At 45.4% G+C, this 57,671-nt stretch carries 49 protein-coding genes and 2 tRNA genes (1 of these 51 only partly in view); 18 read left to right on the forward strand and 33 right to left on the reverse strand.

Annotation, left to right across the window (positions count from 1 at the left end):
* The 3 genes from DVY93_RS02395 to DVY93_RS02405 all read right to left on the reverse strand — a co-directional run.
* A protein-coding gene (locus DVY93_RS02395) for an RDD family protein (protein WP_193005920.1) crosses the window boundary here: on the reverse strand, positions 1–645 show its 5' portion. 15 nt of this gene lie to the left of the window's left edge; 645 of the gene's 660 nt are visible here — the first part of the coding sequence; the start codon lies at positions 643–645; the stop codon falls past the left edge of the window.
* A gap of 198 nt (positions 646–843) precedes the next feature.
* Positions 844–920, reverse strand: a tRNA-Arg gene (locus DVY93_RS02400).
* 184 nt (positions 921–1,104) lie between these two features.
* Positions 1,105–1,194, reverse strand: a tRNA-Ser gene (locus DVY93_RS02405).
* A 343-nt stretch (positions 1,195–1,537) separates the two neighbouring features.
* Here DVY93_RS02405 and DVY93_RS02410 point away from each other — a divergent pair.
* Positions 1,538–2,332, forward strand: a complete 795-nt coding sequence (locus DVY93_RS02410; RefSeq protein WP_230708798.1) for a hydroxymethylpyrimidine/phosphomethylpyrimidine kinase — start codon at positions 1,538–1,540, stop codon at positions 2,330–2,332.
* A gap of 177 nt (positions 2,333–2,509) precedes the next feature.
* On the opposite strand, the gene DVY93_RS02415 is transcribed toward DVY93_RS02410, so the two are convergent.
* The 5 genes from DVY93_RS02415 to ppx form a co-directional block, all read right to left on the reverse strand.
* A complete protein-coding gene (locus tag DVY93_RS02415; RefSeq protein WP_193005917.1) occupies positions 2,510–3,079 on the reverse strand; it encodes a YggT family protein in 570 nt (189 codons plus the stop codon).
* 123 nt (positions 3,080–3,202) lie between these two features.
* The gene (gene proC / locus DVY93_RS02420; RefSeq protein WP_193005915.1) at positions 3,203–4,036 is read right to left on the reverse strand and encodes a pyrroline-5-carboxylate reductase; all 834 of its coding nucleotides are present in this window, start codon (positions 4,034–4,036) and stop codon (positions 3,203–3,205) included.
* Positions 4,037–4,199: 163 nt separating this feature from the next.
* Positions 4,200–5,765 (reverse strand): tRNA lysidine(34) synthetase TilS, encoded by a 1,566-nt coding sequence (tilS, locus tag DVY93_RS02425; protein ID WP_230708804.1) that lies wholly within the window; start codon positions 5,763–5,765, stop codon positions 4,200–4,202.
* A 131-nt stretch (positions 5,766–5,896) separates the two neighbouring features.
* A complete protein-coding gene (locus tag DVY93_RS02430) occupies positions 5,897–6,700 on the reverse strand; it encodes an acetyl-CoA carboxylase carboxyltransferase subunit alpha (protein ID WP_198335120.1) in 804 nt (267 codons plus the stop codon).
* A gap of 192 nt (positions 6,701–6,892) precedes the next feature.
* On the reverse strand, positions 6,893–8,428 hold the full coding sequence (gene ppx / locus DVY93_RS02435; protein WP_193005910.1) for an exopolyphosphatase: 1,536 nt from the start codon (positions 8,426–8,428) through the stop codon (positions 6,893–6,895).
* A 390-nt stretch (positions 8,429–8,818) separates the two neighbouring features.
* Between ppx and DVY93_RS02440 the strand changes: the two genes are divergently transcribed.
* A complete protein-coding gene (locus DVY93_RS02440; RefSeq protein WP_230708806.1) occupies positions 8,819–9,235 on the forward strand; it encodes a DUF962 domain-containing protein in 417 nt (138 codons plus the stop codon).
* A 280-nt stretch (positions 9,236–9,515) separates the two neighbouring features.
* On the opposite strand, the gene hemL is transcribed toward DVY93_RS02440, so the two are convergent.
* Both hemL and DVY93_RS02450 read right to left on the reverse strand, forming a co-directional pair.
* Positions 9,516–10,817, reverse strand: coding sequence for a glutamate-1-semialdehyde 2,1-aminomutase (hemL, locus tag DVY93_RS02445; protein ID WP_193005908.1), 1,302 nt, complete (start codon positions 10,815–10,817; stop codon positions 9,516–9,518).
* 91 nt (positions 10,818–10,908) lie between these two features.
* Complete coding sequence (locus tag DVY93_RS02450) at positions 10,909–11,262, reverse strand: zinc ribbon domain-containing protein YjdM (protein ID WP_286741306.1); 354 nt, start codon at positions 11,260–11,262, stop codon at positions 10,909–10,911.
* A 257-nt stretch (positions 11,263–11,519) separates the two neighbouring features.
* Between DVY93_RS02450 and ygfZ the strand changes: the two genes are divergently transcribed.
* Together ygfZ and DVY93_RS02460 are read left to right on the forward strand one after the other, a co-directional pair.
* The gene (gene ygfZ, locus DVY93_RS02455; RefSeq protein ID WP_198335116.1) at positions 11,520–12,272 is read left to right on the forward strand and encodes a CAF17-like 4Fe-4S cluster assembly/insertion protein YgfZ; all 753 of its coding nucleotides are present in this window, start codon (positions 11,520–11,522) and stop codon (positions 12,270–12,272) included.
* 107 nt (positions 12,273–12,379) lie between these two features.
* Positions 12,380–13,705: a D-amino acid dehydrogenase gene (locus tag DVY93_RS02460; protein WP_193005906.1), complete on the forward strand. Its 1,326-nt coding sequence runs from the start codon at positions 12,380–12,382 to the stop codon at positions 13,703–13,705.
* Between the two features lie 66 nt (positions 13,706–13,771).
* On the opposite strand, the gene DVY93_RS02465 is transcribed toward DVY93_RS02460, so the two are convergent.
* A complete protein-coding gene (locus tag DVY93_RS02465; RefSeq protein ID WP_230708808.1) occupies positions 13,772–15,982 on the reverse strand; it encodes a molybdopterin oxidoreductase family protein in 2,211 nt (736 codons plus the stop codon).
* A gap of 25 nt (positions 15,983–16,007) precedes the next feature.
* Positions 16,008–16,760: a TetR/AcrR family transcriptional regulator gene (locus DVY93_RS02470; protein WP_230708810.1), complete on the reverse strand. Its 753-nt coding sequence runs from the start codon at positions 16,758–16,760 to the stop codon at positions 16,008–16,010.
* Between the two features lie 410 nt (positions 16,761–17,170).
* Here DVY93_RS02470 and DVY93_RS02475 point away from each other — a divergent pair, with 410 nt between their 5' ends.
* Positions 17,171–17,374, forward strand: coding sequence for a CsbD family protein (locus DVY93_RS02475; protein ID WP_193005902.1), 204 nt, complete (start codon positions 17,171–17,173; stop codon positions 17,372–17,374).
* 853 nt (positions 17,375–18,227) lie between these two features.
* Positions 18,228–18,674, forward strand: coding sequence for a hypothetical protein (locus DVY93_RS02480; RefSeq protein WP_230708812.1), 447 nt, complete (start codon positions 18,228–18,230; stop codon positions 18,672–18,674).
* Between the two features lie 129 nt (positions 18,675–18,803).
* Here DVY93_RS02480 and DVY93_RS02485 read toward each other — a convergent pair whose 3' ends face one another.
* The 6 genes from DVY93_RS02485 to DVY93_RS02510 form a co-directional block, all read right to left on the reverse strand.
* A complete protein-coding gene (locus DVY93_RS02485) occupies positions 18,804–19,115 on the reverse strand; it encodes a Nif3-like dinuclear metal center hexameric protein (RefSeq protein ID WP_230708814.1) in 312 nt (103 codons plus the stop codon).
* 51 nt (positions 19,116–19,166) lie between these two features.
* Positions 19,167–19,817, reverse strand: coding sequence for a DNA-3-methyladenine glycosylase (locus tag DVY93_RS02490; RefSeq protein ID WP_230708816.1), 651 nt, complete (start codon positions 19,815–19,817; stop codon positions 19,167–19,169).
* A gap of 161 nt (positions 19,818–19,978) precedes the next feature.
* Entirely contained in the window at positions 19,979–20,692 is a 714-nt protein-coding gene (gene purC / locus DVY93_RS02495) for a phosphoribosylaminoimidazolesuccinocarboxamide synthase (RefSeq protein WP_230708819.1), read from the reverse strand.
* 131 nt (positions 20,693–20,823) lie between these two features.
* Positions 20,824–21,159 (reverse strand): hypothetical protein, encoded by a 336-nt coding sequence (locus tag DVY93_RS02500; RefSeq protein ID WP_404671895.1) that lies wholly within the window; start codon positions 21,157–21,159, stop codon positions 20,824–20,826.
* Positions 21,160–21,262: 103 nt separating this feature from the next.
* On the reverse strand, positions 21,263–22,168 hold the full coding sequence (gene dapA / locus DVY93_RS02505) for a 4-hydroxy-tetrahydrodipicolinate synthase (RefSeq protein WP_193005889.1): 906 nt from the start codon (positions 22,166–22,168) through the stop codon (positions 21,263–21,265).
* 628 nt (positions 22,169–22,796) lie between these two features.
* A complete protein-coding gene (locus DVY93_RS02510) occupies positions 22,797–24,161 on the reverse strand; it encodes a Do family serine endopeptidase (RefSeq protein ID WP_230708992.1) in 1,365 nt (454 codons plus the stop codon).
* An 816-nt stretch (positions 24,162–24,977) separates the two neighbouring features.
* On the opposite strand from DVY93_RS02510, the gene DVY93_RS02515 reads away from it, so the two are divergent.
* Positions 24,978–27,269, forward strand: coding sequence for a cation:proton antiporter (locus DVY93_RS02515; protein ID WP_230708823.1), 2,292 nt, complete (start codon positions 24,978–24,980; stop codon positions 27,267–27,269).
* Positions 27,270–27,377: 108 nt separating this feature from the next.
* Here the strand turns inward: DVY93_RS02515 and tmk are convergent, their stop codons facing one another.
* The 4 genes from tmk to DVY93_RS02535 form a co-directional block, all read right to left on the reverse strand.
* On the reverse strand, positions 27,378–28,079 hold the full coding sequence (tmk, locus tag DVY93_RS02520; RefSeq protein ID WP_230708825.1) for a dTMP kinase: 702 nt from the start codon (positions 28,077–28,079) through the stop codon (positions 27,378–27,380).
* Positions 28,080–28,167: 88 nt separating this feature from the next.
* Complete coding sequence (gene mltG, locus DVY93_RS02525; protein WP_230708827.1) at positions 28,168–29,424, reverse strand: endolytic transglycosylase MltG; 1,257 nt, start codon at positions 29,422–29,424, stop codon at positions 28,168–28,170.
* 184 nt (positions 29,425–29,608) lie between these two features.
* The gene (locus tag DVY93_RS02530) at positions 29,609–30,553 is read right to left on the reverse strand and encodes an aminotransferase class IV (protein ID WP_230708829.1); all 945 of its coding nucleotides are present in this window, start codon (positions 30,551–30,553) and stop codon (positions 29,609–29,611) included.
* 15 nt (positions 30,554–30,568) lie between these two features.
* Positions 30,569–31,243, reverse strand: coding sequence for a hypothetical protein (locus DVY93_RS02535; RefSeq protein ID WP_230708831.1), 675 nt, complete (start codon positions 31,241–31,243; stop codon positions 30,569–30,571).
* Positions 31,244–31,830: 587 nt separating this feature from the next.
* Between DVY93_RS02535 and aroE the strand changes: the two genes are divergently transcribed.
* On the forward strand, positions 31,831–32,691 hold the full coding sequence (gene aroE / locus DVY93_RS02540) for a shikimate dehydrogenase (protein WP_230708833.1): 861 nt from the start codon (positions 31,831–31,833) through the stop codon (positions 32,689–32,691).
* Between the two features lie 96 nt (positions 32,692–32,787).
* On the opposite strand, the gene DVY93_RS02545 is transcribed toward aroE, so the two are convergent.
* Positions 32,788–33,915, reverse strand: coding sequence for an FUSC family protein (locus DVY93_RS02545; RefSeq protein WP_193005875.1), 1,128 nt, complete (start codon positions 33,913–33,915; stop codon positions 32,788–32,790).
* A gap of 398 nt (positions 33,916–34,313) precedes the next feature.
* On the opposite strand from DVY93_RS02545, the gene DVY93_RS02550 reads away from it, so the two are divergent.
* Together DVY93_RS02550 and DVY93_RS02555 are read left to right on the forward strand one after the other, a co-directional pair.
* Positions 34,314–36,134 carry an acyl-CoA dehydrogenase C-terminal domain-containing protein gene (locus DVY93_RS02550; protein ID WP_230708835.1) on the forward strand — a complete coding sequence of 607 codons (1,821 nt, stop codon included), beginning with the start codon at positions 34,314–34,316 and terminating at the stop codon, positions 36,132–36,134.
* Positions 36,135–36,328: 194 nt separating this feature from the next.
* Positions 36,329–36,805 carry a hypothetical protein gene (locus tag DVY93_RS02555; RefSeq protein WP_230708837.1) on the forward strand — a complete coding sequence of 159 codons (477 nt, stop codon included), beginning with the start codon at positions 36,329–36,331 and terminating at the stop codon, positions 36,803–36,805.
* A gap of 37 nt (positions 36,806–36,842) precedes the next feature.
* On the opposite strand, the gene DVY93_RS02560 is transcribed toward DVY93_RS02555, so the two are convergent.
* Both DVY93_RS02560 and ybaK read right to left on the reverse strand, forming a co-directional pair.
* Positions 36,843–37,217, reverse strand: coding sequence for a 5-carboxymethyl-2-hydroxymuconate Delta-isomerase (locus tag DVY93_RS02560; protein WP_193005868.1), 375 nt, complete (start codon positions 37,215–37,217; stop codon positions 36,843–36,845).
* Between the two features lie 44 nt (positions 37,218–37,261).
* Positions 37,262–37,750 carry a Cys-tRNA(Pro) deacylase gene (gene ybaK, locus DVY93_RS02565; RefSeq protein WP_230708844.1) on the reverse strand — a complete coding sequence of 163 codons (489 nt, stop codon included), beginning with the start codon at positions 37,748–37,750 and terminating at the stop codon, positions 37,262–37,264.
* A 247-nt stretch (positions 37,751–37,997) separates the two neighbouring features.
* On the opposite strand from ybaK, the gene plsB reads away from it, so the two are divergent.
* Positions 37,998–40,757 carry a glycerol-3-phosphate 1-O-acyltransferase PlsB gene (plsB, locus tag DVY93_RS02570; RefSeq protein WP_230708851.1) on the forward strand — a complete coding sequence of 920 codons (2,760 nt, stop codon included), beginning with the start codon at positions 37,998–38,000 and terminating at the stop codon, positions 40,755–40,757.
* Positions 40,758–40,869: 112 nt separating this feature from the next.
* Here the strand turns inward: plsB and ettA are convergent, their stop codons facing one another.
* The gene (ettA, locus tag DVY93_RS02575; RefSeq protein ID WP_193005863.1) at positions 40,870–42,531 is read right to left on the reverse strand and encodes an energy-dependent translational throttle protein EttA; all 1,662 of its coding nucleotides are present in this window, start codon (positions 42,529–42,531) and stop codon (positions 40,870–40,872) included.
* Positions 42,532–43,036: 505 nt separating this feature from the next.
* On the opposite strand from ettA, the gene DVY93_RS02580 reads away from it, so the two are divergent.
* Complete coding sequence (locus DVY93_RS02580; protein ID WP_230708853.1) at positions 43,037–43,330, forward strand: GNAT family N-acetyltransferase; 294 nt, start codon at positions 43,037–43,039, stop codon at positions 43,328–43,330.
* A 276-nt stretch (positions 43,331–43,606) separates the two neighbouring features.
* The gene (locus DVY93_RS02585; RefSeq protein ID WP_193005859.1) at positions 43,607–43,900 is read left to right on the forward strand and encodes a 4a-hydroxytetrahydrobiopterin dehydratase; all 294 of its coding nucleotides are present in this window, start codon (positions 43,607–43,609) and stop codon (positions 43,898–43,900) included.
* A gap of 150 nt (positions 43,901–44,050) precedes the next feature.
* On the opposite strand, the gene DVY93_RS02590 is transcribed toward DVY93_RS02585, so the two are convergent.
* On the reverse strand, positions 44,051–44,206 hold the full coding sequence (locus DVY93_RS02590) for a DUF1328 domain-containing protein (RefSeq protein WP_193005858.1): 156 nt from the start codon (positions 44,204–44,206) through the stop codon (positions 44,051–44,053).
* 610 nt (positions 44,207–44,816) lie between these two features.
* Between DVY93_RS02590 and DVY93_RS02595 the strand changes: the two genes are divergently transcribed.
* The 3 genes from DVY93_RS02595 to DVY93_RS02605 all read left to right on the forward strand — a co-directional run bounded on the left by DVY93_RS02595 (position 44,817) and on the right by DVY93_RS02605 (position 48,073).
* Positions 44,817–46,118, forward strand: coding sequence for a saccharopine dehydrogenase family protein (locus DVY93_RS02595; RefSeq protein WP_230708855.1), 1,302 nt, complete (start codon positions 44,817–44,819; stop codon positions 46,116–46,118).
* A 495-nt stretch (positions 46,119–46,613) separates the two neighbouring features.
* On the forward strand, positions 46,614–47,441 hold the full coding sequence (locus DVY93_RS02600) for a hypothetical protein (protein WP_230708857.1): 828 nt from the start codon (positions 46,614–46,616) through the stop codon (positions 47,439–47,441).
* Positions 47,442–47,677: 236 nt separating this feature from the next.
* Positions 47,678–48,073, forward strand: a complete 396-nt coding sequence (locus DVY93_RS02605; protein ID WP_230708858.1) for a hypothetical protein — start codon at positions 47,678–47,680, stop codon at positions 48,071–48,073.
* Between the two features lie 154 nt (positions 48,074–48,227).
* Here DVY93_RS02605 and DVY93_RS02610 read toward each other — a convergent pair whose 3' ends face one another.
* Positions 48,228–50,744, reverse strand: coding sequence for a Tex family protein (locus tag DVY93_RS02610; protein WP_230708860.1), 2,517 nt, complete (start codon positions 50,742–50,744; stop codon positions 48,228–48,230).
* A gap of 406 nt (positions 50,745–51,150) precedes the next feature.
* Between DVY93_RS02610 and ompR the strand changes: the two genes are divergently transcribed.
* Positions 51,151–51,909, forward strand: coding sequence for an osmolarity response regulator transcription factor OmpR (ompR, locus tag DVY93_RS02615; protein WP_193005849.1), 759 nt, complete (start codon positions 51,151–51,153; stop codon positions 51,907–51,909).
* A gap of 87 nt (positions 51,910–51,996) precedes the next feature.
* Entirely contained in the window at positions 51,997–53,223 is a 1,227-nt protein-coding gene (locus DVY93_RS02620; protein ID WP_230708863.1) for a CobW family GTP-binding protein, read from the forward strand.
* Positions 53,224–53,331: 108 nt separating this feature from the next.
* Here the strand turns inward: DVY93_RS02620 and DVY93_RS02625 are convergent, their stop codons facing one another.
* The 5 genes from DVY93_RS02625 to ubiG form a co-directional block, all read right to left on the reverse strand.
* Positions 53,332–53,598, reverse strand: coding sequence for a DksA/TraR family C4-type zinc finger protein (locus tag DVY93_RS02625; protein ID WP_230708864.1), 267 nt, complete (start codon positions 53,596–53,598; stop codon positions 53,332–53,334).
* A 177-nt stretch (positions 53,599–53,775) separates the two neighbouring features.
* Positions 53,776–54,570, reverse strand: coding sequence for a substrate-binding domain-containing protein (locus DVY93_RS02630; RefSeq protein WP_025651116.1), 795 nt, complete (start codon positions 54,568–54,570; stop codon positions 53,776–53,778).
* Positions 54,571–54,812: 242 nt separating this feature from the next.
* On the reverse strand, positions 54,813–55,649 hold the full coding sequence (locus DVY93_RS02635; protein ID WP_227670204.1) for a YciK family oxidoreductase: 837 nt from the start codon (positions 55,647–55,649) through the stop codon (positions 54,813–54,815).
* A gap of 99 nt (positions 55,650–55,748) precedes the next feature.
* Complete coding sequence (locus DVY93_RS02640) at positions 55,749–56,459, reverse strand: HAD family hydrolase (RefSeq protein WP_230708867.1); 711 nt, start codon at positions 56,457–56,459, stop codon at positions 55,749–55,751.
* Between the two features lie 69 nt (positions 56,460–56,528).
* On the reverse strand, positions 56,529–57,374 hold the full coding sequence (gene ubiG, locus DVY93_RS02645) for a bifunctional 2-polyprenyl-6-hydroxyphenol methylase/3-demethylubiquinol 3-O-methyltransferase UbiG (RefSeq protein WP_230708869.1): 846 nt from the start codon (positions 57,372–57,374) through the stop codon (positions 56,529–56,531).
* Positions 57,375–57,671 lie beyond the last annotated feature (297 nt).

The following is a 57,671-nucleotide window of genomic DNA, read 5'->3' on the forward strand; positions in this document are numbered from 1 at the left end:
GCGGTTTTTAAAGCCACGCCATAACCCTTCATGCGCTACTTTTGGCATTTTTAGGGTAATGGTGTTGGACAGCATGTCTTGCACCGCTAAGCCGCGACGATTAAACAAGCAAAACACGTAATTGAACATCAGGCCAAAAAAAGCACCGGTTAATAGTACAGCCCGTGACCCACCAATTAAGCTGCCAATAATGCCAAACAGTAACGGCATCAAACAAGCGGCCAAAATACGTTTAAAAGACTGTCCCCACGTCAGCAGATGGCCGGCGTTATTAACCGTTTTTAAACGCCATGTTTGCATACCTAGCGTCTGCCCACCGCGGCGCCAAAATATCCCATAAAACGCCACCAGCGTCAGTACAAAAGAGGGCGTCATAACGACGTTTTGATACCAGGTTGGCAGAGACTGTGCTTGCGATGACTGCGACCCTGTCTCCATGGTCATCAAGGTCCCAAGCACCGTGAGCACGGTGCCCACTAAAAACAGCAACGCTAAAATCAACATGCCATCATAAAGAATGGCCACGACACGCGTCATGGGCTTTGCAATGGTAGGTTCTTCAGCGGAATTTTGCTGCACAGAGGCGTTTTGAGACTTTGCTTTAACAGCAGCTTTTGACGGGCGTTTAGATAAACTCTTTGACATGGTACCAGCTCATAGCAAGCAGTGAATAGTGGCTCTATTGTACCGTAATTCCCGCTCTTATCGTACATTATCCTAAGACGCTACTGAGCCAAAGCATAAGGCTTAAAAAAATTGCGGACATAAAAAAATCGCCAAATTGTCATAAGACAGGCGATTGATTTAGTGTTTCTTCAGCTTATAAACAAGCTATTATGCAAATGGTGCGCCTGGAGAGATTCGAACTCCCGACCCCTTAGTTCGTAGCCAAGTGCTCTATCCAACTGAGCTACAGGCGCGTATTTTGCACATTATCCACTGCCTTGTTAAAAACAATTGCAGTAAATTAGGTTGGTCATTATATAGATAATATCGCTTGTGTCAACATTTTTATTCATTAAAACAAGATATTTTTTGATTTAATAGCTAAAAAATATTTAACGCCAATATGTGGCGACACCACTCTCATAACAACTGAATAAATGGCGGTGAAGGAGGGATTCGAACCCTCGATACGCTTACACGTATGGTTCCTTAGCAGGGAACTGGTTTCAGCCACTCACCCACTTCACCGAACGATATAAAACGCTTATAAGGCCATAATAAAAAAGCAGTATAAACAGAGTATCAATGCTAATGATACGTCTTATGTCGTGGGCGAGTATTATAACAAAGCCAAAACGAATTGCAAGCGTTGTCTACAGATTTAATGAAGCTTTTGGCATAATTAGTCCTTTATCTCAGCTTATCCCCTTTTAAAGCAGTAATTTTCTCATACAAATAACCTCTACTCTGTGTAAAAGTGCCTGTAGTTGTGACTTAGCCCGCTAAGTGGCACAAGACGGTGATGGCTTTTTTAGCGGCAGGTGGCTATAGTATTTACTATTTACTTCACCCTACATCAATAGGAGCTGTCATGCGACCAGTGGTACTGTGTTTTTCAGGATTGGACCCATCAGGCGGTGCTGGATTACAAGCGGACATCGAGGCCATCGGACACGCAGGCGCCCATGCCACCATCGCGTGTACGGCGATCACGGTACAGGACTCACAGCAAGTCTTTGGTTTTGAAGCCTGTGCCGCAAGCTTGGTAAAGGCGCAAGCAACCGCGGTGCTTGATGATCTACCTGTTGCTGTGATCAAGTCAGGGATGCTTGGTACCACGGACAATATTACGATGCTGACCCGCTTGTTTGCCGAGCGTGTTATCACTGACCAAACCCCTTTTGTATTAGACCCAGTGTTGGTCGCCAATAGTGGCGGCAGCTTAGGCGATGAGAAAACCTTAGTTGCGGCCTTTAGAGAACTGTTGCCTTACGCTACCTTAGTCACGCCAAACAGTCATGAGCTGCGCGCGTTAAGCGGTGAACAAGACTTGCATACTGGCGCGCAAAAATTATGCGCACAGGGTACCTATGCCGTACTGGTGAAGACCTCACATGACTTTGATAGCGGTGATATCGAGCAGTATTTGTATATAGAAGGTAAGATGGTGCATCAAAGCACTTTGCCGCGTTTAGACGGCGAATTTCACGGTTCGGGCTGCTCGCTGGCCAGCTTTATCGCTGGACGGTTAGCGATGGGAGATGGACTTGTCGATGCCGTCAAAGCGGCAGACAGCTGGATTACTCAAACCTTACGCGCAGCTGATGTCCCCCACCCAAGCAACGCCACGGCCCAATTAATACCCAACCGCTTTGTTAGCTTTTAATTTACTTTTCCCGTCCACTATCGTAAGAGTCGTTTAAAAGACGATAGGGCTACTGGGATTGGCTTGTCTCAATCTCTGGAGTACCCAGCATAAAAAAAGGCGCTCTATATCAATAGAGCGCCTTTTGCATAAGTATTTTATTGTGGCGCAAGTTTTATTTAAACTGACGCGACGCGCTTAGCCCAACATTGGCATAAAGTTCGCTGCAATCCCACCAATAAATATCTCAAGTAAATAAAAAGCCAGAAAAGCGACCATTGGCGATAAATCGAGCATGCCTAAGTTTGGCGTGATACGGCGAAACGGTGCCAAGATAGGTTCAGCCAAATTAATGATAATACCGATAATGGGATGCTCAGATCTGGTAAATACCACAATCCAGCTGACAATAATTGAACCAATCACCAAGTAGCGGCACATGCGTAAAAAGTCTAGAAGTAAGCTGGTTGTGCCAGTGAAAAATAACGGTACAGGCGCAATGCCTTTATGCGTTAACGCCGCTTTGCCAGAGATATCAATCAGACGAATTAAAAACATCAGCACGATAGCAGCAAGACTGATACGGCCTTGTGCCACAGTTGGAAAAATACGCCCAAACACGTCGACAATATGGGTTGCTTTGTAAGCAGGTGCAATCATCGGGTTTCTTGCGTCCATGCCTGCAAACTGTAGCATAAAGCGGATAAACACCAACATCATGGCGACGGTGGTGACCAAATCAAAGATTTGAAATAACATGTTGTTCATGAAGTGCTACTCAATATGACATTAATAACAGGTTCTAGGATGACAAATGTCATGATTAGATGCTTAACGTTACCACTCAGGTGCGCCATTCCTTGTAGAAAGTGCCACACCTGACGTGGCTGACTACTTACCCATTTCTTCACTTAAAGCTTGACTGCGATCGTAGCACGCTTGCATGGCTTCACCGATTTGGCGACCGATCTCATTGCCTTGCATCGACTCAATCGCGGCTTGGGTGGTACCATTCGGCGACGTCACTTTTCGGCGCAGCTCAGCAGGCGCATCGTCACTACCCATCGCCATTTTTGCCGCCCCTAGCATGGTTTGCATGGCGAGCGCTGATGCTTGTTCTTGATCCAATCCCAACGCGATTGCTCCATCGACCATCGATTCAATGAAGTAAAACATGTACGCTGGCGCTGAACCTGATACGGCCGTGACCGCATGCATGTGCTCTTCGTTATCAACCCACATGACCAACCCTGAGGCTTCCATCACCGCAGTTGCCAGTTCCTTTTGTTCGGCTGAGATATCGTCCGTACCATAGAGACCCGTGGCGCCCATCTGAATCATAGCTGGTGTATTTGGCATCGCGCGCACGATATTGCGATAACCGTTTAACATACCAGATAAGATCTCAGTTGATAGTCCTGCCGCTACCGAAATGACCAATTGATTGTCCAAAGCATCAGCAAAGGCACCAACGACCGCTTTCATAACTTGCGGCTTCACAGCCAGGACGACAATGTCAGCATCGACAATAGCAGCGGTTGAATCAGCCGTAGGATCTACCGTATTCAATCCTTTAGCAGCAAGTTGTTCACGCGCATCACTACTCGGATCAGCCACCGTAATGAGATTCGGTTGGATACCGCAGCTGACCAGTCCGCTAATCAAAGCCTGCGCCATGTTTCCGCCGCCGATAAAGCTGATTTTTTTATTATCTAATACTGACATACTTGTCTCCTACTCACAAAATTCAAAAGTATTCAAACTAACATAATGCTAGGTAAAATGACACTCAGTTTACCATACTGCTACTGTCACCGTTTGCTAAATTCAAGACGCTAACGACTGCCCTACTCTTCGAAAAACTTCTCAAATAAGAATGAATAAATTGTTAGCGTGTATGATTTGAGCATAAATGACTGTCAATAAAGACAGCAAGCGTTTGCGCTTCGGTACGCATGGCCAAATCATCAGTACTTAATATCCATCTATCAAAAGGTGAGAGTAACAAGATAGGTATCTCATTTTCTACCGTTTCTGCATTTAAAAACGTCATACTGACCACAATCAAACTCTCGCGTAACCAAATGGGAATACCCAGTGTTTGATACAGCTTTTTGCCCGATTGCGGGCGTGTAGACAATGCCGTTTTGAGGCGCTGCTGTCGATCTAATGGCCGTATTTTCAATGCTGTCTGATGCCCTACCTCACCCGCAGGATTGTCTAGCAGTCGCACCAACGCATTTGGCGCAACCTGCAATTGCCAAATAACGTCCTCGCTCGTGCGTAAATTGATGGATAAGGGCGAACTGTCCACTGAGCTCACATCAGGCAAAACAATGTGAGCCAATGTCCGCTCTTGCGCTGTTATGGGTATGTTAAGCCACGCTAGCCAGTCACTACTCAACCGATAAAGCTGCTGGCGATAGCGGCGGATGGTATACGCGTGTTTCCGGCCTTGCCAAAACAGCTCGGTTTGATGGTTGTGATCACTGCGTTGACTTAGATTTAATACATCATCTACCAGCTGCTTGGCAGGCGGCAGCGGCTCATCTTGGCCTAACCAATGATGCAATAATTGCCGCTGACGATAAAGCGGTAGTTTGGCTAATTTATCAACATTTAACACCCGCTGTAGCGGTGGCTGTTGTAGTGAGCCAATCGTCGTCTGCTGCAAATCTTGAGCCGCTTGTGCTCGGACAGTGGTGTCTGCATCGCTTAGTAGCTGAGCGCTACGAGTAATATTATCTATAACGTTTGGATTGTATTTTGCCAATACAGGCATGATGTCACGCCGCAGGCCACTACGCACATTATCACCAGTCGCATTGGTTGGGTCATCGATATAAGGGAGCTTTAAACGTCTGGCATAGGCGCTAATATCGGCACGACGTATCGTGAGCCAAGGTCGCCATAGCACCATCCGATGCGCGCCCTGCGACTGTACACGCCAAGGCTGCATACCCGACAAACCGCTGACGCCTGCCCCTTGGATCAGTCGCATTAATACCGTTTCTGCTTGGTCATCGGCATGATGGGCTAGTAATAAAACATCCTCTTGATTCATATACGCGCGCATGACGTCATAGCGTGCTTGGCGTGCGGCTTGCTCATCACTTCCAGTGACTTGCGCTGGTAGAATATGACAAGGCATCTGCTGCGCTTTTGCCCAGTGGGCGACGTGCGCCGCCCAATGCTGACTATCGGCTTGCAGACCATGATCGACATGTAACATCTGCGGTAAAAGTGACAACTTACCTTGACGGTAGAGCTGCACACACAGCGCCGCAAGCGCCAATGAATCACGCCCCCCACTACATGCCAGCCAAATACGCCGAGCATGCAGCTGTGTGCCATACTCCGCCATACTATTCAAGAAAGCCGCTGCCAAGTGTTCATCGCTTGGCAGCGCTGCTATTGGCTCAATAGGATAGGGTATAATTGCGCTGCTGGTCATAATCCGCCTTATTATTTTGATAATGATATAAGTGAGTGAACATATAAGTGAATGAACATATAAGTAAATGGCATAAAAAAACGCGCCATTAAAAGGCACGTTTTTATTTTAACACTAAGGATAACCCTCTATTAGCAAGGTAACATCACTTCTGAATTAAAAGACTTGAGTTTTTCGTAGCGTAACTCGCAGCGTTCCTGCGCATCCAGAACTTTAATCTCATCTAATTGTTCGGTAATAAGCGCTTTTAAGGCATCCATGACGGGCTGCGGCTGGAGATGAGCACCCTCACCTTCATCAATGACGGCATCAATCAAGCCCATTTGATACAGATTGATCGCATTTAACTTCAGTGCTTCACTGGCATCTTGGGCTTTTTCGGCCGTTTTCCACAAGATAGACGCACAGCCTTCTGGCGAGATGACCGAATAGATGCTGTTTTGGAGCATGTTAACTTTATCACCAACCCCAATGGCGAGCGCGCCACCTGAACCACCTTCACCGATAATCGTGACGATCACAGGCACTTTCAGGCTAGAAAAAACCGCGATACTCTCGGCGATGGCTTGCGCCTGACCGCGCTCTTCTGCCCCAATACCAGGGTATGCGCCTTGGGTATCGACAAAGGTCATCACAGGGATATTAAAGCGCTCAGCCATTTTGACCAACCGGATTACTTTGCGATAACCTTCAGGATTGGCCATACCAAAGTTGTGAGCGATACGCTCACGGGTGCTGCGACCACGATGTTGACCGATGACCATCACCGGCTGGCCATCAAAGCGGGCAAGGCCGCCAAGAATGGCTTTATCATCGGCATAGGCACGGTCGCCATGTAACTCATCAAATTCGGTAAATAGCTGGTTAACATAGTCCATAAATAATGGACGCTTGGCGTGTCGTGCAAGCTGCACACTATCCCAGACAGTGCTCATAGACGCTTCCCTTTAATCATTATACTTAATGTATGTATGTTTAAGAACAATATCGTTATCGGTATTCAGATAATGAAAGTACAGTTGTAAACTCAATAGAAGCTATAGTAGCACATCTTATATAGCATGACATTACTGACAAAGCAGGTTTTGTTACGTTAATCTTTAACGCAATAATCGCAATCGTAACGGCTAAAAGCTGTCAGCCTCGACCACACTCAGCTTCACACCCCACTTAGCAAACTGATCAATCTCAGTACGCAGATCGGACAACAAGAAAGCATAATGCTCACTACTGTCAGTCACGGTGATTTGCCAACTGTTATTCTCAACAACGTGTAACTGTAATTCTGGTAACCCATGATCGCTACGGCTGTGATGCGCCAATACTGCAAGGCGCAGTAGCAAACACAGATAAACCAGCTGATCACCGCCGACATTACAAGTCTGCTCTAACATATCGGCTTTGAGCTTGCGACGATGATTGAGCATCAGCTGCGCCATACGCTTTTGATCGACTTGTGAAAACCCAGGAATGTCTGAGTATTCGAGCAGATAAGCACTGTGCTTATGATAGCTGCTATGACTAATCGCCAGCCCTATTTCATGTAAAAATGCCGCACGCCTGAGCAAATCACCGTCTTCATTACTGAGGGCAAGCTTACTCTTTACTTGCTCGAACAAATGGCGACTGGTCTTTACCACTTGTTTGGCTTGCTTTTTGTCCCCTGAGTAACGCTTGATCAGTGCCAACACACTACGGTCACGCACATCTTCACTCGCAAAACGCCCAAGCATGTCATACATGACGCCTTCACGTAATGCCCCATCCGAGTACGTAATAGTGGCTATACCCAGTACTTTCATCACCGCGCGTAGCACCGCGACGCCTGCTGGGAATACCGCTTTACGATGCTCTTTGACACCTTCTAAATCAATGTCATTCACATTACCAATTTTGGTGAGGAGTTTCTCTAGTTTTTTGACCCCTTTGTAAGTGATGCGTTCTTGCTCATCGGCCCAGCCTTTGGAGACAAGGACATTGCGCACCGCTTTAATCGTACCACTGGAGCCGATCACACTACTCCAACCCGTTTTTTGATAACGGCCACTAATCGCTAGCACTTCTTTGCGCGCGCCTGTAATCGCATTATTAAACGCCTCTTTGGTAATCAGGCCATCAGCAAAATACTTTTGGGTAAAAGCAACGCAGCCCATCTGTAAGCTCTCGGTCAATAACGGATCGAACTCTTGACCAATGATAAACTCTGTCGAACCACCACCGATATCAATGACCAAGCGTTTGTCGCTACTGGCATTGGTGTGGGACACGCCCAAATAAATCAATCGCGCCTCTTCACGTCCCGCGATAATCTCAATCGGTTTGGGCAAAATTTTATTGGCACGAGCGATAAAGTCGTTGGCGTTTTTGGCTTGGCGCAACGCATTGGTTGCCACCACACGAATACGCTCTGGTGGCACCGAATCCAAGCGCGCGACAAAACGACTGAGACAGTCAAGTCCGCGTGTTTCTGCTGCGGCACTTAGGATATTGTTTTCGTCCAATCCAGCGGCAAGCTGCACCTTTTCAGACATAGAGACTACTTTTCGCACCTCACCATGGTCAAGACGCGCAATGGCCAAATGAAAACTGTTGGAACCAATGTCAATGGCTGCCATCATTTCATCATCAGTGAGTGGTGGGTTTGTAAGATAATCAATAGGCATAGGAGAGATCATTACCGTGTTGGATAAATGAGAAAAGACAGGAGTTAAAAATCAGACGTTTGCTACTCACAACCATCATCAAAAATAAATATGTGTGAGCATCGACGCAATTTTCGCCATTAAAGCATTTATGTTATAAGCTGGCAAGTGACACCCAACCCTAGCACAAAGGTAAGTCACGTATACACCGAATAATAGAGGCACGCGCGCCATCTATTACTTGTGTTAACTATATGGGTTTGCTACATTGAAAGCCATCAGTATTACACTAAATAACAGCAACTTACTGATGACTAAGCCCAATAACTTAACGACAGTAAACCTCACTTTATGTACTAAAACCTCTCTTTGATTGATATTTGATAAACGACCAGCAAGGAAGCTCGCACCATGAATCAAATCGTCACACAAAACTCGCCGAAAACAGCGGACGCCCAGACTACTGCTCACGCTAAAAATGCCGTCGTAACAACCGAGCAACCAACAGAACAGGCGTTTTATGACTTCTATTTAGAGGAACATCAAAACATGGCTTGCCGCCGACTGCATTTCGCTGGTAGTAGCTTTGGGTTGTTAGGATTGGCAAAATCTATCAAAAACCGTTCACCCAAACCCTTACTTAAAGGCATCGCGGCAGGATACGCTTGCGCGTGGGTAGGCCATTTCTTCTTTGAAAAAAACAAACCTGCTTCTTTTAAGTTTCCACTAAAAAGCTTTGCCAGCGATTTTCGCATGTATGGCGATGTGCTACGCGGCAACTTAAGTTTAAAAGATCGCAAATACGACAGAACCAGAAAAACCCAATAAGCCTTGTCATATAGCTAGCTCACTTTAAAATAGTTAACTTACTTTAAAATAGGGACAGTGCTACTGGTATTGATTTTGCGTAGCATCTGTCGGCGTAGGCACAGCACGCAAGGGAAATGAATACCAGTAGCACGGGGTATAGTGTGCCAATTTTATTTAGGATTAACTATAGCCACAAAAAAACCAGCACCGTAATTCTTTACGTGTGCTGGTTTTTTTAAGTGTTTAAATATAAGTACTTAAATGTAAGTATTTAAAATCTGATAGTTTGAACAATGAATTAGTTCTTTGCCATTTCTGCAAAAATTTCATCGGCCGCTTTAATCGAGGCGTCAATATCTTCAGCACTGTGCTTGATAGACATAAAGCCTGCTTCATAAGCAGACGGTGCCAGATAAATACCGCGATCGAGCATGCCATGGAAGAAAGTGTTGAACACGTCCATGTCGCACTGTGTGACGTCATCGAAGTTTTTTGGCGTCTCGGTTGTGGCGTCTTTGACAAAAAACATACCAAACATACCGCCCAATTTATTGGTACGAAGGTTGATGCCATGCTTGTCAGCAGCGGCTTGAAAACCCTCAATCAGTTTGTCTACTTTTGCAGCAAGCTCATCGTAAAAACCCTCAACCGTTAAATCCTCAAACATTGCAATACCAGCACGCATCGCTAGTGGGTTGCCTGATAATGTACCGGCTTGATAGACACCGCCAAGTGGTGCGATACAAGACATGATCTCTTCTTTACCGCCGAACGCCCCCACCGGCAAGCCTGCTCCGATGATTTTACCAAAACAAGTCAAGTCAGGCGTGATACCAAAATGCGCTTGCGCACCGCCAAGCCCAACACGAAAGCCTGTCATCACTTCATCAAAAATCAGCACAGCGCCGTGAGCGGTACACTGGGCACGCAGCGTGTCATGAAACGTTTGCGTCGGCATGACCATGTTCATGTTACCAGCGATAGGCTCCAAGATAACGCAAGCAATCTCGTCACCCCATTTTTCAAAACAGTCTTTGATCGCTTGTGGATCATTATAAGGAATGGTGATGGTGTGTTTGGCAAAGTCTGCGGGCACACCTTTTGACGTTGGCTCACCAATATCAAGCATGCCTGATCCTGCTTTTACCAGCAGGCTGTCTGAGTGCCCATGGTAGCAGCCTTCGAATTTGACGATTTTATCACGCTGGGTGTAACCGCGTGCCAAACGAATCGCGCTCATGGTCGCCTCTGTGCCTGAGCTGGTCATGCGAATCATCTCAACACTCGGCACGATGTCACAAATCTTATCAGCCACAGTGGTTTCAAACGGCGTTGGCGTCCCAAAGCTTAGGCCATCATCGGCGGCTTTTTTGACCGCGTCGATCACTTTTGGATGCGCATGACCCAAAATCATGGGCCCCCATGAGCCAACATAATCAATATAAGCATTGTCTTCGGTGTCATAAATTTTGCTGCCATTGGCACGGTGCATGAATATGGGCGTACCACCAACCCCTGCAAAGGCACGGACGGGCGAATTGACGCCACCTGGGATATGCTTGCGGGCTTGCGCAAAGAGCTGTTCGTTTTTTGTACTCATAGTTATTCTCTACTTATAGGTTTTATATTTTCTAAACTGACATCAGTTTTGTCGTTGTTTATCATCAAATCTTTTAAGAAAATTTGAGGTTTTAAGCTTTTTTAACCACAGACGATTTCAGTTTCATCGGACCGTAACCATCCAGTTTACAATCGATATCATGTCCATCGGTCGCGTCCGGCAATAAACGGATACTTTTTGCTTTTGTACCGACTTTGATGATGGTAGAAGAGCCTTTGACTTTTAAGTCTTTAATCACGGTGACCGCATCACCGTCTTGTAGCTCGTTGCCGACAGCATCACGAATGACAGCATCCTGTTCTTCTGCCTGCGCCGCATTGGTCTCAGCCGCTGTCCACTCATGAGCACACATAGGACATACCAGTAACGCACCATCTTCGTACGTATATTCAGCATCACATTTAGGGCAATTTGGTAAGCTCATCATTTCCTCGGCAGCCATCATAAATTAGGGTGGTATAGAGTCAACATTGTACCGTAACTCAACATCTTTAACCAATTTGTACCGTTGAAAAATGGCCGCGATACCCAATTTATGGCGTAACGATGACATTTTTTATGACCCTATTTTTTGTGGTACTCTTCTTAGTCTCATTTAGTATTGTATTCGCTGTTTTTTATCGTATCAATTTAATACCCATAATCTTTAATGAATAAACTTCCATTAGAAGGATAATAATAATGACTCAAGCTTCACAGACACCCGCGTTACCACAGTTCGCTCAACTCACTATCCAAGGTGAGGATGCCGAAAAATTTCTTCAAGGTCAGTTAACATGTGATGTTACCAAGCTCGGACTCAGCTATCAGGCAGCCGCCATCGGTAACTTAAAGGGACGCATTGAATTTGGTATTTGGATTAAAAAACAAGCAGAAAAGCATTTTGATGTGGTCATCAGCGCCGATTGCGCTGATGCTTTAAAAGCTCATCTGAATAAATACGGCGCGTTTTCAAAGTTTGATACCAGTGCACCGACCGCGATTTATCCTTGTGTGCTGGCAGACGAGCCAACTTTTAGCCACAAAGATGACCATAATACGTTTGAGGATACTCAGGCGTGGATGGAATGTAGTATCGCCACCGGTAACTATTGGATAGTCGCAGCTACCCAAAGTGAGTTCCAGCCCCAAGAGCTGCGTCTGCATCAGCGCGGCGGTATGGACTACGATAAAGGCTGTTATTTGGGACAAGAAGTCATTGCCCGTATTTATTTTAAGTCAGCACCCAAGGCATTTTTGCACTATGTCCAAGGAAGTGGCGAGGTACCGGCAGCCGGTGACAAGCTCGATAAGATCCAAGTGGTCAATGCGATGGAAAAAGAAAACGGTTTTATTGCTCTCGTCGTCGCGCGTCCTGAACAGTTGGCAGAAAGCGCGCTGACGATATTGGATTTACCAGCCGCACTACAAATAGATGTCGCGCGTCCAAAATAACGGCCCAGAAGTAGCAGTCGTTAAAATTAGCGTCAACAAAAAGCAACCCTAGTCACCGGTCGCTGATGACAGGTTTAACAGTCACAAAAAACACAGCAGAGCGTCCTATGACACATATCGCGGTACTCGGAGCAGGCGTGGTGGGCGTGACCACCGCATGGTATCTACGTCAAGCAGGCTATGATGTGACCGTGATTGAGCGTGAGCCTGCCGCAGGCATGCAGACCTCGTTTGCGAATGGTGGTCAGATATCGGTCTCACACGCCACTCCTTGGGCCAATCCTGCCACCCCCATGAAAGCCCTCAAATGGCTGTTTAGAGAAGATGCGCCACTGCTCTACCGCTTGCGTGCTGATAAAGCGCAGCTTAAATGGGCCATGCAGTTTTTGCAAGAATGCCGTGCTGAACGAGCCGATGCCAATCTGGTACAAATGGTGCGTTTGGGACTGTATTCAAGAGATGCTTTGCAGCAGCTACGAGCGGATATCGGTATCAATTACGAGCAGCAAACACGCGGTATTATGCACTTTTACACCAGTCAGGCAGAGTTTGAGGCTGCTATTGCTCCCACTGAGCGCATGCAAGCACTCGGTTGTGAACGCCATGTGATTGACATCAATAACGCGGTCAACTTAGAGCCAGCGCTCTATCCGATAGCTCACAAGCTTACTGGTGCGACTTATACCAGCCGCGATGAGTCCGGCAATGCCCACTTATTTACGCAACGGCTCGCACAGCGCTGCATAGAGGCTGGCGTACATTTTTTGTATGACACTGAGATCTTAGCACTCAATACGGATGCGCATACTACGCGCCCGCACGTACACAGCGTTACCATTCGCCCAGCCGGTGAAAATGTGCAAACCTTTAGTGCTGACAGTCATGTCATTGCGCTTGGTAGCCATAGCGTGTCACTGCTAAAACCATTGGGGATTCACGTGCCTATTTTTCCTGCAAAGGGCTATTCCGCCACTTATGCTGTTAATCCTCGTGCCCCGCATTTAGCGCCTTTTGTTAGCTTGATTGATGATGAATTTAAGCTGGTCACCTCGCGGCTGGGAGATAAACTACGGGTGGCGGGAACAGCCGAGTTTAATGGCTACAATTTAGAGTTAAATCCGACGCGCTGTGCGGCCATTACACGCCGCGTACAGCAGTTATTTCCAAAAGGCATCATCGCAAGTTCGGTGCAATACTGGACAGGACTGCGTCCGATGACGCCATCGAACGTGCCGTTGATTGGTCGCGCGCACTGCGGTCAAATCAAACATGGTAGTCACAACGCTTCTGCCACCTTTGACAATCTATGGCTCAATACAGGACATGGTACGTTAGGTTGGACCCATGCTTGTGGCTCTGCCAAAGCCATCAGCCTGCTGATACAGGGTGAGACGCCCACCGTCGATTTTGATTTTGTTGGAGCCACAGCATAAAAAAGGCGCTTTATATAAACGCCCTGCTTATTCAAACTTATTCAAATTAAATAGCTCTCATGCAGTTTACGCCGCATTGCTGGATTCGGCATCAGACTTGGCTGTTTCTAAATGGTCCGTTGCTAAATCAAGCGCGGCTGGCGCGATTGCCTCTAGCTGTACTGGCACGCCATTGACTGCCGCGTTACCGCTTAATTGATCGATAAAAGCATCATCTGTCAGATCGTTGACGCTCACCCCCGCATGCGCTTGAGCAATCCTCTGCTGCACACCTTTACGGCCGTGACCAAATCCATGCGGGATACTAACTACGCCTGGCATCAGCTCATCGGTTACTTCTGCGGCAATGACCACGCTGCCCACTCGAGAAGTGACTCTGACGTTTTGACCGTCTTTAATACTGTGCTGCTCTGCCGTTTTCGGATGCAGCATTAGCGTACAACGGGACTTTCCTTTTACCAATCGGTGGCTGTTGTGCAACCATGAATTGTTGCTGCGCACATGGCGACGACCAATGAGTAAGATCTCATTATGATCATACTGCTGCATCATCTCTTTGACACGTGCCACATCTGCCTGATAAAAATCAACATTGAGATTGATTTGCTTGTCGGCGTGTTTGATGGCCTCCGGCAACATGCGGTGCAATGGCCCCAAATCCATGCCGTGTGGGTTGTCTATCAGCGTATCCAATGTGACTTCTTTATAAGGCCCATATTTAAGACCCTGCTCAAGCAAGAACTTCGGCCCAAACGCTTTTGTCGCGGCACGTTCTTTTTGTGTTGCTTCTGGCGCGTCTTTATCTAGGCGGTCTGCCAGTGCTAGATAAATCTCCCAATCGTGCTTTTCATTGTCCTTTTTGCTAAATAAGGCAGGCGAGTACTTAGCAACATTGTGCACGGCAAAGCCATTAAACGTGACGTCATAATGATCACGCTCGAGTGGTGATACGGGCGGTAAAATAATATGGGCATGACGACTGGTCTCAGTCACAAAGTAATCAAGCGACACCATGAACTCTAGCTCTGACAATGCGGCGTCTAGTTTCTCGCCGTTAGGGGTACTGAGGACAGGGTTACCGGCCACACTCATAAAACCTTTTAACTGCCCCTCCCCTTCTACCAACATCTCATCCGCCATCGCAACAACTGGATACTCGCCATTAAAATCAGGAAGATTGCTCACGCGGCTGTGGCGTTTGCCCAAATAGCCTGGGCCCGAGCTATTCACCACATCGACGGCAGGGTTGGGGAACATGAGTCCGCCCACTTCATCTAAACGTCCCGCCACGATGTTAATGACCATAGACAGATATTGACTTAACAAGCCAAACGCTTGCACCGATATACCCATGCGACCATAACAGACCGAGCTTTCGGCTTCACAAAACTCTTTAACCAGTCGTTTGATCTCGTTTGCAGTAATGCCCGTAATACCTGCCACGGACTCAGCATTATAGTCTTTGGCAAAGTCTGCGATGCGCCCAATCTCTGGTGCCAACATCGCCGCTCTACTGTCTACCTTGGCATAGCCTTGCGCATAAATCTCATTGAGCATGGCCAGTAACAGTAATACGTCTGTTGCAGGGCGAATAAAGTGATGCTCGCTTGCGATATTTGCCGTTTCGGTACGCCTTGGGTCAATCACAACCACTTTACCATCACGGGCTTTGATGTCTTTTAGCTTTTGGCGCATGTTTGGCGCGGTCATGATACTGCCGTTAGAGGCCAGTGGGTTACCACCAATGATGAGCATATATTGTGTGCGATTCACATCAGGGACGGGAATACGCAGCATATGGCCAAACAAGTGCATACTGACGATATGGTGCGGCAACTGATCAATCGAGGTCGCAGAAAAGCGACTACGCGTTTTTAAGCCAGTAAGTAGCTGCTTAACGGTCAACATACCGCCCATGTTGTGTACGTTAGGATTACCCAAATACACGCCAAACGCATTTTGGCCGTATTTTTGCTGTATAGACTGAATGCCTGTAGCAACTTTATCTAAGGCTTCTGACCAACTGATTGTTTTCCAACCATCCGCCGTTCTTTCGACAGGCTGGCGCAAACGGTCAGGATCTTCATGCAAATCCTGCAAGGCTGTCGCCTTGGGACAAATATAACCTTTGGAGAATGGGTCACCTTTATCCCCTTTGATCGATAAAACTTTGTCACCATCGTGTTTTATTTCGACACCGCACATCGCTTCGCATAAGGTACAAGTTCTAAAATGTGTCTGTTCATTGGCCGAGGTTGTAGCCGTTGTGATGGTCATAGTCATGCTCCCTTTTTTTAAAATCCTAGCTTTCACGATCTACGTCATGACTCACTAGGGTTGCGTCCTTGCAAAAATTGGCGAACAGCGTATCAAAACTTGTGCTCAATGTGGCAATCGCTTGTTGCCTTGAATAACGCTGCTGATGACAGCCCACAATCAATTCGTGAACTTGGGCAGCCGCGCTATCGACACAAAGATTGACAGCACTACGTTCAAAAGAGCGGTTGGACAACCGTAATCCCTGAATAAATATCTCTGTCCACTCTGCTTGTATCTCTATGATGAGATTGCCTAGGCCCGTGTTTGAGGAGGTCTGGTTTTCTGGATTGGTACTAAAACGGTTGGCACTAAATCGCGGACGATCTTCGAGCAAATGCTGGAACAGCGCGATATTTTGAAAAGCAGAATCAAAAATCATAGTAAGGCACTGCTGACAACGCTGGGTAAACTGCTCATTAGTAAGCGTTGCATAGTCCTTTAGCATGTTTATCCACGCCATCCGCATGGGCGATAGATAGCTGTCTTTTAACTGGGCACATAACTCGTTTTCCAGCGCCTCTACACTCTCAAAATGATTATAAAAACTTGGCTGAGCAATACCCGCCCCTTTCGCAATTTTGTTCATGCTCATGCCTTGAGCCCCTTCTAGGCTGTACAACTGCAACGCACTTTTTAGTAAGGCACGGCAAGTTCTGGCTTTTGCTTGCTCACGCTTGGTTTCTTTAGGTGCTTCGATCATAGTATCGGTCAAATCCATTGGGTTAAGGGCCTCCACTATCGATCTATCCTAGCTTTATAAAGCGACCATTAAAAATCATTATTATTTCAGCTATAAGCTTATAGCCATTTAACTGTTAAGTCTATGATTAAGTTTTTAGCGCTACTCCTCCCTCTAAAGGCCATGCGCTTAATGGCGCTCATGACAGCAGCGTTTCTGACGCAGTTCGTTTACGCTCTTTACCTACTTTATCTAGAAGAGCGCTACGGATTACATAAATAGGCGGCCCATAACACAGTCGTGCAGATTCCTATAATGGTGCAACACTCTAAACACTGGGTATACAGACAAGGCAATTAGGAGTGCCTATATTAGAGATCACCAGCTAGATTAAATCGATAGCTGCTGAACAAAGCGTTCGTGAAAAAATTCATACTAAATGACATAATAAAATAAGGATTACAATAATGAATGAACATACTCTAAAAGGCGAATGGAACCAAATGAAAGGCGCGGTTAAACAACAATGGGCTGATCTGACAGATGATGATATGACCCATATCGAAGGTAGCCGTGATAAGCTGGTCGGCCGCGTACAAGAGCGCTATGGTCATGCGAAAGAAGATGCTGAACGTGAAGTCGATGATTGGCGTCGTGAAAATAACTACTGATTACTAAGGTAGCGAATTGCTGACTCATAAATTTTGAGTGGTACCGTTTTATATATTGTTTAAACAGTTAACGTAAAAAAACCGCATGGAGCGCCATGCGGTTTTTTATTGGTGTCGACCCTCTCCTAAAGATTCCTTTCCTAGAGATAAAGAGAAGATACGCTTGGTGTAAAATATTTGCGTCATTGTGTTAGAAGACCAATGAGCACCTCCCAGACACGATAAAACCGCATAGCAACGAATGTTATGCGGTTTTATTGTTAACTATCCATGTTACCTATCACCACTGCGTCCTATGCATCCTTGCATAATATTCAGTACATTGTGATACTGGGCATCCTGCCCTTTTTACTACGTCTAGCAGTATTTACTACTGCTATCAGCACAGGTTATGTGTCTTTACTTCATTTACTTTTATCATCCTGATGCCAGTAAATGAATCATTATCCTTAATGCGGTCAACTCAATCCTTGAGTCACATTCCCTAATGCCGTGTAGCTATAATGCCTAATTCTTGTTCTGCTGTTAAGTCGCGTAAGCGTCATTGAATGTAAGCATATGCTTACAAGACTTACATTTTATCAATCAATTACAACTTATTAACGCAAACGACACTTACTATCAATCTTTGTCCCTTATCATAGATAATGTAAGAAAACGTTTCAAAGTTTCCAAGTACTCCATGATAGGTTTTGAAGAAAGGGCTGTCACTACTGTACGCTGTCAAATAAACAATAGCGTCGTCGTTCTACAAATCCTACCGTACCAGAAACTCACAAAGTGCCTTACGCTTTTCGCTGACACAAGAAACCATCATAGCGAGCAACTTGAAAACATAATAGGATATTGAATTATGGACATTCTAAAGTCTTTCTCATTTAAGACAGTGATATCTACTGGCCTTGTGGCCATATTATTAGGCACTACCGTCGGCTGTACCGTTGTAGGTCCAGGTTATGACAACCGACCTATATATCGTGATAACAATAACAGCACTGTGAATTACAATCGTGTCAGTCAGCAGCTGCGTCAGGACTTACGCCGTAAAGGCTATCAGGTTATGGATATCAAGTCTGATGACTATCGTGGTAATCGCGCCCTCATCGCCCATGCCAGAAAGAACAATCAAAACTATGAGCTTAGGTACACTTATCCTAGTCTCAGACTTATCAACTCAAATAGAACCTCTTGGTCTAATAATGGACAAAAAGATAGATATAAAAAAGACCACTACAAAAAAGACAAACATAAAAATAGTGGCAAACATAAAAGCAAGTATAAGCACAATAAGCATCATTGATTTAAAAAGAAGTTGAGATTTTGACATCACCAACCTAGTGATGACTTTTGGTCAAATATACCAGCCCCTGGTGTATTTGATCTTTTTTTACCTTATTAAAAAGGTAGATACTCAAAAGCGTCAGAACCCTTAAAAATCTAGGACGTTTATCACATCATAAGCGGGCGTCTCATAAGGATGTGCTTTTTTTAATGCAGTGATGACAGCATGAATCGCTGCTTTCTCAACAACCATCTCAACCCGCCATTCAGCGACGTTTTCGAGTCTATCATGCGCGCCGATATACGGTGTACTGCCCGCCAAGGGCTTAAACTGTCCTGTTCCCTGTACTTGCCAACAGCACTGCTCATAGTTGCCAATCGTGCCAGCACCAGCGGCAAACAGAGCCGACTTTACTGGCTCTAATGCCTCATGGGGGATAAAAACCGTCAGCTTATACATAGTCTGTCTCCTAAAATACGGCTAGCATAAAATTAACATAGATCGCGCTTACTACTTTTTAGATAAAGATGGGTGATCAGTCCATGTATAGCGTAATAGCCAATCTTTGGCGTCACCAGCATAGTCGATACCAATGCGTGGACGCAATGATATCGGCGGCGCACAGCCATCATCTTCTATCCACACTCCTGAAATAGGTGCGACAGGTTTGCCATATAACTGCCGATCAATCTGCAACCGCTTGGTCAGTTTTCCTGGACCGGCAAACTGCTTGAGATGAGTGAGCTGTTTGTCTAATCTTAGCAATTGCTCATCTAGCAGACGGTCACTGTCCTCTGTCAAAAACCCAGCTCGTATCAGCACGGACTCAGGAGATTCTGCGGTAGCAGTGATGACGTTGAGCATATGATGGATACCGTAAGTCAAATAGACATAAAACACGCCGCCTTGCTTATACATAATTTCAGTACGCGCTGTCCGGCTACCCGCATGCGAATGACAGGCAGGGTCACCCTCTCCAACATAAGCTTCGGTTTCTGAGATACGCATACGCAATACTTTAGGTACGCCATCGGTATCTACCAGCTTCCTACATAGCACTTTCCCCACCAAATCAGCAGCAACCACACAGGTGGGTCGAGTAAACCAGATCGGCTCAAGTACTGTTTTGGTTATAGATGTAGACAGTGTAGGGTTAGACATAAAAGCTGAGTCTCCTAGCTGAGTAATGAAGCTTTATTATAGAAACAGTGCGCCGCCTACATCGTGCGCATTTCATAACGATTCAGTAATTTTTTGCATAAAAAAACTGAGCACATGGCTCAGTCCTTTTATTTTATTGGCAAAAAGCTCAAATAAAACGCTTAGCTTAAGGGCACACCAATACGGTTAGCGACTTCTTCATAAGCTTCGATCACATCGCCCAACGACTGGCGGAAACGGTCTTTGTCTAACTTTTTCTTGGTAGTCTTATCCCAAATACGGCAGCCATCTGGTGAGAACTCATCGCCTAAAACAATACGATCATGGAATACCCCAAACTCGAGCTTAAAGTCTACCAAAATTAAATCGCCTGCATCAAACAGTGCTTTTAACACATCGTTGACTTGATAAGTCAGTTCTTCCATCTTTGCCAATTGCGCTTTTGTTGCCCAACCCAAAGAGACAGAAAGGGACTCATTCACCATCGGATCACCGAGCGCATCATCTTTATAGAACAGCTCGTAAGTAGACGGTGTCAACGCTTGCCCTTCTTCCAAGCCCAAACGACGAACCAAACTACCCGCCGCAAAGTTACGAACCACGCACTCAACGGGAATCATGTCTAAACGCTTGACCAACACTTCGTCTTCAGACAACTGCTTTTCGAAATGCGTTTCGATACCAGTATCAGCCAATTTTTGCATGATAAAGGCGTTAAAGCGATTGTTGACGACGCCTTTGCGGGCTAATTGTTCGATACGCTTACCATCAAGCGCTGAGGTATCATCACGAAAGTGTAAAATCAAAAGATCGTTGTCTTCTGTTTCATAGACAGACTTGGCTTTGCCTTTATACAGCAGTTGTTGCTTTTGCATTGTGGGGGTTCCTGTTCGTTCAAGCTTATGTGGTAAAAACGCGCAGCTACCACTAAGGTCTTATATTACTGCATCAATCACAGTGTAATGAATAACAGTAAAAAGGCAGTGGTATAAATAGAGAAATAGGTTTAATTTGAAGGATTACTGACAGCACGTTGAGGCTTTGGCAGTTGATACTGGCTACCTGACTCGTTTTGTAGTTTGAGCGTGTTCGCACCCGCATTAGGGGTTGGGTACAAAGGTACAAAAGGCGCGGTTTCTTGATCAGCCGGCAGCTCTACGGGTGCAAGCTTTTTGCTTTGCTGATACTCTAAGCTACCATTGTCACGTTTATCAAGTAAGTTTTTCGTTGCTTGGCAACCGCTCAACACTAAGGTGCTTCCCATGATTATGGTGAGCATGACAGGGAATATCTTTGTAGTCGTTGATGATGTCTTCATCATGTTATCTCTCTGAATTAGCAAGTATTGCTTATTTGGGCAATGGACTTATCGTTTGATAAAATCTTATAAGCGGTTGCTAAGCCTACGTCATCACTAACTGACTTAGCATTTATCAGCAAAATTTTTATAGTAAGTTTGCACGTACTAGGGCGTCATCGATGGTCGCATGATGTTGCTCAGCCAGCCAGACTAATGGCAGGCGAATACCCGTATCTATCATACCCATTTTATTGAGGGCATACTTTGCGGGAATAGGGCTTGATTCGATAAATAAGTCACGGTGTAAATGCTTGACCACATCATGTACTTTATTAGCCGTGTCAAAATCGCCGCGTAAGCCTGCACCAAAGGTCTCACTCATGGCTTTTGGCGCCACATTGGCTGTCACTGAGATATTCCCTTTGCCGCCAAACTTCATTAGCTCAAGTGCCGTGCCATCATCTCCAGATAACACCACCATTCTGTCACCAACGGCTTTGATCAATTGCTCACCGCGGACCACTGAACCTGTCGCATCTTTAATCGCTACGATATTGTCTATATCGGCTAAGCGCTCAACGGTTTCTTGAGCGATATCAACGACCGTACGACCAGGCACATTGTAAAGCATCTGCGGGATATTCACCGCTTTTGCGATTGCTTTATAATGCTGATATAAACCTTCTTGGGGCGGCTTATTATAATAAGGCGCGACCAATAACGCGCAGTCTGCACCAGCATCCGCCGCATCTTGAGTCAACTTAATGGCTTCCATCGTGTTGTTAGCACCTGTACCAGCGATGACCGGTACACGACCTTTGACATGCTGTACAAAATAGCGAATAACATCGCTATGCTCTTGCATAGACAATGTCGCCGACTCGCCAGTGGTACCGACCGCAACGAGACAATGGGTGCCTTGCTCAATCTGCCAATCTATGAGGTCTGCCAGACGTTTATAATCAACCGTGCCGTCAGGATGCATGGGCGTTACCAAAGCTACCATTGAGCCTTGTAGTCGGGTTTTGATCTCGTCGTATGCTGTGCTCATAACCGTGCCTTACTGTATTATCCTAGCTTTTTTCAAAGCTGTCACATGATAGGTCGTTTGCAAGTGCCAACCTCCGCGTGTTTATGTCGGCACTCATCATAGGTGCATTCATAAACAATATGGCCGTTATCTTGCTTGATAGTAATGCTAAATGTTTGCTTATTATTATGGCGTACGCTGCATAAATTTTATGCGCTCAAATCGGTATTGACGTTATTTCCGTCCGTTACTGATCATAGCGATTAAATAATAAACATATAATAATAAAAACGCCTGCTAGTGTAGCATATTTTGATTTGACCGCTATCAATCAATTAACGTTCAATATAATCAGTGAATAACAAATCAAGCGTCTTTTTTATTGTTTATAAATTATAGATACTGGGCTTTAACCTTGCAACGTAATAGATTAAACCCTTGGTCATTAGTAAGCCCAATGCAAATATACATCAGAATCTTGGACACGGTTAACGAATTTTCAACACATCGATCGTGGGACGATACAAACGAAAAGGCAATCCTCGCGTGCCGATTGCCACTATCGCTATGAATAATTCTATGGGCACACCTGTTTGAATACTGCCACGCTGTTTTTACCGGTCATCTTTATACCTGTACCATATCACTGTTACTCAATACGGAGGCCGATAATAGCAGGGATGCCTTGGCGAATCACCTCAATGGTCACCACACCTTTTTTGGGCAATGATGAGATAGCACTGGAAAAATCAGTGACTTTCTGAATCGGCTTTTGGTGAAAATTGGTAATCACATCCCCTGCCAAGATACCTGAGCGCGCCGCCAGCCCCGTCGGATCAACCGCGGTAACCAAGATACCCGTTTTATTGTCCACGGCGATTTCTGCTTGCTCATCAGCAGTCAAATTACGCAAACGCAGGCCTAATTGTATGTCATCATTTTGCTGATCGCCGCCTTGGGCTCTGACATCATTGGGCGCATAAGTGAGTTTACCGCTGACGATCATCTGCTTACCATTACGCTGAATCTGGGCACGAAATGTATCGCTAGGTTTGGCACGATTGAGCAAGTTCAATAAATCTGAGGCGCGCATAATTTGCACATTGTTATATTGTAAAATAATATCACCAGGTTTTAGCCCGGCTTTTTGTGCGGGTGAGTCCGGCGATACCCGTGTCAATAAAGCGCCTTGCGGACGGTCTAAGTTATAAGCTTCGGCCAAATTACGATCGATATCTTGTGGATAAATTCCTAAATAGGCCCGTACCACTTCTCCCTCTGTCTTTAATTGCTCATAGATGTCCATGGCAGCGTCAATCGGAATGGAGAACGACAGACCCATATAACCGCCCGTCCCACTAAAAATACGTGAGTTAATACCAATGACTTCACCGCGCTGGTTAAATAGTGGGCCGCCTGAGTTGCCCGGATTTAGTGCCACATCTGTTTGGATAAACGGCACACTAGTCTCACGAGAAAAGCTGCGGGACTTGGCACTGACGATACCAGCAGACGCTGAATAATCAAAACCAAATGGTGAACCAATCGCTAGCACAGGCTCCCCGACTTTCAAGGCATTTGAATCACCAATAGGCAGCGCTGGGAACTGACTACCTACTACTTTTAGTACCGCCACATCTGAGCGCTCATCACTACCAACCAAGGTCGCATCAAGCTCCGTTCTATCATTGAGCGTGACAGTAATATTATCAGCACCCGCTACCACATGATGGTTGGTCAGCATATAACCATCAGATGTGACAAAAAATCCAGTGCCATAAGCGTGTTCAATCGCAGGCGTGGTGGCCTGATCGGGGATGCGCAGACGATCACCAAAGAACTGCCGCAGTAACTCTGCCGTCTGCGCCTTGGCAAGCTCGGCCTCACTCACCGTTTTTGTAACATTCACGCGAGCAACCGCTGGCGTGACTTGTTGTACCAAGCCAGAAAAGTCTGCCGTGGTTACTGCTGCTTGTGCATTGGTTATGGTCGTGGCAGTGATGCCAGAAACCATCGCCGTGCTGACGGCAAGCGCCAACGCGCCACGTTGCAACCAATGCTGTATTCCAAATTTAGCGTGCGCTGTAAACATATTGATAGGCATATCGTCTTCCATATGAGTGGTTAATTATTATTGTTAAGGGCCATTTTTGGCTATTATTGGTAGTAATTTGTATTAAATAATCTTAAAAAGTATGGCCTTAAACGCTATGAGTCAGTTTACTACCGTTAAAACGTTTTTAAAGCGACATAGTGCTGCTGGGATAAAGTTTTCACAGCGGCTGTATCAATATCCAATTACGTCAAAACGAGTGTTGTACTCGAACGTGCAGGATAAACACGGCTACTGTATGATAAATAGTAACGTAATCTTGTCATGGTTTCGACAGCACAAGAGCACCTAGAGCGCAGTTATTTCATCATTACCTGATCCCGTTTTATAGCTGAACGACGATATCGTGGTCAGAGCAGCCATGATAGGTATGAAATAAAACCATGTTATGATAGCAAGCCAAATGACTTTATAAACAAACAAAAGTTAATTTTACTAACTATAAGTTTATCAGATTGGCAATCATTACCCTTATTTTTCATCTTTTGCATTTCTAACGTGACTCTATATATCTAGAAGTATTTAGGAATGCTTTTGTCTTTACTACTTTATAGTATATATATCATATCTAGCGCCTGTTTTATCTCATGACGGCTAGCGTTACTGTAGCTCAAACTTTATAAACAGTACTGGTATCTCATTGATGACACTGCCGGCCCTTTTTATAAAAGCGATTGATAGATATAAAATATGACAAGATTACAAAAGGATTAACTTATGGATACCGCCCTATTATTATCCGGCGTGGTTGGGATTGGCATTGCCGCCCAATGGTTGGCTTGGTATTTAAAGCAACCGTCCATTTTATTTTTATTACTGATTGGCATTATTGTTGGGCCAGTGCTCGGTGTATTCGACCCTGATTTGGTACTGGGGGAGCTGATGTTCCCTTTCATCTCTTTGGGGGTGGCGATTATCTTGTTTGAAGGCTCGCTAACCTTAGAGTTTGACGAGATTAAACAACACGGTACTGTGGTGCAAATGCTGGTATCGGTTGGCGTCCTGATCACCATTGCTATCGTCGCGTTATCGACTTATTTGTTATTCGATGTCGACCCACTGATCGCCTTATTGTTTGGCGCCCTAGTGTGCGTCACTGGTCCGACCGTGATCATGCCGCTACTGCGTAGTGTGCGCCCTAATAAGACGATCTCCAATATCCTAAAGTGGGAAGGGATTATCATTGACCCAATCGGCGCTATCGCGGTGGTATTGGTCTATGAGTATATTATCTCAGGCGGTGAAGCCAGCAGTATCTTACTGTTTGCCAAAATTGTGATACTGGCGACGGCTCTTGGTATGGCTGGTGCTTGGTTACTGGCGTTTTTGATGCGCCGTCATATGATTCCAGAATTTTTGCGTAATGTGTTTACTCTTGCCTTCGTCTTGGTGTTATTTTCTATCTCCAACCATTTAGAGCACGAGTCTGGCCTATTGACCGTGACTGTGCTGGGTGTGGCCTTAGCGAACTGGCCAAAGTTCCCCCGCGAGACGATTTTAGAGTTTAACGAGTCATTAACCATCCTACTGATTTCTGTGCTCTTTATTATTTTGGCCGCCCGTGTGGAGCTGGCAAGTTTATTGAGCGTCGGCTTCGCAGGCTTGGTCCTACTTGCTATCGTGATGTTTGTGGCACGCCCCTTATCGGTGTGGGCATCGGCTATTGGCTCAAACCTCAGGACCAATGAAAAACTGATGATCAGCTGGATTGGACCTCGCGGTATCGTCGCTGCTGCGATTTCATCATTGTTTGCCATTCGCTTGCAAGAGTATGATATCCAAGGGGTTGAGCTACTGGTGCCTTTGGTATTTATGGTGATCATCGGTACGGTGATGATTCAGGGCTTGGGGGCAAAAGTGATCGGCAATTTACTTGGGGTCCGTGAGCCTGAGACCAATGGTATCCTTATCGTTGGGTCAAACCCAATCGCCCTTTTGATCGCCACCTCTTTAAAAGATCAAGGGTTTGACGTCATCGTCGCCCACAATAACTATACCAATATTGCTCGTGCCCGCATGAGTGGTTTGCGTACTTATTTTGGTAACCCCATCTCTGATCATGCAGATCATCATCTTGACCTTATCGGTATTGGTCGTCTGTTTGCCATGAGTATGGATAAAGAGATGAACACCTTGTCTGAGATTCATTACCGTCATGAATTCGGTGAGCGTAAATTATACCGTCTTAAATTCAGTGATGAAAAAGTCAGAAGCGAGCGTGAGGACAAGCAGTCAAACTTCCACTCACAGTGGCTGTTTGGCAAAGACGTCACTTACACCAAGCTTGCCAGCATGCTGTCAAAAAAAGCCCGTATCAAAATTACCAATATCACTGATAGCTACAGCTTTGAGCAATACAAAGCCGACAACAAACAGTTTGTACCGCTTTATACCATCGACAAAGAAGGTAAGCTGCATGTCTTTACCGATAAATTTGATGGTACTGTGCCACGTGATCGCAAGCTTATCTCGTTAGTGGTAGAGGATGAGGTGCAACCAAAGCCAGTAGATGTAACGGCTAAGCAAGAACAAGCCCGTCTGACCGCAGACGCTAACTTTGAGTCCAATTCAAAAGCACCTGAAAAACGCAAAGAAAAGGAGCTGAGCGATGATAGTAATAATGCTATCAAACCAGAGGCACTAGTAGACAGCGAAAAAGACACGACGCCACATGCGGTTAGTGACTCGTCAACTAAACCAAACGACAGCTCGGAGTCTAAATCCCCTAGCGCAGCAAAAGTGGCTAATGACAAAGCGACAGAGCCAAAAGAGGCCTTAACTGATACCGCAAATAAAGGGGTAATGTCAGCCAATGCGACGGCAACGTCAAAGAACAAAACGGCCAATAACAGCAGTACCAATGGCAATGGCAGCGCTCCTAAAAACAAAAAAGGTTCGCTTGACCCAAACCGCCTACCCGACTCTAACCAAGACCATACTGTCAGCTCTGACGTCGATATCACGAAAAATGCTGAGCGTCAAAATACAGACAACAACGTAGACAAGTAATAACTGACAGACCATTAACGACCGTCTAAACGGTAATAAAACGTAAAAGCCCCAACGCGATGTTGGGGCTTTTTCAATGCTTCAGTGATTTTTGAGAGTACATTTCAGTTAGGGAGCCGCTAACTTGTCCTGCACCGTTTGCCACACTCGCGCGCTAACGTCATCAGCAGTGCCTGATGCATCAACACGCTGTATCCGCGCAGGGTACTCAGTAGCAAGGGCACTAAACCCCTTATGTACCCAAGTAAAAAACTCCGTAGCCTGCTGCTCAAATCGATCGGCAGCACCGCGTTTGTTGGCGCGTGCCATCCCCTCTAATACGGGCAAGTCCAACCACAAGGTCAAATCTGGTAACTGCGGCACAAACTGGTTGATAAGTGTGTCAATCTTAGCACGCATCCCATCATCACCATGCGCGCGACCAAAACCTTGATAGGCAATGGTCGAGTCGGTAAACCGATCACATATCACCCATGTACCGCGTTGCAGCGCTGGCTGAACCACTTGCTGCATATGGTCACAGCGCGCCGCAAATAGTAACAATAGCTCTGTATCGTCATTAATATCGGTTGTAGGGTCTAATAATATAGCACGCAACCGCTCCGCAAACGGGCTACCACCTGGCTCACGGGTCCGCTGGTATTCGATACCGCTGTCTTGTAAACGCGCGCACAGCTGCTCAATAGCCGTCGTTTTACCCACGCCTTCGGTACCCTCAAAACTGATAAAGCGCCCGTGATTGGGCGCAGTGTCATTGGTTGATGTAGGCAAGATTGTTTGAGACACACGCTCTTGTACAGATGCTGACATGATATGACCTTATGTCACTCATGAGCATTATATTTATAACACTCATTAAATGATAAATTGCTTAATGAACAGTACGCAAAAAAGTAACTTACTGTGGCGGCGTTTGTGATTTTTTCTCACGCATGACGCTCAAATACTCTTTTACCGCTTGATTGTGCTCAGCCAAGCTACTGGTAAACTTGTGACCGCCCGTACCAGTCGCCACAAAGTATAACGCGTCACTGTCTGCTGGATGCAAAGTCGCTTCGATAGAAGCGGCAGAGGGAAGCGCGATTGGCGTTGGCGGCAAACCATCGATTTGATACGTATTATATGACGTTTTTTCGTCAATGTCTTTACGGCGAATATTGCCATCATAGCGGCTACCCATCCCATAGATAATGGTTGGATCTGTTTGCATACGCATGCCTTTATCCAAGCGATTTTTAAACACCGCAGCGACCAATGGACGCTCTTCCACCACACTGGTTTCTTTTTCGATAATGGACGCCATGATCAGCGCTTCATAAGGCGTCTTATAAGGTAGGTCTGCTGCCCGGTTTTCCCACGCTTCGGTCAGGGTTTGCTGCTGACGTTTATACAAGTCTGTCAGTACCTGCTTATCACTGGTGCCTTCACCGTAATAATAAGTATCAGGCGCAAACCAGCCCTCCAGATTGTGATTGACAATGGGATCGCTACTATTCACCACCGCAGATGGCAGTATACCGACCAAATCTAGCGCTTGGGCAATACTGGTATTATCGCTATCAGCGGTTAGGACTTCTTTTTTGATACCATTATTGTCCCGTAGTGTTTGATACAAATCTTGAGAGGTTTTCCCTTCGATAATCTGCACTTTTACCATCGCTGCTTTTGCGCCCTGCTCTAACACTTGCAGCGCCTCAGCCATGGTGGGGTTTTCTGGTAACTGGTAAATACCTGCATGGAGTGGGGCATCAACTTGTGACTTGATATACAGCTTGGCAACGCTAGCAGAAAACAGCGGAATCTGCTGTTGCCACTGCGGTAGCAAACCATAATAGGTCTGGCCCTTCTCAATGGTGACCATCTGCGCTGGCTGCTCAATACGCCCAAACAATGTTTGATAGACCATCACCAACAAAAACGCGGCAATAAGCCCAAGTACGAGCAACACCTGATAACCACGCTGCATAAAGAACGAGGGGTTGTCCACTTTATACTCACGCGGCTTACCCTCTCCGCTGATGAGCGAGACATCTGTCGCAGGCGCTTCTTTGACTGGCTGTGGGTCCGGTTGCGCGGTGTCGACACGTTCTCCCACAGTGCTATCTTGTTTATTGGGTGGTGACTCATTAGGGCGTTCAGGTGTAGGCTTACTCATGGCAACTCGCGAGGCAGATGTTTGCTAGAATTTAGCACTGAACTGTGCCATTTTCAATGGTATTTGCTTAGCTTATGAACTAACTTGTCGTTGGTGCTTATTTATCTGCCTTAAAACTCATCGCTTTTGTGGGTATTGCTAGCGTGTCTATTTGTCGATAACAAACTTAGTTTTTCGAATAATATTAAATAGGGGCAAAATCCACAATATCACCTGACAATAACCTCAAGCTGCTCATTGGCATGATACCGCGCAGCGCATTGCAAAAGAAAAACTGAGTTACTCTGGGTAAATCCTCATCTTGTAACGACCTTATCACGACGGGCCGTTCAGTATCAGATAAAGCATCAATAATCACCTGCCGCATGACGCCTGCGACACCTGATTGTGCCATAGAAGGCGTATACCACTGACCAGTGGTTAAATAATTAGGAGCGTCTATATCAATCTTAATACTGGGTGTTGGCTCTGACAGTTGATAGAACACATTACTCATCGTGCCCTCAACCCAGTTACCGCTCATATCACGCAGCAGTCCTTCATCAAGACGCGTGACGATGCCAGCCGCTAATGGCTCAGCCTGCATGCGCTGTAACTCACCACTCGCCAGCACATTATCGAGCCGATTGAGACTTTTGAGTCCTGCCAGCGATGATGGCAGGCAGGCAATTTTTGAAGACAGACAAACAGCAGTGCTAGTAGGCTGTACAGGGATGAAGCGCCCATCAGACAGAGGTAGTTGCTTACCAGTATTAAGAGTCATTGCGAAGGTTTTTAGCCACGCCTCACAAGCGCTCCCAGAGGTGCTGGGCGTATAGCCATAACCTTGAACGTCTTGCACGGCACGAGTCACCACAAGCTTGAGCATGCCCTGCGCCAATTGCTGAGCATGGCCTTGTAAGGTGGTCAGTAGTGAGTGGCTGTCTAGTTTGAGTTGCAAGGCTTTAGCATGGGAAATAAGGCGCTGATGATGATAGTCTGACCACAGTATTCGCCCATCAATGACGCCCATGGTCGTAAAAAAACCATCACCATATGCCAAACCACGATTGTCCGGTGACATGGTGGCCACCGAGGCCTCTGTCATATCGTCTGACGCAGGTAAACGTAGCCAATTATTAGACGGCATGACAGCTACCACACATTAGTTATTGTCTGTTTGGGCGGCAGATTTATTGATGACCAACATACAGCTATAAAACTCGCATTTTGCCAGCTCTATTTTTTGTCCACCGACCATTTTATTTTTGACGATTTGACCGTTGAGCATGTCAGCAATCAATGTACCACCCTCCTCGCCCATCAGCTGCCGCGCAAGTTTATAAGCTTTTTTGGCATGATTTTGACTCAGCTCTTTTTCTTTATCAGAGTCGGTAGGATTGGCATAATACCAGCCAAGTTCAAGATATTTCTCAGAGTCGATAATGTCTAAATAAGGCGCATCCGTGTTCATAAAACGGTATTTGGTTGCTGGGTTGCTGGCATAGTCTAAGCTGTTTTCATCGGTGCTGATCACTTTACCAAAAGTCGATCTGATACTGTCTAAATCGTCCACATTAACTGACTCTACGTTATCAGTATGCCATGCCGAGACATCGTATCTGACTGGTGTGCCTTGCTGAGCCGTCGCACCATCTAAGTCAGCCTTGGTCGGCGTGCTAGCCGGTACGGCCGTATCAGCAGCATCTGTCTGTTCACTGGTTTGCGCGTTAGCGTCTTGATTTTGGGCATCACCTTGGCTACTATCACAGCCACTGATCGACACACCAACGGCCATTATCGTACCGACCAGAAGCGTCTGTAGGGTATTATTCCACATGGACAATTTACTCACATTTTCAGATTGGTCTCAAAATATTATTAACGAGCTGACAGATAGATGCCGCGGTTAATAAAGACTGTTTTTATTAATAAGCTTGCTTATCACTGAGCACGTTATCCCTCAGTTTTTATCATTTAGCCACCGTTAGTAGCCTATTGATACAAAAATGACATACCAATTTCATGCTCCCTAGGGCGTGTCCACATTTTAAAAATGGTGATAAAAATAAGATAAATTGCCGTCAAACAAGAAAAATAGGGCAGATAATATCGAGATATTAACCAACTATTTGCCGCTATTTGGCAAAATTTAGCTATTTTTAGTCCATTTAGAGGATAATCGATTGAACTGAGGACACGCCCTAGTGTACCCAACTGCTTAACACTTGACTACCCTTTACGTTACGCGTACCACTCCCAGAGAGGACAAATTTGTTAAAGTTCTAACGTGAAAAACGCTCGCCTGCGTTAACTATTTATTCATTAAGCTGCGTTTGTTAAATGTGGCAGTATCCCTTATGATGAATGCGCTTTGACCCCTCTTTTAAGCATGATTTTTTGCCTTTTACCGCCAATGGACCATTTATGACTCAGCATTTTATCGTTATTGGCAATCCGATTGCCCACAGTAAATCTCCTGAAATCCATACGCGATTCGCCGAGCAAACGGGCATTGATATTAGCTATCAACGTCAGTATTGCCCCGTTGATGCTGCCAGCTTTACCGCGGTGATTGAGGCGTTTTTTCATGGTGGCGGCATCGGAGCCAACGTTACCGTACCGTTCAAGCAAGTGGCTTATGACTGCTGCCTAGCGCGCGGCGGTTTATCAGAGCATGCCAAGGTTGCCGGTGCGGTCAATACGCTATTGTTAAATAAAACGTTGCGGGAGAACGGCACACCGATAGCAGAGGCCATCTATGGTGATAACACCGACGGTCAAGGATTGGTCAATCACATCATGAGTTTGAACTGGCCGCTCGCGGGCGCGCGCGTTGCACTCATTGGCGCAGGCGGAGCAGCCCGTGGTGTGGTACTGCCACTGATAGAAGCGGGGATTGCATCACTTACCATCGCTAATCGCACCCTAAGCAAGGCGACGGATTTGGTCCATGAGCTGAGTGCCGCCAGTCCTACTATTGATAAGCAACAGATTGACACTTGTCGCACGGCTGAATTAAACGGACAATTTGATATCATCATCAATGCCACGTCTATTGGCTTATCAGGTGATACGCTACCCCTTAGCGAAGCACTCAACTGTCACTATGCTTACGATATGATGTATGGTCGCCCGCTGCCGTTTTTACAGCGTTTTAGCGCCCGTGGCGCGCAGGTATCCGACGGCTATGGCATGCTTATCGGACAAGCCGCATTAAGTTTTGAGCGCTGGACAGGTCAGCACATTGATGTGGCGAAAGTCACTCAGACTTTGCTCAATCATTAATGAAAAGCGTGCATGAAAAAGACGCATAACTCTGGTTTATACGCCTTTCACTATTCATTACTATTTACTCACAACACTTTATTTAAAGGGCGTCATTTACCCAAAACGAGCCAGCAGCCAGTTTTCCATACGTCGTAGCGGCACTCGTAAATTGGTTGAATGCATCACTACGCCACCACCCAGACCGACTAAGCAACCAATCAACGTATCAAACAAGCGCGCAAGAATTACTGTCTGATAGGCTTGCTCAGACAGTGGTAAACCACTGCCATATTCAGCGATAAATATCGTCAACGGCGTGATAAATATCACTGCCAGTCCATAATGTCGATCGACCAAGGATTCAATACAGAGCATCATCGTCAGGATTGACAGTGCCACTCCCCATATCGATAGCCCCCAAGATAACATCCAGCCCGCCAGACTCACGCCCACGATCGTTCCTAGTAAGCGATGAATTTGTTTGATCCACATGGTACGCAAATGAATACCTTGAATAATAAGAAAGCAGCTGACCGCCGCCCAATAGGGATTAGTCAAATTGAGGCCTAATGCTATGAGCAGGGCTAAACTGACAAAACCCGCCACGATAACACTCTCAGTGATCGTGTCCGGCTCGTAGCTATAAGTGGGCGTAGGAGTTGATGGGCGCGTCGCTAATAGAAACAAGGAATACGCGAGCGCCATGACGAGCGCGAAACCACTACCCAGCATCACCAAACCTATGGCTGGCATAATGTCCTCTAAAGGCAATGATATAAATAACGCAATAGCCCCAGCCATCATCACAAACAATCCTGCTGGCGGCGGCTGTCGATAATAACGCCCAAAAATCACGATACCAAAAGCCATCAAGGTAAATATTGGCAATTTTAATAAAGGAGCTTGCTGGGCAATCAAACCCAGCGCAAAGCACAGCGACATAGCAAACCCCCACGCCATCACCGTGACCAATCGATAGGACAGCTTACCCGCTAATGGGGTATTTAAAATCACCATCGCACCCAAAGACGCCTTAATGCCTGATGGCAAAGCGCCAAAATAAGCGCCCACAAACACAGGAAAGCTAATGGCGATCGTCGCGATGATCGGCATATGCCAAGGTCTTTTGCTACGATTCACTGTCAACAGATGGGTCAGCTCACCATCCAGTAAAATTTTTATGCGAGCCAATAACTTTGTCAGCCAAGATGCTCGCTTTGTCTTGCGCGTTGATGCGCTCATGGTTGGCCCTCCTTATTACTATAAATGCGCTTAAACGGGATTTTTTATACGCGAATATTGACGATAAATCCGCGCTTAATCAGCAGCACTAATGAAAATTTAACTTACCATGGAATACTTAAAGTTTTAATTATATATATAAATCATGAATATTAGTTATTAGTTATATATTTGTCGCTATAGAAGACTTATACTGACCTTAACGCCTGAACAGCTGTTTTTTATCAAGGACGCCTTAACGGCCATCAAAATGGACACGCTGTTTTTCATATAGCTGAGTGACGACCAGTACTATTGACCCCCTTTACCCCAACTCATTAAATAACCGTTTATGTAAACCGTGGCTCCATTGTGACGAGCCAACAGGCTACGATAGCGAATAACTAAAGAGAGCGACTATGTTAACTTACAAAGCCCCTTTGCGTGATATCAAGTTTTTGATTAATGATGTTTTTGACTTTCAAACTCATTATAAAGATTTGGACAACGGCGAAAACGCCGATCCTGAAACGATCGATATGATTTTACAAGGCATGGCAGATTTTGCCGAAAACGTCCTTGCCCCTATCTATCAGTCAGCTGATGAAGAAGGCTGTCATTTTGACAATGGTGAAGTGACCACGCCAAAAGGTTTTAAAGAAGCTTATAACCAGTTTGTCGAAGGCGGCTGGCAAGGTATCTCCTACCCTGAGGAATACGGTGGTATGAATTTGCCAACCTCAATCAACCTCATCAAAGCTGAGATGATTGGTACGGCTAATTGGCCGTGGGCGATGTACACAGGTTTATCAACCGGTTGTATCAACACCCTACTCCAGTACGGTACGGACGAGCAAAAAGAGCTTTACTTACCTAAATTGGTCGAAGGTTCTTGGGCCGGCACCATGTGCTTGACTGAACCGCAGTGTGGTACCGACTTAGGACAGGTCAAATCAAAAGCCATCCCACAAGATGATGGCACGTATAAAATTAGCGGTACCAAAATTTTCATCTCAAGCGGTGAGCATGACCTAACAGACAATATCATTCATATCGTCTTAGCCCGCCTGCCAAATGCACCAGAAGGCACACGTGGTATCTCGCTGTTCATCGTACCAAAATTCACCCCAAATGCTGAGGGTGAATCTGGCGAGCGTAATGCGGTAGTCTGTGGTTCAATCGAACACAAAATGGGTATCAGCTCATCTTCTACCTGTGTGTTGAACTTTGATGGTGCCACAGGTTACTTGATTGGTGAGCCGCACAAGGGTCTAAAAGCCATGTTCACTTTTATGAACACGGCCCGTATCGGGACTGGTATCCAAGGACTGGCGCACACTGAGTTGTCTTTCCAAAACGCGCTACCATATGCAAAAGAGCGCCGCTCGATGCGTGCTTTATCAGGCACTAAAGACCCTGAAAAAGTGGCTGATGCCATCATTCATCATGCGGACGTACGCCGTATGCTATTGACGCAAAAAGCCTTTGCGGAAGGTGGCCGCTCAATGATTTATCATTCAGCGCGCTATGCAGATAAAATGGCACAAGGCATCGCAAACGGTAATGATGAAGAGTTCGAAAAATGGGATGATAAACTGGGATTCTACACCCCTATTTTAAAAGGTTTCTTAACCGAACTGGGCATCGAAGCTGCCAAACATGGTCAGCAAATCTATGGTGGCCATGGCTATATCAAAGAATGGGGTATGGAGCTCATCGCTCGTGATGCTCGTATTGCCACTCTATACGAAGGTACGACTGGCGTACAAGCGCTTGATTTGTTAGGTCGTAAAGTGATCTTGCAGTCTAAGGGTAAAATCATCCGCGATTACACCTCAAGCATCATGAAGTGGTGTGGCGAGTATGCCCTTGATAAAGACATGCGTAAATTCGTTTGGGCCCTAACCAAGCTGTGTGCTGAGTGGAACACTCTAACCGTACGTTTGATGCTCATGGCACGTAAAGACCGTGAAATCATCTCTGCTGCCTCAGACGATTTCTTGATGTACTCAGGCTATGTGATGATGGGGTATCATTGGGCACGTATGGCCGCTGTCGCTTATGAAAAGCTAAAAAATGGCGGAACAGAAGCACCAGAATTCTACCAAGCGAAAATCCAAACGGCCGAATTTTACTTTGATAAGCTGTTACCACGTACTTCCGGTCATGCCGAAGCCATGGTGGCACCAAGCGAAAGCATGACATCAATGGAAATTGACCACTTCTCTTTCCTCGATTAGAATTTGGGCTAAGTGTAAATCACACCTAGTCGATCATTGTTAAAAAAGTAGCTGTCATAAAAAGTGCCTGTCATAAAAAAGTGCCTATCATTTAGGCACTTTTTTATGCTTAACTAAATATCATGCAACTCAAATTAAGAGTCCTAATAGGTAGTAGGCAATGAATAACGAATAAAAAATCACAGGAGTCAATCATGTTACCCATAAAACATCAGACCGCTTCGCTAGCCAAGCACTGTGGACGAGCCCTACTGCTTAGTACCGCGCTTGTCAGTATGGCTACCAATAGCGCGACTGCGAAAAGTAGCGACACCCCCATTCACTTTGCCAAAGGCGCGGTGAGTAGTACGACTACTGGGAAGTTAGCTTCTAGTGAAAAAGAGCACTGGTACCGTTTTCAGGCCGAAGATGGGCAATACGCCGTGGTCAACATTGCCCCACTAGCAGGCACGCCTGAGACCGCGAATGTTGGTGTGCTATATATGCCAAATGGCACTTATGATGGCAGCAAAGGCGGTATTGTTTATCAAGACTGTTTACCGGGTACGGGGGAGTACCGATTACGTGTCGCGCGCAATTTGATGGCAACCCATAGTAAAACCGCAGGCTACAAAGTAGAAGTGGTAATATTACCAAAGTATGCCAGTAAGCCACTGTGCGAGCACTCATAGTTTGTCATGACTAGAGAGGTTAAAGAGACCAGTGTCTTTAACGACCAAGCATTTTTTTATGATAAACCGCACTGATCTCTTCAACCTCTACACATATCTGTAACGCCGCTCGCCCTGACTGCTCTGCGTTTAGTATTTCCTCTATGGTTGACATCAATAGTTCAGCCAACTGATTACGCGTCTCCAAAGTACGACCTGTCATGATTTTTAAGTGCGCATAGATAAAGCCGTTGGTTTGTTCGTCATCTTCTGTACCCACTAAAAACGTCTCAATGGGTACGATGCGTGCTTTGATATCGGTCTGCTGACCAAAATGGCCACTGTCCCACAGCACCTTGTTCAAAGATTTGAGGAAGGCTTCTTCGTGTGAAATACTGACATTAGGCGTCGCTTGAATGGTTAAATGTGGCATAAGTGTGTCCTTGTAACATATGATTGAGGGAACGATCAGGCGGTTTAGTCATCAGTAATCGCATCGAAGCAAGCCGCCAATGTTTCTGCTAATTGGGCAGGTGGCAGCTCAATCTCCAGACCACGGCGACCGCCACTCACATAAATCGTTGGCTGAGCTTGTGCTGAACGATCTATCACAGTTTTTAAGCGCTTTTTTTGTCCTAACGGGCTGACACCGCCCAGCACATAGCCAGTACTACGCGCTACTTGCTTGGGATCTGCCATTTGAACTTTTTTGCAGGATAGCAATTTATTAGCAGATAAGGCTTTGGCCATTTTCTTAAAGTTGAGCGTTTTATCGACTGGTAATATTGCCACAGCGAGCGCGCCTGTGTCTGTCGATATGACCAAGGTCTTAAACACTTGGGTCACATCCACCCCTAGCTTTTCAGCGGCTTCTAGTCCAAAAGAGGGGGCATTACTGTCATGAGTGTATTCGTGCACTTGATAATCAAGTCCACGTTGTTTGGCAAGATCGATGGCTGGAGTCATAATATTTTAGCTTCATTCAGTGACGTTAATGAGTAAGTAGACCTACAGTTTAGCGTATTTTGTGCCAATATATTATTACGCTTAGCCCTTGAATACTCAAATAATTGCGTGCGCCTCAAAGGGCTCGATGTCGTGTGTGCTCACGAGACCCTATGAATATTAGCAGTATATACAGACACTATATATCGCTTTGATGGCTTTTATGGCATCATAAGCGCAACATATTTGACTATTTTTGATACTGATTATGATACCGAAGTTTCTAAAAAAACGGATTTTTAAAGCGCCAGTCGTCACTGATAACCCTTCTCCAACTGACGTCAATCCAAGCGTACCCACGCCTTATGCTAACGCCCCGATCAATCAGCTGTATCGTAAGCTATCAGGTCAGCTGCTTGACGTTGCTGTCAAACCTAAGCTTTTAGGGGAGTTGCCTGAATTCGATGCTGACGATCAGACACTAAGATTTTATGTGTTGCAAGATTACTCACGCTCCAACAGTATTTTGATTGATTTGCAGACGCAAGAGCACAACTTACCACCAGCGTTGGTGGGCGTAAATGATGCTGCCCACAATATCAAAGAAAATGCGGCCATCATATTTTTAAACCACCCAAGTGCCAAAGACAGTCAATTATCACCGCGCCTTGGCCGTTTGGTGTCAGCGGTCTTACAATACCCAGAGCTAAAGGTTCGGTTGGTGCCAGTGTCCATTTTATGGGGACGCGCACCAGAGAAAGAAGATTCTTTATTCAAACTGCTGACCGCTGATAATTGGGAAGACCCAAGTATCACTAAGCAACTGTTTAATATTGGGGTGATGGGGCGTGATACCTTTGTCCAATTCCACCCACCACAAGATTTGCGCACCCTTATTACGGATCATCTTCAAGAAAACCCAGAGAACGCTGCTGCTTTTGAATCAGGAGCCATTGATTCAGCAAACACCGACTCAAAAAACACGGAAAATGATACTAAAAATAAAGCCGACGTCGTGCCAAATTATGCATTGGTAGCAGCAGCTGATGGCAATCGTGAGCTGGTACGCATGTTACAGCAGCATCTCACGACTTATTTAGACAAGCAGCGTGCGAGTATGCTCGGCCCTGATTTGTCAGATCGCCGCAACTTGGTAGACAAATTGGTGTACTCGCCAGCGATCAAACACGCGATTGAGACTGAAGCCGCAGAAACGGGCACCAGTGTGCGTGAGGCTCGTGTCTTGGCGAAAGGTTATGCCAATGAGATGGTCAATGATTACTCACACTCTATCATTCGCGGTTTTTATAAGTTTTTAACGTGGTTATGGACACAATTATACGATGGCGTAGAAGTCCATCATTTCGAGCGTGTGCGCGATCTTGCCACGGACTATGAGCTGGTTTATGTTCCGTGCCATCGTAGCCACGTTGACTATTTATTGTTGTCTTACGTCATCTACAAGCGAGGGCTAAGCATTCCTTATGTCGCAGCCGGTGACAACTTAGACGTGCCAGTATTAGGCCCTCTATTACGCGGTGCAGTGGCCTTTTATATTCGCCGCAGCTTCCGTGGTAATGCGCTTTATACAGCGGTGTTGCGCGAGTACATGCACACCCTTATCACTCGCAACACGCCCATTGAGTACTTTATTGAAGGCGGTCGCTCGCGTTCGGGCCGCCTGCTGCCACCGAAGATGGGGATGCTGGCGATGACCGTCCACAGTCAATTGCGCCAGTCCAATAAGCCCGTGGTCTTCATCCCAACGTACATTGGTTATGAGCGCATTATGGAAGGCGGTACTTATATTGGTGAGCTAAAAGGTAAGCCGAAAGAGTCAGAGTCTTTGATGGGACTGCTCAAAGTTGGTCGTAAAATTGAGCGTATCTTTGGTAATGTACACTTGAGCTTTGGTACGCCACTGTACCTCAGTGACTTTATGCAAAAGTTCGATGTACCAGCCAATAGCCTACCTGCCGATCGTACTGATACCCCACTGGACGATAAAGCCAGTGCGATGGTCGATAATATTGGCGTAAAAGTCATGCAGCACATCAATAAAGCCGCGGTGGTCACGCCAGTGTCGTTATTGTCATTAGTACTGCTATCCGCACCCAAAGCCGCGTTAGATGAAAATAGTTGCCGCGAGCAAATCGCACTTTATCAAGGTCTTGCTCAGCAGCTGGCCTATTCAGATGACACTGTCATCACTGATATGACTCCGCAGCAAATCATTGATTATGGCATTAAATTAAAACTCATCGAACGTACGCCGCACATCTTAGGCGACATCATTCAGGTTGCGGGCAAACAGGCGGCACTCCTTAGCTACTTCCGTAATAATATCCTGCATGTCTTCATCTTACTGTCTTTCTTAGCAGCTTTAGTTGCGCGTAATGGCCGCATAGAGCGCAGCCGCCTAAACAGTATTACTGAGCAATTGTATCCCTTCTTACAAAGCGAGCTATTCTTATATTATCCAGCGCATGGCTTAGCCGAAACCCTCAACAAAAAAGTCGATAGTCTGCTCTCTCATGGACTGATTGTAGAATTGGGTGATGGCGTACTCAGCGCTCCTGAGTCAAACAGCAAGTGCTATCAGCAGCTGCAAGTACTGGCGACCCCAGTGGGACAGAGTCTTGAGCGTTACTTTATGACCCTTGCCCTACTCGCGCAGCAAGGCTCAGGCAATTTGACCGAAAACGAAGTCGTTGACTTGTGTCATCTGCTTGGTCAGCGCTTGTCTGTGCTCTATGCGGACGATATTCCTGACTTCTTCGACCGTGCTTTATTTACCAGCTTCATCAGTGCCTTGACTCGTCTCAATTACTTGCAAAAAGATGATGAGACTGGCGTGTTAACCTTTGATCACCGTATTAACGACATTGCTCATCATGCCAAGTACGTACTGACGCCTGATATGATGCAAATTTTGCAGCAAGTGGCAAGCTTAGATGAGACTGAAATCACTCATGCTATCACTGAGATTAAGAATAAAAAACAGCGAAAATTTGGACGTAAGCGTTAATTGATAAAGTGCTAGTCCGTGATATTAAGCATAAAAAAAGACCTCTAATCGTTAGAGGTCTTTTTTTATTGTGTCAGATTAAAGCTTTCATTTAAGCTTTTAAGCCAACACTCTAGTTAGAAATCTTTTTGTACTTCATGCGCTTAGGACTGGCATCATCACCCATGGTTTTTTTGCGATAGGCTTCAAACTCAGTATAGTTGCCATCGAACCACACGGGACCCTCTTCTTCAAATGCCAAGATATGGGTTGCAATACGGTCAAGGAACCAGCGATCATGCGATACGACCATTACTGTACCGGGGAATACTTGAATCGCATCCTCTAGCGCACGTAAGGTTTCGATATCCAAATCGTTTGATGGTTCATCAAGAAGCAAGACGTTTGCCCCCTGCTTTAGCGTCTTCGCCAACTGCAGACGGTTACGCTCACCACCTGATAGTTGTCCAACGTGTTTTTGCTGGTCTGAACCTTTGAAGTTAAAGCGGCCGATATACGCACGGCTTGGCGTGGTGTAGTCGCCAACGGTAATGATATCAAGGCCGTCAGACACTTCTTCCCACACGGTTTTATTATCATCTAAGTGATCACGTACCTGACCAACATAGGCAACTTTGACACTTTCGCCCAAGTCGACCGAGCCGGTATCTGGGGTATCGCGCTCAGTGATCATGTTAAACAGTGTGGTTTTACCCGCACCATTTGGTCCGATAATACCAACGATAGCGCCAGCTGGCACGTTAAAGCTTAGGTTTTCATATAGTAAGCGGTCGCCAAATGATTTGGAGATGTCGTTTACTTCAATGACTTTATTACCTAGACGTGGGCCAGGTGGAATATAGATCTCAGAGGTCTCATTACGTTTTTGGAACTCTTGTGAGTTTAACTCTTCAAAACGCTGTACACGAGATTTGGATTTCGCCTGTTGGCCTTTTTGATTTTTACGAATCCATTCAAGCTCTTTTTTCAGGGCTTTAGCAAAAGATTCTTCTTGCTTATTCTGCTGCTCAAGTCGGTTGTTCTTTTGCTCTAGCCACTCAGTATAGTTGCCTTCATACGGATAGCCATGGCCACGGTCAAGCTCCAAGATCCACTGAGCGACATTGTCTAAGAAATAGCGATCATGGGTAATAGCCACGATGGTGCCGCTATAGTTTTGCAAGAACTGCTCAAGCCATGCGACAGACTCGGCGTCCAAATGGTTGGTCGGCTCGTCCAGTAATAACATGTCAGGGCGTGACAATAACAAGCGGCATAGTGCCACTCGGCGTTTTTCACCACCTGATAGTTTGCTGACATCCGCATCCCATGGTGGCAGACGTAGCGCCTCAGCGGCTTTTTCTAGCTGCGTATTTAAATTATGCGCGTCCCACGATTGGATGATGTCTTCCATCTTGCCTTGCTCTTCTGCAAGCTTATCAAAGTCAGCATCAGGTTCAGCATATTCTGCATAAATGGCATCAAGACGTGCTAGCGCATCTAATGCTTCGCGCATGCCGTCTTCGACATTACCGCGCACATCTTTGCTGTCGTCAAGCTGCGGTTCCTGTGGCAAATAGCCAACTTTGGTGCCTGCTTGCGCGCGCGCTTCACCGCTAAACTCAGTATCGACGCCAGCCATGATACGTAGCAACGTTGATTTACCTGAACCATTGATACCTAAAACACCAATTTTGGCACCAGGAAAAAATGATAGGTTGATATTTTTTAAGATTTCACGCTTAGGGGGAACAAGTTTTGACACGTTGTTCATCGTGTAAATATATTGAGCCATTAACACTCCGATAGACTGCATAGAAGAGAACAGCAAATGCAACTTAGCGATGCTGCTAAGCGTGCCGTACCTCAAAATCAGGGTTACAAATTATCAGTCATTATCGCATTGTGGCGCATACCCTGCAAGCTGACAGTTGCTTTACTCTATGTTTTGCTCATTTTGTCATAGAGCCGCTTATTTTTTCTATTCAAGCTACCTGTTTTATTAACGCTATCTGACATCTAGGGCTAAACTATTAAACGGAATATTTTGATACACGGCTGTTTTTTAACGACCACAAAAATAGCGCTAAAATTTTGCCAATGTAGTCAATAGACATTAAGAATCTTAACAGTTGCCCTATCTACTCTTACGCTAAGCGCCTAGATCGTTGGCTACTGATACGCCATACTGGCCGTACTACCTAGCGTACCCTGACGATATCGCAATTGTCATAAAATGTCATGGTCGACTAAATAAACGATAAAAATTCGATAATAATAACCAATAACGGAGTGCCCTTATGAGCAGCCACATTTCTAAATCAAATCTAAATATTATTCACAATCAACCCGCAAAGCGTTTTGAGACCTCTATTGAGGGTCAGACTGGTTATATCAGCTATCAAGACCGTGATGGCAAACTGGTATACGATCACACGATCGTGCCACAACAACTTGGAGGCCGCGGGGTCGGTTCAGCTTTGGTCAAACATGCACTAGACTATGCACAGGAGCAAGACAAAAAGGTGATACCGCAATGCTCTTTTGTCTCTTCATATATCCATAAGCATCCTGAGTATCAGAATTTGCTGTAGCGCCTGATTACCTTATAAGCGTCTATTGAGTGATTGATACCCTAGGGGTTGATTGAAGTGTAAGCACTAATACGACATTGCTCTCCTATAAGTTGGCTTTCTATCCATGTGTATATTTATTCTTACACCTATGGCAAGATAGCACTATAGGCGGGCCTTCTTTTATGCGTTGCTCATGACAACAGCGGTGATTGTATTTGATAGCGCTAACACCGTTGATTTTCACCCCATATAATTTTAATAAACCAATCCACCATAACAATAAAGGTTATTAACATGAGTAGTTTATCTGACAAACAAATCAATCTGCAGTTAGAAGATCTAGCAGGATGGCAGCGTGATGGTAACAGCATCGTCAAAAGCTATCATTTTAGCGACTTTATTGAAGCCATGAGCTTTATGAACCAAGCGGCCTTTCACGCTGAAGCACTTGAACATCATCCTGAGTGGCAAAACACTTATAACGTGGTAAATGTACGACTGACCACGCACGATACAGGTGGCATTACCAGTTTGGATATTCGATTAGCGAAACGTATGGAGTACATTATCCAGCCCAAACGCTTATAGTGACGCGTTTAGACGGTTTATTTGCAACTTCCACAACTGTTTCAAAACCTGCTCTAGTAAAAAAACCTGTTCCAATAAAAACTGCCCCAATAAAAAAGTCCTCAAATCAAATTGAGGACTTTTTGTTTTCTAAAAATATGTGCTCTGCCCTTACATCTTGCGACTTACAAACGCTACGATGAATAGGATGACGGCAACTGCCAATAAGATATAAGCCAAGTTAGCAGATAAGCCAGCGACGCCGCCGAAACCTAACAAACTTGCTAATAATGCGATTACGGCAAAAATAATAGCCCAGCGAAACATAATATTCTCCTCAAATTATTGTTAAAAAACCAGATGGATAAGCTTACACAGCAAATTTTAATCAAAATACGCGACTCAAATCATGCCTAGTAGACACTTACTACTGTCAGCTATTTTAATCCCTCTAATATCTATTAATACATCTACTAATACTTTTGATTAATACCGTCAATTTTTGTTTTTTTAATACTCGTTACGACTGCTTACGTCCATAGATTAGCAATGTTTATCTTCAGAAAACGTTCATTTTAGTAATAATGTCGGTGGGTTATGTAAAGTTTGTAGCAAACCTTAATATTTACCAGCTTATCTCGCTCTTTATAGCGCTTGTGTGTAGAGATGGTTAGCTCCTACTGAATAATTGTCACCTCTACCCTATAATCTGCTATAAATGTTGCTAGTCAGTTATGCCTGATACTGCTTAAGGACGTTACTTGCAGACGTTACTGACAGAAAGTCTCTGAAACTATGAAGGCAAATCAAAACCAAGCTGATAATGGCAATAGACCGAATAGATAAAGGTTTAAACCCCATGAGTATCTTAGCTCACGACTTAATTATCTATTCAAACACTTGCCATTAAAATACTTAATAAAGAAGGATGATAAATATGGATAACAATACGGACAGCTCAAAAAATATGGCAAAGGACAATATGGCAAAGAGCAATGATAAAAACCGTCCTTACGCAGTCGTGTTATATGGTGCGACAAGTTTTGTGGGTAAGATCACGGCGCATTATTTAACAGAATTTTTATCGAATGCTAAAGATAAGAGTGGTGCAAACGTTACTTGGGCGATCGCTGGTCGCGATGAGGAAAAACTGAATGAGTTACAGTCCAAGCTCGCCAGCAAAGTAGACATTATTATTGCCAACAGTAATGATGAAGCCAGCCTTGATGATATGACCAAGCAATCTCAAGTCATCATCTCTACCGTCGGTCCTTATCTCAAATATGGTGAGCCTTTAATCAAATCTTGTGCGGCCAATGGCACAGATTATGTCGACCTCACAGGCGAAGCTATTTTTATCAAAGACATGATGGACAAATATCAAGATATCGCTAAGCAAAGCGGCGCTCGTATTGTCAACTCGTGTGGCTTTGACTCTATTCCCTCAGACTTAGGTGTCTACTTTACTCAAACCCACGCAGAAGAGACTTTTGGTGAGACCTGTGATGTGATTCACATGCGCGTAAAAGCAGCAAAAGGCGGCCTGTCTGGCGGTACCATCGCATCGATGGCCACTATCTTTGAAGAAGTGGGAGAGGATAAATCACGTCGTAAGCAAGTGGCAAACCCTTATCTTCTGAACGATGATAAAGACGCCCCAAATGTGCGCCAAGACAATGTCAGCAAACCAGAATATGATAGCGAGCATAAACGCTGGTTGGCCCCTTTTGTCATGGCAAGCATCAACACCCGTATCGTACATCGCACCAACCAATTGCTTGACTACGAATATGGCCGTAACTTTAAGTATGATGAAGCGATGTGGATGAAAGATGGGGTAAAAGGTCAACTATCAAGCTACGCAATGAGCGCAGGCTTATTTGGCTTTGCCACAGCGATGATGATCAAACCAAGCCGTGAATTATTGTCTAAGCATGTACTACCCAAATCAGGCTCTGGACCATCGAAAGAAGAGCAAGAAAACGGCTATTTTGATATTCGCCTCTTTGGGCAAACCGCCAATAACGAAACCATTCATACCAAAGTCACTGGGGACAAAGATCCTGGTTATGGTAGTACCTCACGCATGCTGGCACAAGCGGCGTTATGTTTGGCACAAGATGTCAGCAAAAATGATGTGGGTGGTGGTTTCTGGACGCCAGCTTCCGCAATGGGCGACAAGCTTTTAACCCGTTTAAAAGCGCATTCAGGTCTTAGCTTTGAAGTGGTTGATGAATAGAAGTTTCTAAATCATGACGCCGTATATTTTAATATTTATCCTTTTAATGACCGTATCTTGCTTACAAGATGCGGTTTTTTATTAAGAAGATTTTTGGTTTTCTACGTCTGATGTTAACAAATAATAATAACGTACTTTTTTGGTGAATGATGTTGCCCGTTTTCGATTTTTTAATACATTATGCTACACATTCCTAGCCTAATGTCACAGCCATATTGCAGCGAGTGCAGTAGGATTAAACAGGTTATGGCATTATTTTTACATCGTTACGTTGAACATCTTATTTTTGGTGAGTATATCTATTCTGCAAAAGGTAGAGTCACCCTCCAAAAGTAAGCGTCTAAAAATAACCCACCGACTTTGTATCAATCAATGCCAATAAAATACGCCTGATAAAAACATACTTTAAAACAACCAGCACTGTGTCAACTGAGCTGGTCGTCCTTGTAAAATTCGACAATCGGAAAATTCATTTATCATTGAGAGGAAACTATTATGAAACTTAACCTATTAACAGCTGCAATAATGACCTCAGGTCTTGCTATGTTTGCCAGCTCAGCCAATGCAGCTATGACCACTGATGGCCATGGTAATGTCGGTTATGACACCTATGAAGAGTGCGTCACAGCCGTCAAAGACGGTTCAGCCAAATTTTATACACCTTACACCTATCAAAACCCTAAACTACAAGCGGGTGAAGCCACCATCAAAAAAATGCGCTTGTCAGAAGTAACCATTCCTCAGCGGGTGGTTGATAACAACAGCTTGCGTACAAGCGACTACTCGGCAGGAGCGTGTGACTTGGGCGTTGGTCAATCAAACGGTCGTTATGGGGTTTCAGGGGCCTTAGTGGGTACATATGTCCCTATCGCAGCCGACATGCCAGTCAACGTTTATATGGATGCCGCTGGCAACCCAGTACGTCTAAGCATGCAGCAATGCGACAACCACTTTGGCAGTAAATTCCCCACACCAGTGGTCAGTGAAGTCAAAGCTCCAGAAGCCCAAATTGCTGTCACCGAAGTACGGACTGTAGAGCCTGTTGTCATCGAGACCACTCGGGTCATTCGTCCGGCTAAGTATAGTGTTAAAGAAGTCATCATTGCCCCAGAAGATCAGATACAACGTGTCAATACCACGCAAGGCACTGCCGTCGCTGTTGAAGGCGTAAATCGTACTGTTATCGTTGGTGAAGAAGCCGAGGCAGGCATCCTTGATAACACCGAAGTGGATCAAACTTTCCCAGTTATTCGTGTTCCGGATACCGATACCCAACAACGTGTGGTTGATCCAAACACTGGTAAATATATTATTGTTGAATAAATATTTAACAATAAGTTTAGTTTGAGTTTATGCAGATTAAGACAGCAATCGTTGCATAACGACACATTCACACATCAAACTGTTAGAAATTTAATGAGTTTACCACTGAAATATCAGCTGCATAGCTGATATTTTAAAAATAGTAATAACAATAAAACCAGTATAAAAAGGATGGCGTCAATGTACCCATTCATGGTTTAGACATTTATTCTCTTTACATATTTTGGAGTTATACTATGAAAACGAATACTTTATCGCTCATTATGGGCGCTGCTCTTGTTCTACCAAGTCTGGCTATGGCAATGCCTGTTAATAAAACAGAAGTGACGCCAGCAGATAAGCGGGTGTTACCAGTAGATAACACCCTACAAGCTAAAATCGAAGGCCCTAATGGTGAGTTACTTGCTACCCAGCCGGGTGCAGTTGAAGTTAATAACGGCTCTGCGTCAGGAATGACTGATACAGCTACCTCAGCATCCGTCAATACAGGCAAAGTCACCCCTGCTGACATGCGCAGCACACCAGCGCCAAACACATTAAAAGCTAAAATCCAAGGTCCCGATGGTGAGTTACTTGCTACCCAGCCGGGTGAGGTTCAGCTCAATGAAAGTCGCCGTCTTGTCGTACGCTAACCTGTTTTGATATTAATAATGCCTAAGCCAATCACTATCAGCGGCTAGGTCTTTGTAAATTATCATGACGAATTAAAAAAGGCAGCCATAAGGCTGCCTTTTTGATTGCCCGTAATATTCATATATGAATATTACGAGCCACGAGCAGTAGTCATTATTTCTTCGCTTTAGTCACGCCCGCTTCTTTTAACAATGCCCCAAGGGTACCCATTTTGCTAGGCGCTTCAGCTTTTTCCGCTCTTGGCGCTTTGCTACGATGGTTAGCACTGTCTTTATCCTGAGCTTTACCACGCGGTTTGGACTGACGCTTGTCAGTTGCAGGGCGATTGCTGCGTGGACGGCTGTTATCCTCATTACCCGCACTTGCCGCAGAGGCCTTCGCTGCTGGACGCGCTGATTTTTCCGCTTCAGGTTTCATACTAAAACCGATACGACCACGTTTTTCATCAATGGAGATGACCCGCACTGAAACGATATCACCTGGTTTTACGCGGTTCATCGGGTCTGCGACAAAGTCATTGGCCATCTGGGAGATATGCACCAGCCCATCTTGATGGACACCAACATCGACGAAGCAACCAAAGGCGGTGACGTTAGTAACCACACCTTCTAACGTCATGCCTTCGCTCAGATCTTTAATACTATTTACATCATCACGGAAGTTAGCGGTCTTAAACTCTGGACGTGGGTCGCGTGCAGGTTTGGCCAGCTCTTCAACGATGGCTTTTACACTGACGTTATCGTCGTGAGCCACGAGCGCTGTTGTATCGATGGCATTTAATACCCCATCATTACCGATGACTTCTGGCAACGGCTTACCCGCTTGCGCCAACAAGCTATCGACGAGCGCGTAGCTTTCTGGATGGACGCCTGTTGCATCCAATGGATTGCTACCACCATAAACACGTAAAAACCCTGCTGCTTGTTCAAAGGTTTTTGCTCCTAAGCGCGGGACGTTTTTTAGTGACTCGCGACTATCAAAGGCACCATGCTCTTTGCGGTAAGTGACGATTTGCTGGGCGACATTGCGATTCAGGCCAGCAATATGCGCCAAAATAGCAGGACTGGCGGTATTTACATCGACACCCACAGCGTTCACGCTGTCTTGCGTCACTTTATCCAAACTATCTGCCAACTGATTTTGGTTGACATCATGCTGATATTGACCGACACCGATGGCCTTTGGGTCGACCTTAACCAGCTCTGACAGTGGATCTTGCAGGCGACGAGCGATAGAAACTGCCCCGCGAACGGACACATCTAAATTCGCCAATTCATCACTGGCCAGCTCACTGGCTGAATAGACGGAGGCGCCCGACTCGTTCACGATAACCGCTTTGGCTGTGAGCGCATCGTTCGCGGCCAAAATCTCTTTAATCATCGCATCTGTTTCGCGACTCGCGGTCCCATTACCAATAGCAACCAAATCGACATGATAGGTGCTTAACAACTCATCGATGACAGCTTTGGCTTCATCCATTTTATTGTCAGGAGCAAACGGATAAACCGTCGCGACGACAGGCTTATCTTCGCTGTCTAACATGACATGACCTTGGGCATCGACGATGGCCATTTTTACGCCGTGACGAATACCCGGATCGACGCCTAAGATAACCTTGCGACCAGCAGGCGCTGACATCAGTAAATGCTGTAAATTATTGGCAAAGACCTCAATAGCATCTGCTTCAGCGGTCAGACGCTTCTCTGTTAATAAACGATGCTCAATATGTGGGCGCCATTTGTCTTTCCACAAGCTACCGGCCGCTTCTGCTAAAAACTCACGACGGGCGGCAGGCGCTTTGGCATCGACGTCGAAATGACTGATGATTTTTTCGATAAAGGGGGCATCTTCGCCCTCAATCTTTAGTCCCAAGACGTTTTCTTGACGGCCGCGTAGCATCGCAAGCAGGCGATGATTGGGTAGACGCGCAAGACTCTCGCTATGTTCAAAGTAGTCTTTGAATTTCTCACCGACTTCACGTTTTTCCTCACTGGCCACGCTCGATACGATACTGGCCGTTTTGGCAAAACCACTGCGTAAACTGTCCAGCAAGTCTAATGCTTGCGTCCATTCATCCACGATGATGGCCTGTACGCCAGCGAGCTGCTTGTCGATATCGCTGAAGTCAACTTCAATCTCATTACCACTATCATCGGTAATGCTAGATTGTGCTTGATAGTCGGCTAGCGCATCCGTTGGGGTAATCTCTTGTGTGAGGATTACTTGGGCGGCAACGTCTAGGCCTGCCGCACGTGCTTTGGCCGCTGGTGAACGGCGACGCGGACGATAAGGCAAGTAGATGTCTTCAAGCTCAAGTTTAGAGGTCGCATTATCAATGCGCGCCTGCAGCTCGGCGGTCAAATTGCCTTGCGTGCTCAGCAACTCAGTAATTTTGAGGCGACGGGTGGCCAGGTCGCGCTCATAGTTAAGAGACTTCTCTAACGCTCGCAACTGGGCATCGTCAAGATTCTGCGTCTTTTCTTTGCGGTAACGGGCAATAAAGGGAACCGTCGCGCCTTCATCGTAAAGTTTGACAAACGCATTGACTTGAGCAGTCTTAATGCCAAGCGCGCGAGCAAGCTTGTCGTGAATATTCGCGTGTGTGGTTGCATCCAAAACCTGTGCATTTGTCGAGGTTTGAGATGGCGTTAAGGTATCAGTGCTACTCATATACGTATCAATCGTTGAGAAATGTAGTTTTGCATTATAGCAAAAGCTGCATGAATAAAAATCCTTTTTATCTTTTCGTTATTTATCACCCGTTTTATCGCAAAAATCGTCTGATATCATTAGTTTTGAAGCCCTGTTAAACAAACGCATACAGCATTTATCCTTATGAATGGTGCAATTATGACTGCAATCTTATACACTAAAGTATCAATAGCATAAATATTGGTCGCTGCTAACGCGTTGAACAATAGTACTCAAATTTTTGAGGTACTGAGATGGATCTTCATTTTTGGCTAATAATTAAGTAATGGCACTGTGTTTGCTCATGATTTTTTATACGTGATTTTTACCGATGACTTTTAACTATAATTGCTACTAATAATAATTTTTATAAGAGGATGCCTGTATGACAGATAACAACAGCCCTGACACTTTGACTCAGCGTATTTTAGTCGTCGATGATGATGCCCGTCTGCGCTCCTTGTTGCAGCGCTTTCTAGAAGATGACGGTTTTGTCGTTCGTACGGCACACGATGGCAGTCAGATGGATAAGTTGATGCAACGTGAGCTTTTCTCATTGGTGGTGTTAGATTTGATGCTACCAGGCGAAGACGGCATCAGTATCTGTAAGCGTTTGCGTGAAGATAATGGTGATATTCCCATCATCATGCTCACTGCCAAAGGGGGTGATGCCGATCGTATCGCTGGTCTTGAAGCGGGTGCGGATGATTATCTGCCAAAACCCTTTAATCCAAAAGAGCTGCTGGCTCGTATCAAAGCGGTATTACGTCGCCAAAATCGTGAGCTACCTGGTGCCCCAAGCCATCAACTTGAAGTGGTTGAATTTGGCCCATGGACACTTGATCTGTCAACTCGTACCCTCAAACGCGATGGCAACGTCGTCACTTTAACGACCGGTGAGTTTTCGGTGTTGAAAGCTTTGGTTCAGCATCCACGTGAGCCGTTGACTCGTGATAAATTAATGAACCTGGCGCGTGGTCGCGAATGGGGTGCAATGGAGCGCTCTATCGACGTACAAGTCTCACGTCTACGTCGCCTGATTGAAGACAATCCTTCGCAAGCACGTTATATCCAAACCGTGTGGGGAGTGGGCTATGTATTCGTCCCTGACGAAGCCGAAATTGACACGGATAAAAGTGAGTAACTGCTTAATATTACCTTTTTTTAACGTCGCCTTCGCTTAGTCCTGTGAATATATTAGAATCGTTAAGGTATTAGTAACGTTAATATCATGAGCGCTCCTTTGAAAAAAACGACTGTTTTCCAAAACATACCCTGCACCTTGGTGACAGGGTTTTTGGGTGCGGGTAAAACCACGGTGATTAACCAGCTACTGGCTATCAAACCTGCCGATGCACGCTGGGCGTTATTGATCAACGAGTTTGGTCGTATCGGGATTGATGGCGCCCTGCTGAAAAGCTCGCAAGACAGGACGACTGAGCAAAATGACATTGCAATACGAGAAGTCAGCGGTGGTTGTATCTGTTGTACCAGCCAGCTACCCTTACAGATCGCTATTAGCCGTTTGCTTAGTGACCATCATCCACAGCGATTACTCATTGAACCCACAGGGCTTGCCCATCCAGGTGAGCTAATACGTCAACTTGGGGCACCGCATTGGCAGACAGCGCTAAAGATGCAGGCGGTGATCACCGTGCTGAGTGGTATGCAATGGCAGCAAGACAAGTATCGCAATCATGAAGGGTTTCAAGCGCACGTCCGTGATGCGGATGTATTGGTGATTAATCGTTACGCTCAATTAAGTAGTAGCGAAAAACACGCATTACAACAATGGATAGCCAAGCTAAATTCGCAGGTAAACATCATTTGGGCAGTCTCTGAGCAAATTCCTTCTGATACCACAAACACCTCAAATGCCTATCTAGCAGCGCTAAATACTCAGTTGAGCGCACCAAGCCATATTCTCGCCCAGCACCGCACTGTGAATATCAGCCGTCCTCAACGACCTTCTGTCAGCTTACAGCCACTGAACACGGCTTTGTCGCCTACTTCGCTATTAAATCCTTCGCAAGCTAATGACGATGCTGAGACCAGCTCAGATCTTGAGCTGCCTTATCGTTATCATGAAAAACAGCAAGACCTACAATTAGCAGGTTGGCGGTTGCCAGCACAGTATGTGTTACAGGCAGAAGATCTACAAGAATGGTTGTTAACGCTACCAAACTGGCAACGTATCAAAGGTGTCGTGCACACTTCTGATGGTTGGCTACAAATCAACTTTACCCCTGATAGCTTAACCACGAGCACCATCAGCCCGCAGGTTGATAGCCGACTAGAGGTTATTCTACAGCTAGATGACAGCGATAATCACGCAAGCAACACCGCTTTGGAGAATGAAGGGATAGAAAACACGCTGACTTCTCCCACGTTACCAGAATTATCGCCTTCTATAGATTGGGAAGCCTGTGACCGTGAACTGATGGCCTTGGTTATATAGTTTATAGGCAGAATACAGACGCTCGCCACAGCGGAAATACGAGATCCATTACAGAAAAGCAATTACAAAAAAGCACCCTGCTATGTAGATTAGCAGGGTGCTTTTTCATTAACGTAATTGGCTGTCTTTACTACCACGACGATTAAACAACTCAGCCGCTCTCGCCTCTTGCTCAAGCTCGCTTTGGCAACTGACACAATGCTGTACACCCGGTAAAGCTAGGCGCCGCGCTTCTGGAATGGGGTTGCCACACTCATCACAAAACTCCGCGCTTTCGCCCTTGGGTATCGCACTACGCACACGATCTAACGCATCATTGACCGTTGCATCCATTTGTTCGTGCTCAGCACCATCTCTTGACCAGCCACCTGCCATAATCCCATCCTATTTATTTTTTAATGATCATTGCTTTATAGATAAATTCTTTAATAACAAATAGATGGGGTGGTTATTGCTAATTACAATATGCAAATAACAAATGTGTTTGAACGATTAGTGAGAATTATATTTAGGGTATTTACTTTTTAAGAGTGTATGCCTAAAACCTTCTACTCAGCGTTGCCACCCTTCTGTTTTCATGATTTTTTGTCCTTTTTTAGTGATTAAAAAGTTAAGAAAATCTTTTGTTTGAGGATCAGCTTTTGGTGATACAACGATGTTTAAATCACGCCAGATAGCTCGATCCTTATCTATACTAACCATGTCCATATCTTTGGAATTATTAAGCGGCCAATTCGGCCAAGTTATCCAAGCATCTGCTTTTTCATCTTTAAATGCTTTAAAACTGGCTCCAGATCCTAAAGAATACGCTACTATATTATCTCGAAAACGAGCAATATCGTTTAAGCTTCCTTTGCGTCCTGCGAGATCCTCCCAAACTCCAGTACCCGAAGTGTTATATGTTCCTTTACCTTCGGTCACAACTATTTTAATCCCCTTAGCTAATAAATCATCAAAGCTACGTATATTTTTAGGATTTCCTTTTTGTACAGCTATGATTGCTGGTCGGATATAAATGGGTTCAACTTTTTCATGATCAAAAGTTTCGTATGTCTCAAGAAATGCAGTCATTGATTGCTCAGAAGTTCCCCACAGAGCATCGGCATCAGCTTGAGCGTCAGCCGACCATTTGTCTTCAGGTCCTGCTATTAATTCTACCTTGGTACCACCTTGCTTTTCCCAGACATCTGCCACTTTTCTTAAAGCGGTATGTGGGCCACCTGCTCCATACAGCTTTATGACACCATCCTGAGGATTGTGCTCGATGGAAGGATCAAAAAGCGTGGTTTGCGCAAAAGCTGAAGTACAACTTAGCAGCACACATGCAGCAGCAATGGACTTATTCATAAGTATTATCCTAAGTAAAAATCATTGGTAGTTTTGACAAAAAACAGAGTCGTATTTACTATAAAACAGATATCTTGCTGTTGGTATATATTTTTTGTAGCTTCTATTAGCACATCAAGCAACTAAAGAAAATTTATACCAGTTTCGCATCCTAGTACGACGCATCTATTTCATTTAGTATCAACTATAGCTACCCAAATTACTTTTACGCTTTGTATTCATGCAAGTTTAAGTAACACCTCTTAATCTTTTGGCTGTAGCTCAACCACTTGCCCACGTACCCCAATACTGTCATCGCTCATCAGACAGACGTAGCCTGCCATGATGTCTTCAGGCGTTTTTAGGCTCATAGGATTCTCACCAGGATACGCATGGGCGCGCATATTGGTACGCGTGCCACCAGGATTGACGCAGTTAAAGCGTAAGTTTGTGGTATTTTGCGTTTCTTGAGTAAATATATCGCTCATACCTTCCACCGCTTGCTTTGAGAGCGCATAAGCACCCCAAAAAGCGCGAGGATGTGTACCAACCGTGCTAGACGTAAAGACGATAGAGCCATTAGCAGCGTCTTTAAGTAGCGGTAGTAGCGCTTGGGTGAGCATAAAGGTCGCGGTAAAGTTAACCTTCATCACTTGGGCAAACGTGTCAACGTCGTACATCTCAAGCGGTGTCAGCTGTCCTAGCATCCCAGCATTGTGCAAGATACCATCCAACTGTCCGACTTCTTTGTGTATCAGGCCTTCTAGCTGTTGCATTTCGGCATAGGTGGCGCCTTCTAAGTTCATCGGCAGCATGGCTGGTTGCTTGCCACCAAAGCTCTCAATTTCATCATAGACGTACTCAAGCTTACTGCTGGTACGTCCCAATAGCAAAACAGTAGCACCATAACGAGCGTAGGTTAACGCTGCTACACGACCAATACCATCACCTGCACCCGTCACCAAAATAGTTTTACCATCTAGACAGTTATTAGGTGGCACAAAACTACGAATGTCCTCATGAGTTAAAGGTTGCACAGAGTTTTGGGCGGTTGGTTGATTGTCGGCCTGCTGAGCTGGCGGATTGGTAGGGTTACTCATGTTGTCACTCATGTTATTACTCACGGCTTATCGTTTTATAGTTGGGATGCAAAATAGCGATGGCGGCTAATAGAAAATACGGATTTATAGTGAATTGGTTTATAGATATTCAAACTTACCAGAAGACAGCAATAACGTATTTAACTGTGCAGGAGTATCGACAATATGGTCAGCGCCCCATTTCTTTAAGTTTTTTTGATCTTCAGAAGGAATATAACCATAAGCGGCTAAAATCGTTGGCATACCTGCCGCATTACCCGCTTCGATATCCCTTATATGATCGCCGACATAAAGGACGCAACCAGCTGCACCGCGAGGGATACCAAGCTTCTCTAAGGCCATGTACATCGGCTCTGGGTCAGGTTTGGAGCGCGACACATCATCAGGGCAGACCAAAGCGGCACAGCGCTCATCTAGCTGCATGATGCTTAGTAGCTGCTCTGCCAAATAACGCGGCTTGTTGGTGACGATCCCCCATGGCACGCCTTTTTCTTCAAGGGTCGTCAATACCTCTTCTAACTCACTAAACACGCAACTATCGACACATATCGCGGCTTCGTAGTCATCTAAAAACTGCTGGCGAAAATTAAGTAACGCGTCCTCACTGACCTCCAGCTGGTCGTTGTGTCGTAGCATCAACTGCACCATGGCCGATGCACCCGCCGAGACTTGCTCACGGATTTCTGCTTCAGACGGCGCATGCCAATCATTTTCGCGACTCATGTTACCAATGATACGGACAAAGTCAGCAGCCGTATCGATCAGTGTCCCATCAAGGTCAAATAAAACCGCTTTTACAAATTGGGCCATAATGAGTACTCTTAAAATTGATAACGTGTTTAATGAAATATGATGGCATACAAAGGGTTAAGTACAGCCTTAAGCCAGAGGTTTTTGTACTGCCATCATATAATTGACATCGACATTCTGTGCCAGCCAATAGCGTTTAGTCAGTGGATTATAATGCAAACCAATGATGTCTTGCCGTGTAAAGCCAGTATTGATAGCCATCTTATCTAGCTCAGCTGGGGTAATAAATTTGGCATAGTCATGTGTACCCCGATCAAGCAAGCGTAAGACATACTCTGCGCCAACGATGGCAAACAGATATGATTTAGGGTTACGATTAATCGTTGATAGCACGCAAACGCCGCCTGGGGCTAATAGCTCAAAACAAGCCTGCACAATCGAGCTTGGATCAGGCACATGCTCTAGCATCTCCATACAAGTCACCACATCAAATTGACCCGCATGCGTTTTTGCCAGCGTCTCAACTGGAATGTGCTGATAGCGTAACGTGTGCTCTAAACCGCTTTGTTCTGCGTGCAGCGCCGCCGCTTTTAGGTTTTCAGTACCCAAATCAATACCCGTGACATCCGCACCGCGACGTGCCATTGATTCCGACAATATACCGCCGCCACAGCCAACATCAAGCACCTTTTTGCCAGTAAGTCCCGTCGTTGCTGTTTTATGGATATCTTGACGAGCGTTGTCGTGTTGATAACCGCGCTTAACGTTTTCCTCTATCCAATTTAAACGGAGCGGGTTGATTTCATGCAAGGTCGCAAACGCGCCAGTATTACTCCACCATTCATCAGCCAACTTGTTAAATTTTTCAACTTCGCTAGGATCTACATTAATGGCAGTTGTTGTATGATCTGTCTCATTGAGATTGCTGTTCGCGGGCTCCTCCGAAGAAGGCGCAGAAGATAGAGCTGAGCTCATAGCGTTTTTCCTTTATGGTCATTATCATTATTATCATATAAAGTGCACAATTATGTGAGCAATATTAGCATGAGAGCGGCCACTTTGTCGTGCATACATCGTCACCGATTGTGAATAGCTTAAACGCTTATAACGTCTGTCACGCTTATAAGAAGTACGCTAGAAAAAATCGTACCAGTAGTTGATTTCTATCAATATATTGATTTTAGCGGTCTTCGGCTATAGTGACTCTCTGACACCATTCCAATGCTAGACAATAAAGTATATGAAAAAATACGATCATAAACGAGCAAAACT

The sequence above is a fragment of the Psychrobacter sp. CCUG 69069 genome (assembly GCF_021023115.1).
GTDB classification, from domain to species: domain Bacteria; phylum Pseudomonadota; class Gammaproteobacteria; order Pseudomonadales; family Moraxellaceae; genus Psychrobacter; species Psychrobacter namhaensis.

Bases quoted from the DNA above. Each gene is read 5' to 3' on its own strand.
- DVY93_RS02585 (WP_193005859.1), top strand. From the start codon at position 43,607: ATGAGTAGTTTATCTGACAAACAAATCAATCTGCAGTTAGAAGATCTA.
- tmk (WP_230708825.1), bottom strand. From the start codon at position 28,079: ATGTCAGCATCTGTACAAGAGCGTGTGTCTCAAACAATCTTGCCTACA.
- mltG (WP_230708827.1), bottom strand. From the start codon at position 29,424: ATGAGTAAGCCTACACCTGAACGCCCTAATGAGTCACCACCCAATAAA.
- ygfZ (WP_198335116.1), top strand. From the start codon at position 11,520: ATGACTCAAGCTTCACAGACACCCGCGTTACCACAGTTCGCTCAACTC.
- DVY93_RS02635 (WP_227670204.1), bottom strand. From the start codon at position 55,649: ATGAGTAACCCTACCAATCCGCCAGCTCAGCAGGCCGACAATCAACCA.
- DVY93_RS02415 (WP_193005917.1), bottom strand. From the start codon at position 3,079: ATGAACAACATGTTATTTCAAATCTTTGATTTGGTCACCACCGTCGCC.
- DVY93_RS02625 (WP_230708864.1), bottom strand. From the start codon at position 53,598: ATGGCAGGTGGCTGGTCAAGAGATGGTGCTGAGCACGAACAAATGGAT.
- DVY93_RS02530 (WP_230708829.1), bottom strand. From the start codon at position 30,553: ATGCCGTCTAATAATTGGCTACGTTTACCTGCGTCAGACGATATGACA.
- DVY93_RS02640 (WP_230708867.1), bottom strand. From the start codon at position 56,459: ATGGCCCAATTTGTAAAAGCGGTTTTATTTGACCTTGATGGGACACTG.
- plsB (WP_230708851.1), top strand. From the start codon at position 37,998: ATGATACCGAAGTTTCTAAAAAAACGGATTTTTAAAGCGCCAGTCGTC.
- DVY93_RS02410 (WP_230708798.1), top strand. From the start codon at position 1,538: ATGCGACCAGTGGTACTGTGTTTTTCAGGATTGGACCCATCAGGCGGT.
- DVY93_RS02460 (WP_193005906.1), top strand. From the start codon at position 12,380: ATGACACATATCGCGGTACTCGGAGCAGGCGTGGTGGGCGTGACCACC.
- ubiG (WP_230708869.1), bottom strand. From the start codon at position 57,374: ATGAGCTCAGCTCTATCTTCTGCGCCTTCTTCGGAGGAGCCCGCGAAC.
- DVY93_RS02450 (WP_286741306.1), bottom strand. From the start codon at position 11,262: ATGAGCTTACCAAATTGCCCTAAATGTGATGCTGAATATACGTACGAA.
- DVY93_RS02510 (WP_230708992.1), bottom strand. From the start codon at position 24,161: ATGGTTTCTGGCATCACTGCCACGACCATAACCAATGCACAAGCAGCA.
- DVY93_RS02545 (WP_193005875.1), bottom strand. From the start codon at position 33,915: ATGAGCGCATCAACGCGCAAGACAAAGCGAGCATCTTGGCTGACAAAG.
- DVY93_RS02605 (WP_230708858.1), top strand. From the start codon at position 47,678: ATGAAAACGAATACTTTATCGCTCATTATGGGCGCTGCTCTTGTTCTA.
- DVY93_RS02480 (WP_230708812.1), top strand. From the start codon at position 18,228: ATGGACATTCTAAAGTCTTTCTCATTTAAGACAGTGATATCTACTGGC.
- DVY93_RS02550 (WP_230708835.1), top strand. From the start codon at position 34,314: ATGTTAACTTACAAAGCCCCTTTGCGTGATATCAAGTTTTTGATTAAT.
- tilS (WP_230708804.1), bottom strand. From the start codon at position 5,765: ATGACCAGCAGCGCAATTATACCCTATCCTATTGAGCCAATAGCAGCG.
- DVY93_RS02580 (WP_230708853.1), top strand. From the start codon at position 43,037: ATGAGCAGCCACATTTCTAAATCAAATCTAAATATTATTCACAATCAA.
- proC (WP_193005915.1), bottom strand. From the start codon at position 4,036: ATGTCAGTATTAGATAATAAAAAAATCAGCTTTATCGGCGGCGGAAAC.
- DVY93_RS02490 (WP_230708816.1), bottom strand. From the start codon at position 19,817: ATGTCTAACCCTACACTGTCTACATCTATAACCAAAACAGTACTTGAG.
- aroE (WP_230708833.1), top strand. From the start codon at position 31,831: ATGACTCAGCATTTTATCGTTATTGGCAATCCGATTGCCCACAGTAAA.
- DVY93_RS02440 (WP_230708806.1), top strand. From the start codon at position 8,819: ATGAATCAAATCGTCACACAAAACTCGCCGAAAACAGCGGACGCCCAG.
- DVY93_RS02430 (WP_198335120.1), bottom strand. From the start codon at position 6,700: ATGAGCACTGTCTGGGATAGTGTGCAGCTTGCACGACACGCCAAGCGT.
- ettA (WP_193005863.1), bottom strand. From the start codon at position 42,531: ATGGCTCAATATATTTACACGATGAACAACGTGTCAAAACTTGTTCCC.
- dapA (WP_193005889.1), bottom strand. From the start codon at position 22,168: ATGAGCACAGCATACGACGAGATCAAAACCCGACTACAAGGCTCAATG.
- purC (WP_230708819.1), bottom strand. From the start codon at position 20,692: ATGCAAAAGCAACAACTGCTGTATAAAGGCAAAGCCAAGTCTGTCTAT.
- DVY93_RS02535 (WP_230708831.1), bottom strand. From the start codon at position 31,243: ATGTGGAATAATACCCTACAGACGCTTCTGGTCGGTACGATAATGGCC.
- DVY93_RS02485 (WP_230708814.1), bottom strand. From the start codon at position 19,115: ATGTATAAGCTGACGGTTTTTATCCCCCATGAGGCATTAGAGCCAGTA.
- DVY93_RS02515 (WP_230708823.1), top strand. From the start codon at position 24,978: ATGGATACCGCCCTATTATTATCCGGCGTGGTTGGGATTGGCATTGCC.
- ppx (WP_193005910.1), bottom strand. From the start codon at position 8,428: ATGCCTATTGATTATCTTACAAACCCACCACTCACTGATGATGAAATG.
- DVY93_RS02630 (WP_025651116.1), bottom strand. From the start codon at position 54,570: ATGAATAAGTCCATTGCTGCTGCATGTGTGCTGCTAAGTTGTACTTCA.
- DVY93_RS02465 (WP_230708808.1), bottom strand. From the start codon at position 15,982: ATGACCATCACAACGGCTACAACCTCGGCCAATGAACAGACACATTTT.
- DVY93_RS02600 (WP_230708857.1), top strand. From the start codon at position 46,614: ATGAAACTTAACCTATTAACAGCTGCAATAATGACCTCAGGTCTTGCT.
- DVY93_RS02590 (WP_193005858.1), bottom strand. From the start codon at position 44,206: ATGTTTCGCTGGGCTATTATTTTTGCCGTAATCGCATTATTAGCAAGT.
- hemL (WP_193005908.1), bottom strand. From the start codon at position 10,817: ATGAGTACAAAAAACGAACAGCTCTTTGCGCAAGCCCGCAAGCATATC.
- ompR (WP_193005849.1), top strand. From the start codon at position 51,151: ATGACAGATAACAACAGCCCTGACACTTTGACTCAGCGTATTTTAGTC.
- DVY93_RS02475 (WP_193005902.1), top strand. From the start codon at position 17,171: ATGAATGAACATACTCTAAAAGGCGAATGGAACCAAATGAAAGGCGCG.
- DVY93_RS02555 (WP_230708837.1), top strand. From the start codon at position 36,329: ATGTTACCCATAAAACATCAGACCGCTTCGCTAGCCAAGCACTGTGGA.
- DVY93_RS02610 (WP_230708860.1), bottom strand. From the start codon at position 50,744: ATGAGTAGCACTGATACCTTAACGCCATCTCAAACCTCGACAAATGCA.
- DVY93_RS02595 (WP_230708855.1), top strand. From the start codon at position 44,817: ATGGATAACAATACGGACAGCTCAAAAAATATGGCAAAGGACAATATG.
- DVY93_RS02560 (WP_193005868.1), bottom strand. From the start codon at position 37,217: ATGCCACATTTAACCATTCAAGCGACGCCTAATGTCAGTATTTCACAC.
- DVY93_RS02620 (WP_230708863.1), top strand. From the start codon at position 51,997: ATGAGCGCTCCTTTGAAAAAAACGACTGTTTTCCAAAACATACCCTGC.
- ybaK (WP_230708844.1), bottom strand. From the start codon at position 37,750: ATGACTCCAGCCATCGATCTTGCCAAACAACGTGGACTTGATTATCAA.